The sequence below is a fragment of the Nocardia crassostreae genome (assembly GCF_001613405.1).
In the GTDB taxonomy this organism is placed as follows: domain Bacteria; phylum Actinomycetota; class Actinomycetes; order Mycobacteriales; family Mycobacteriaceae; genus Nocardia; species Nocardia crassostreae.
Genome location: NZ_BDCH01000012.1, coordinates 397,049 through 453,888 on the forward strand (window position 1 = coordinate 397,049; position 56,840 = coordinate 453,888).

The 56,840-nt window shown below is 68.1% G+C and carries 54 protein-coding genes, 5 pseudogenes and 1 riboswitch (2 of these 60 running past the window's edge); of the genes and pseudogenes, 33 read left to right on the forward strand and 26 right to left on the reverse strand.

Annotation, left to right across the window (positions count from 1 at the left end):
* From NC4_RS43855 to NC4_RS08645, 4 genes and pseudogenes are all read left to right on the forward strand, one after another.
* On the forward strand, positions 1–647 hold the final stretch of the coding sequence (locus NC4_RS43855) for an SWIM zinc finger family protein (protein ID WP_067534750.1). The gene continues 2,371 nt to the left of window position 1, outside the view; 647 of the gene's 3,018 nt are visible here — the last part of the coding sequence; the start codon falls outside the window, past its left edge; it ends in the stop codon at positions 645–647.
* A pseudogene (locus tag NC4_RS08635) lies at positions 644–1,746 on the forward strand (ATP-binding protein). The gene NC4_RS43855 and the pseudogene NC4_RS08635 overlap by 4 nt, the downstream one beginning before the upstream one ends.
* 71 nt (positions 1,747–1,817) lie before the next feature.
* Complete coding sequence (locus NC4_RS08640) at positions 1,818–4,091, forward strand: DUF5682 family protein (RefSeq protein WP_067534753.1); 2,274 nt, start codon at positions 1,818–1,820, stop codon at positions 4,089–4,091.
* Between the two features lie 17 nt (positions 4,092–4,108).
* A complete protein-coding gene (locus NC4_RS08645; protein WP_067535987.1) occupies positions 4,109–5,293 on the forward strand; it encodes a VWA domain-containing protein in 1,185 nt (394 codons plus the stop codon).
* On the opposite strand, the gene NC4_RS08650 is transcribed toward NC4_RS08645, so the two are convergent.
* From NC4_RS08650 to NC4_RS08670, 5 genes are read right to left on the reverse strand one after another with little or no spacing between them, the layout of a single operon-like run.
* A complete protein-coding gene (locus tag NC4_RS08650) occupies positions 5,277–5,789 on the reverse strand; it encodes a hypothetical protein (protein WP_067534756.1) in 513 nt (170 codons plus the stop codon). The two genes, NC4_RS08645 and NC4_RS08650, sit on opposite strands and share 17 nt — an antisense overlap.
* An 8-nt stretch (positions 5,790–5,797) precedes the next feature.
* Positions 5,798–6,031: a hypothetical protein gene (locus NC4_RS08655; protein ID WP_067534759.1), complete on the reverse strand. Its 234-nt coding sequence runs from the start codon at positions 6,029–6,031 to the stop codon at positions 5,798–5,800.
* Positions 6,032–6,049: 18 nt separating this feature from the next.
* Positions 6,050–7,003 carry a DUF6973 domain-containing protein gene (locus NC4_RS08660; protein ID WP_067534762.1) on the reverse strand — a complete coding sequence of 318 codons (954 nt, stop codon included), beginning with the start codon at positions 7,001–7,003 and terminating at the stop codon, positions 6,050–6,052.
* Positions 7,000–7,305 carry a hypothetical protein gene (locus NC4_RS08665; protein WP_067534765.1) on the reverse strand — a complete coding sequence of 102 codons (306 nt, stop codon included), beginning with the start codon at positions 7,303–7,305 and terminating at the stop codon, positions 7,000–7,002. Before NC4_RS08665 ends, NC4_RS08660 begins: the two co-directional genes overlap by 4 nt.
* A 13-nt stretch (positions 7,306–7,318) precedes the next feature.
* The gene (locus NC4_RS08670) at positions 7,319–7,651 is read right to left on the reverse strand and encodes a YbaB/EbfC family nucleoid-associated protein (RefSeq protein ID WP_067534766.1); all 333 of its coding nucleotides are present in this window, start codon (positions 7,649–7,651) and stop codon (positions 7,319–7,321) included.
* Positions 7,652–7,861: 210 nt separating this feature from the next.
* Here NC4_RS08670 and NC4_RS42300 point away from each other — a divergent pair, with 210 nt between their 5' ends.
* Entirely contained in the window at positions 7,862–8,512 is a 651-nt protein-coding gene (locus tag NC4_RS42300) for a serine/threonine-protein kinase (protein ID WP_067534769.1), read from the forward strand.
* 318 nt (positions 8,513–8,830) lie between these two features.
* Positions 8,831–9,010 carry a hypothetical protein gene (locus tag NC4_RS42305; protein WP_067534772.1) on the forward strand — a complete coding sequence of 60 codons (180 nt, stop codon included), beginning with the start codon at positions 8,831–8,833 and terminating at the stop codon, positions 9,008–9,010.
* Positions 9,011–9,256: 246 nt separating this feature from the next.
* Here NC4_RS42305 and NC4_RS38785 read toward each other — a convergent pair whose 3' ends face one another.
* The gene (locus NC4_RS38785) at positions 9,257–9,586 is read right to left on the reverse strand and encodes an FmdB family zinc ribbon protein (protein ID WP_369690704.1); all 330 of its coding nucleotides are present in this window, start codon (positions 9,584–9,586) and stop codon (positions 9,257–9,259) included.
* 37 nt (positions 9,587–9,623) lie between these two features.
* Here NC4_RS38785 and NC4_RS38790 point away from each other — a divergent pair, with 37 nt between their 5' ends.
* Together NC4_RS38790 and NC4_RS08690 are read left to right on the forward strand one after the other, a co-directional pair.
* A complete protein-coding gene (locus NC4_RS38790; protein ID WP_084528698.1) occupies positions 9,624–10,817 on the forward strand; it encodes an RNA-guided endonuclease InsQ/TnpB family protein in 1,194 nt (397 codons plus the stop codon).
* A 98-nt stretch (positions 10,818–10,915) separates the two neighbouring features.
* A complete protein-coding gene (locus NC4_RS08690; protein WP_084528700.1) occupies positions 10,916–12,478 on the forward strand; it encodes a carboxylesterase/lipase family protein in 1,563 nt (520 codons plus the stop codon).
* Between the two features lie 6 nt (positions 12,479–12,484).
* Here NC4_RS08690 and NC4_RS08695 read toward each other — a convergent pair whose 3' ends face one another.
* The 4 genes from NC4_RS08695 to NC4_RS08710 form a co-directional block, all read right to left on the reverse strand.
* Positions 12,485–13,780, reverse strand: a complete 1,296-nt coding sequence (locus NC4_RS08695) for a cytochrome P450 (RefSeq protein ID WP_067534778.1) — start codon at positions 13,778–13,780, stop codon at positions 12,485–12,487.
* 10 nt (positions 13,781–13,790) lie between these two features.
* Positions 13,791–15,089 carry a cytochrome P450 gene (locus tag NC4_RS08700; RefSeq protein ID WP_067534781.1) on the reverse strand — a complete coding sequence of 433 codons (1,299 nt, stop codon included), beginning with the start codon at positions 15,087–15,089 and terminating at the stop codon, positions 13,791–13,793.
* 121 nt (positions 15,090–15,210) lie between these two features.
* On the reverse strand, positions 15,211–15,927 hold the full coding sequence (locus tag NC4_RS08705) for a TIGR03089 family protein (protein ID WP_067534783.1): 717 nt from the start codon (positions 15,925–15,927) through the stop codon (positions 15,211–15,213).
* Entirely contained in the window at positions 15,915–17,351 is a 1,437-nt protein-coding gene (locus NC4_RS08710) for an LCP family protein (protein ID WP_067534786.1), read from the reverse strand. The genes NC4_RS08705 and NC4_RS08710 overlap by 13 nt, the downstream gene beginning before the upstream one ends.
* Before the next feature lie 293 nt (positions 17,352–17,644).
* On the opposite strand from NC4_RS08710, the gene rfbD reads away from it, so the two are divergent.
* From rfbD to manB, 3 genes are read left to right on the forward strand one after another with little or no spacing between them, the layout of a single operon-like run.
* Positions 17,645–18,529: a dTDP-4-dehydrorhamnose reductase gene (gene rfbD, locus NC4_RS08715; RefSeq protein WP_084528704.1), complete on the forward strand. Its 885-nt coding sequence runs from the start codon at positions 17,645–17,647 to the stop codon at positions 18,527–18,529.
* 11 nt (positions 18,530–18,540) lie between these two features.
* The gene (locus tag NC4_RS08720) at positions 18,541–19,443 is read left to right on the forward strand and encodes a glycosyltransferase family 2 protein (protein WP_067534789.1); all 903 of its coding nucleotides are present in this window, start codon (positions 18,541–18,543) and stop codon (positions 19,441–19,443) included.
* Between the two features lie 22 nt (positions 19,444–19,465).
* A complete protein-coding gene (gene manB, locus NC4_RS08725) occupies positions 19,466–20,557 on the forward strand; it encodes a mannose-1-phosphate guanylyltransferase (protein ID WP_067534792.1) in 1,092 nt (363 codons plus the stop codon).
* A 67-nt stretch (positions 20,558–20,624) separates the two neighbouring features.
* Here the strand turns inward: manB and NC4_RS08730 are convergent, their stop codons facing one another.
* The 3 genes from NC4_RS08730 to NC4_RS08740 all read right to left on the reverse strand — a co-directional run bounded on the left by NC4_RS08730 (position 20,625) and on the right by NC4_RS08740 (position 21,939).
* Complete coding sequence (locus tag NC4_RS08730; protein ID WP_157554394.1) at positions 20,625–21,131, reverse strand: hypothetical protein; 507 nt, start codon at positions 21,129–21,131, stop codon at positions 20,625–20,627.
* Between the two features lie 93 nt (positions 21,132–21,224).
* Entirely contained in the window at positions 21,225–21,443 is a 219-nt protein-coding gene (locus NC4_RS08735) for a DUF4287 domain-containing protein (protein WP_067535996.1), read from the reverse strand.
* Positions 21,444–21,519: 76 nt separating this feature from the next.
* A complete protein-coding gene (locus NC4_RS08740; protein ID WP_067534799.1) occupies positions 21,520–21,939 on the reverse strand; it encodes a DUF4267 domain-containing protein in 420 nt (139 codons plus the stop codon).
* A 91-nt stretch (positions 21,940–22,030) separates the two neighbouring features.
* Here NC4_RS08740 and NC4_RS08745 point away from each other — a divergent pair, with 91 nt between their 5' ends.
* The 8 genes from NC4_RS08745 to NC4_RS08780 all read left to right on the forward strand — a co-directional run bounded on the left by NC4_RS08745 (position 22,031) and on the right by NC4_RS08780 (position 28,572).
* Complete coding sequence (locus NC4_RS08745) at positions 22,031–22,609, forward strand: TetR/AcrR family transcriptional regulator (RefSeq protein ID WP_067534802.1); 579 nt, start codon at positions 22,031–22,033, stop codon at positions 22,607–22,609.
* 70 nt (positions 22,610–22,679) lie between these two features.
* The gene (locus NC4_RS08750) at positions 22,680–24,137 is read left to right on the forward strand and encodes a phytoene desaturase family protein (RefSeq protein WP_067535999.1); all 1,458 of its coding nucleotides are present in this window, start codon (positions 22,680–22,682) and stop codon (positions 24,135–24,137) included.
* A gap of 192 nt (positions 24,138–24,329) precedes the next feature.
* Positions 24,330–26,420: an ATP-binding protein gene (locus tag NC4_RS08755; protein WP_067534805.1), complete on the forward strand. Its 2,091-nt coding sequence runs from the start codon at positions 24,330–24,332 to the stop codon at positions 26,418–26,420.
* Between the two features lie 60 nt (positions 26,421–26,480).
* Positions 26,481–27,089, forward strand: a complete 609-nt coding sequence (locus tag NC4_RS42310) for a helix-turn-helix transcriptional regulator (protein ID WP_067534808.1) — start codon at positions 26,481–26,483, stop codon at positions 27,087–27,089.
* Positions 27,086–27,427 carry a hypothetical protein gene (locus NC4_RS08765; RefSeq protein ID WP_067534811.1) on the forward strand — a complete coding sequence of 114 codons (342 nt, stop codon included), beginning with the start codon at positions 27,086–27,088 and terminating at the stop codon, positions 27,425–27,427. The genes NC4_RS42310 and NC4_RS08765 overlap by 4 nt, the downstream gene beginning before the upstream one ends.
* A 24-nt stretch (positions 27,428–27,451) precedes the next feature.
* Entirely contained in the window at positions 27,452–27,682 is a 231-nt protein-coding gene (locus NC4_RS08770; RefSeq protein ID WP_067534814.1) for a hypothetical protein, read from the forward strand.
* 103 nt (positions 27,683–27,785) lie between these two features.
* Positions 27,786–28,127, forward strand: coding sequence for a hypothetical protein (locus tag NC4_RS08775; RefSeq protein ID WP_067534817.1), 342 nt, complete (start codon positions 27,786–27,788; stop codon positions 28,125–28,127).
* Between the two features lie 19 nt (positions 28,128–28,146).
* A complete protein-coding gene (locus NC4_RS08780) occupies positions 28,147–28,572 on the forward strand; it encodes a hypothetical protein (protein ID WP_157554396.1) in 426 nt (141 codons plus the stop codon).
* Positions 28,573–28,579: 7 nt separating this feature from the next.
* Here NC4_RS08780 and NC4_RS08785 read toward each other — a convergent pair whose 3' ends face one another.
* Positions 28,580–29,497 (reverse strand): cation diffusion facilitator family transporter, encoded by a 918-nt coding sequence (locus NC4_RS08785; RefSeq protein ID WP_067534823.1) that lies wholly within the window; start codon positions 29,495–29,497, stop codon positions 28,580–28,582.
* A gap of 55 nt (positions 29,498–29,552) precedes the next feature.
* Positions 29,553–30,479, reverse strand: a complete 927-nt coding sequence (locus NC4_RS08790) for a cation diffusion facilitator family transporter (RefSeq protein WP_067534826.1) — start codon at positions 30,477–30,479, stop codon at positions 29,553–29,555.
* A 146-nt stretch (positions 30,480–30,625) separates the two neighbouring features.
* On the opposite strand from NC4_RS08790, the gene NC4_RS08795 reads away from it, so the two are divergent.
* The 3 genes from NC4_RS08795 to NC4_RS08805 all read left to right on the forward strand — a co-directional run bounded on the left by NC4_RS08795 (position 30,626) and on the right by NC4_RS08805 (position 32,869).
* Positions 30,626–30,940: a hypothetical protein gene (locus NC4_RS08795; protein ID WP_067534828.1), complete on the forward strand. Its 315-nt coding sequence runs from the start codon at positions 30,626–30,628 to the stop codon at positions 30,938–30,940.
* Positions 30,941–31,052: 112 nt separating this feature from the next.
* Complete coding sequence (locus NC4_RS08800; RefSeq protein ID WP_067534831.1) at positions 31,053–32,204, forward strand: sensor histidine kinase; 1,152 nt, start codon at positions 31,053–31,055, stop codon at positions 32,202–32,204.
* Positions 32,201–32,869: a response regulator gene (locus tag NC4_RS08805; protein ID WP_067534833.1), complete on the forward strand. Its 669-nt coding sequence runs from the start codon at positions 32,201–32,203 to the stop codon at positions 32,867–32,869. The genes NC4_RS08800 and NC4_RS08805 overlap by 4 nt, the downstream gene beginning before the upstream one ends.
* A gap of 6 nt (positions 32,870–32,875) precedes the next feature.
* Here the strand turns inward: NC4_RS08805 and manA are convergent, their stop codons facing one another.
* The 4 genes from manA to NC4_RS08825 form a co-directional block, all read right to left on the reverse strand.
* Positions 32,876–34,108 carry a mannose-6-phosphate isomerase, class I gene (gene manA, locus NC4_RS08810; protein ID WP_067534835.1) on the reverse strand — a complete coding sequence of 411 codons (1,233 nt, stop codon included), beginning with the start codon at positions 34,106–34,108 and terminating at the stop codon, positions 32,876–32,878.
* A 1-nt stretch (position 34,109) separates the two neighbouring features.
* Positions 34,110–35,306, reverse strand: coding sequence for an amino acid adenylation domain-containing protein (locus NC4_RS08815; RefSeq protein WP_067534838.1), 1,197 nt, complete (start codon positions 35,304–35,306; stop codon positions 34,110–34,112).
* A 72-nt stretch (positions 35,307–35,378) separates the two neighbouring features.
* Positions 35,379–36,755, reverse strand: a complete 1,377-nt coding sequence (locus NC4_RS08820) for a phosphomannomutase/phosphoglucomutase (protein WP_067536001.1) — start codon at positions 36,753–36,755, stop codon at positions 35,379–35,381.
* 79 nt (positions 36,756–36,834) lie between these two features.
* On the reverse strand, positions 36,835–37,224 hold the full coding sequence (locus NC4_RS08825) for a DUF3499 domain-containing protein (RefSeq protein WP_067534841.1): 390 nt from the start codon (positions 37,222–37,224) through the stop codon (positions 36,835–36,837).
* A 194-nt stretch (positions 37,225–37,418) separates the two neighbouring features.
* Here NC4_RS08825 and NC4_RS08830 point away from each other — a divergent pair, with 194 nt between their 5' ends.
* Entirely contained in the window at positions 37,419–37,898 is a 480-nt protein-coding gene (locus NC4_RS08830) for a metallopeptidase family protein (RefSeq protein WP_169814749.1), read from the forward strand.
* Between the two features lie 75 nt (positions 37,899–37,973).
* On the opposite strand, the gene NC4_RS08835 is transcribed toward NC4_RS08830, so the two are convergent.
* Positions 37,974–38,201, reverse strand: a complete 228-nt coding sequence (locus NC4_RS08835; protein WP_040861059.1) for a WhiB family transcriptional regulator — start codon at positions 38,199–38,201, stop codon at positions 37,974–37,976.
* A 633-nt stretch (positions 38,202–38,834) separates the two neighbouring features.
* Here NC4_RS08835 and cofD point away from each other — a divergent pair.
* From cofD to NC4_RS08855, 4 genes are all read left to right on the forward strand, one after another.
* Positions 38,835–39,794 carry a 2-phospho-L-lactate transferase gene (gene cofD / locus NC4_RS08840; protein WP_067536003.1) on the forward strand — a complete coding sequence of 320 codons (960 nt, stop codon included), beginning with the start codon at positions 38,835–38,837 and terminating at the stop codon, positions 39,792–39,794.
* 31 nt (positions 39,795–39,825) lie between these two features.
* Entirely contained in the window at positions 39,826–41,187 is a 1,362-nt protein-coding gene (locus NC4_RS08845; protein ID WP_067534849.1) for a coenzyme F420-0:L-glutamate ligase, read from the forward strand.
* On the forward strand, positions 41,184–41,702 hold the full coding sequence (locus NC4_RS08850; protein ID WP_067534852.1) for an NUDIX hydrolase: 519 nt from the start codon (positions 41,184–41,186) through the stop codon (positions 41,700–41,702). The genes NC4_RS08845 and NC4_RS08850 overlap by 4 nt, the downstream gene beginning before the upstream one ends.
* 23 nt (positions 41,703–41,725) lie before the next feature.
* Positions 41,726–41,893: riboswitch (FMN riboswitch) on the forward strand.
* 81 nt (positions 41,894–41,974) lie between these two features.
* Positions 41,975–42,412 carry a 6,7-dimethyl-8-ribityllumazine synthase gene (locus NC4_RS08855; protein ID WP_067534854.1) on the forward strand — a complete coding sequence of 146 codons (438 nt, stop codon included), beginning with the start codon at positions 41,975–41,977 and terminating at the stop codon, positions 42,410–42,412.
* A 47-nt stretch (positions 42,413–42,459) separates the two neighbouring features.
* Here NC4_RS08855 and NC4_RS08860 read toward each other — a convergent pair whose 3' ends face one another.
* From NC4_RS08860 to NC4_RS08880, 5 genes and pseudogenes are all read right to left on the reverse strand, one after another.
* A complete protein-coding gene (locus NC4_RS08860) occupies positions 42,460–43,032 on the reverse strand; it encodes a Uma2 family endonuclease (RefSeq protein WP_218020962.1) in 573 nt (190 codons plus the stop codon).
* Between the two features lie 141 nt (positions 43,033–43,173).
* Positions 43,174–44,649, reverse strand: coding sequence for an adenosylhomocysteinase (gene ahcY, locus NC4_RS08865; protein WP_067534860.1), 1,476 nt, complete (start codon positions 44,647–44,649; stop codon positions 43,174–43,176).
* Between the two features lie 48 nt (positions 44,650–44,697).
* A pseudogene (locus tag NC4_RS08870) lies at positions 44,698–45,847 on the reverse strand (alkane 1-monooxygenase).
* 210 nt (positions 45,848–46,057) lie between these two features.
* A pseudogene (locus tag NC4_RS08875) lies at positions 46,058–46,750 on the reverse strand (response regulator).
* A 14-nt stretch (positions 46,751–46,764) separates the two neighbouring features.
* Positions 46,765–48,381, reverse strand: a pseudogene (locus tag NC4_RS08880) (sensor histidine kinase).
* A 143-nt stretch (positions 48,382–48,524) separates the two neighbouring features.
* Here NC4_RS08880 and NC4_RS08885 point away from each other — a divergent pair.
* Positions 48,525–49,916, forward strand: a complete 1,392-nt coding sequence (locus NC4_RS08885) for a cation:dicarboxylate symporter family transporter (protein WP_067536005.1) — start codon at positions 48,525–48,527, stop codon at positions 49,914–49,916.
* Between the two features lie 86 nt (positions 49,917–50,002).
* Here NC4_RS08885 and NC4_RS08890 read toward each other — a convergent pair.
* Positions 50,003–51,047: pseudogene (locus tag NC4_RS08890) on the reverse strand (glycerophosphodiester phosphodiesterase).
* A 169-nt stretch (positions 51,048–51,216) separates the two neighbouring features.
* Here NC4_RS08890 and NC4_RS08895 point away from each other — a divergent pair.
* From NC4_RS08895 to NC4_RS08915, 5 genes are all read left to right on the forward strand, one after another.
* On the forward strand, positions 51,217–51,864 hold the full coding sequence (locus NC4_RS08895; protein ID WP_067534862.1) for a dTMP kinase: 648 nt from the start codon (positions 51,217–51,219) through the stop codon (positions 51,862–51,864).
* Positions 51,865–51,941: 77 nt separating this feature from the next.
* The gene (gene mtrA / locus NC4_RS08900) at positions 51,942–52,619 is read left to right on the forward strand and encodes an MtrAB system response regulator MtrA (RefSeq protein ID WP_033090495.1); all 678 of its coding nucleotides are present in this window, start codon (positions 51,942–51,944) and stop codon (positions 52,617–52,619) included.
* Positions 52,620–52,663: 44 nt separating this feature from the next.
* Positions 52,664–54,475 (forward strand): MtrAB system histidine kinase MtrB, encoded by a 1,812-nt coding sequence (gene mtrB / locus NC4_RS08905; protein ID WP_245721608.1) that lies wholly within the window; start codon positions 52,664–52,666, stop codon positions 54,473–54,475.
* 109 nt (positions 54,476–54,584) lie between these two features.
* The gene (gene lpqB / locus NC4_RS08910; protein ID WP_067534868.1) at positions 54,585–56,372 is read left to right on the forward strand and encodes an MtrAB system accessory lipoprotein LpqB; all 1,788 of its coding nucleotides are present in this window, start codon (positions 54,585–54,587) and stop codon (positions 56,370–56,372) included.
* Between the two features lie 114 nt (positions 56,373–56,486).
* On the forward strand, positions 56,487–56,840 hold the 5' portion of the coding sequence (locus NC4_RS08915; protein WP_067534871.1) for a ComF family protein. 291 nt of this gene lie beyond the right edge of the window; 354 of the gene's 645 nt are visible here — the first part of the coding sequence; it begins with the start codon at positions 56,487–56,489; its stop codon lies beyond the right edge, outside the window.

Genomic DNA, 56,840 nt, shown 5'->3' on the forward strand with positions numbered 1-56,840 from the left:
TCGGGTACACCGCGTATCGGGCCGACGGCGCACCGGATCTGGCGGCCGAATGGCTGCACCGGGTGGTGGCGGCGACGCCGCTGTCGCACTGGGAGCGGGTGCTCGGGCCGCCGCAGCAGGCTGTGCGCGCGCCCATGGCCGAGGGGGTGCGCGGGCCGATGTTCTCGGGCTGGGCGGATGCCGCACTGGCCCAACGGGATTCGCAGTGGGACGGGGCGTTGTTCGGCACCTTCGGAACACCCGAGGCGGGCGAGGTGGACAGCGAGAAGCTGCGCGAGCTGTTCGCGCTGCAGCCCGAGGCGGAGCAGGTGCGGCATTTGCGCAGGCTGGACTCCAGCTGGCTCGCCGAGATCGAATCCCTGCTGCGCGCCATGCCGCATCCGTGGCCCGGCGCCATGGCCGAGCATGTGCTGCGGCTGCTGCTGGAGCGCGCGCAGTTGTCCGCCGACCGGCCGGGCGCACCGAGTCTGGTGCCGGGCTCGTATCGCACCCTCTTCCGCGCCGCCTCCGCCCATTTCCCGGTGGACGTGGCCGCCATGGTGACCGGAATCGCCCGCAAATGCGGAGACCCCTACTGGGAGCAGGCTTTCGACCAGCTCGCCCACGACCTAATTCAACGCAAGACGATGCTCGAGGAGTTGACGTGACCATCACCGACGAACGCGAAACCCTGCTCCGCCCGCACGCCGAACAGGCCTTCGCCGATGAACTCGCCGCGCTGGCGGCGGCCGACGATCGGCCCCGCCCGCCGTCCTGGAAACTGTCGCCGTGGGCGGTGGTCACCTATCTGCTCGGCGGGACTCTCGCCGACGGCACCGTGATCAGCCCCAAATACGTCGGCCCGCGCCGCCTCATGGAGGTCGCCGTCGCCACCCTCGCCACCGATCGCGCACTGCTGCTCATCGGCGTGCCCGGCACCGCCAAGACCTGGGTGTCCGAACATCTCGCGGCCGCGGTGGCCGGGCAGTCCACGCTGCTGGTGCAGGGCACCTCGGGCACCGCGGAGGAGAGGCCATTCGCTACGGTTGGAACTATGCCCGCCTGCTGGCCGAGGGGCCCAGCGAGGCGGCGCTGGTGCCCTCGCCGATCATGACGGCCATGCGCGCCGGGTCCATCGCCCGGCTCGAGGAGCTCACCCGCATTCCCTCGGACGTGCAGGACGCGCTCATTACCGTGCTGTCGGAGAAGACGCTGCCGGTGCCCGAGCTCGGCACGGAAGTGCAGGCGGCCAAGGGGTTCAATCTCATCGCCACCGCCAATGACCGCGACCGCGGCGTCAACGAGCTGTCCTCCGCGCTGCGGCGGCGCTTCAATACCGTGGTGCTGCCGCTGCCCGCCGGTGAGGACGAGGAGGTCGCGATCGTGGCCCGCCGCGTCGAACAGCTCGGCGCCGCACTGGAATTGCCCGCCGTGCCCGCCGCCGCGGAGGAGGTGCGGCGCGTGGTGCGGGTCTTCCGGGAACTGCGCTCCGGTATGACCGCCGACGGGCGCACCAAGCTGAAGTCGCCGTCGGGCACGCTGTCGACCGCCGAGGCCATTTCGGTGATCACCAATGGCCTCGCGCTCGCGGCGCATTTCGGGGACGGCGTGCTGCGCGCCTCCGATATCGCGGGCGCGGTGCCGGGCGCGGTCATCAAGGATCCGGTCACGGATTCGGTGGTGTGGACCGAATACCTGGAGGCCGTGGTCCGCCAGCGCACCGAATGGTCCGACTTCTACCGGGCCTGCCGCGAGGTGAACGAGTGAGCACAGCATCGCGCAGCGATTCCTCGGGGGGTGGCGGCCGGGCGACGGGTGGGCGTCGTCCCGATAACGCCGTGGGGGCGGAGACCCGGATCTTCGGTATCCGTCACCACGGCCCCGGCTCGGCGCGCTCGCTGCGCCTGGCGCTCGAAAAGTTCGGTCCCGACACGATTCTCATCGAAGGCCCGGCCGATGCCGACCCGCTCATCGGGTACGCCTCGGCCGCGGGGATGGAGCCGCCGGTCGCCCTGCTCGGCTATCAGCCGGATCAGCCGTCCAAGGCCGCCATGTGGCCCTTCGCGGTGTTCTCGCCGGAATGGCAGGCCCTGGGCTATGCGGCGGAAAACGTTGTGGCCGTGGGCTTCTGCGATCTGCCCGCGGCGACGACGCTGGCCATGAACGACGAACCGGGCGACTGGACCGATCCGCTGGCCCTGCTGGCGGCCGCGGGCGGGTACGACGATGCCGAGCGCTGGTGGGACGCCATTGTCGAATCAACCTCGGACGCCGATATTTTCGCCGCCGTCAACGAGGTGATGGCGGCGCTGCGGGAGCACGCCGAGCAGGACACCGGCGAAACCGAGGCGGCCACCGGTGATTTCGAGCCCGGTGCGGCCGATCCCGCCGCGCGGCCGATCAACCCGGCCACGCAGCGGATCGTGGTCGATCCGCACACCCTGCGGCGCGAGGCGCATATGCGGCAGGTCATGCGCAAGGCGCTCAAGGACGGCGCACAGCGGCTGGCCGTGGTGTGCGGCGCCTGGCACGCACCGGCATTGGAGGGCCCGCTCGGCCCGGCCACGGCCGATACCCGGCTGCTCAAGGGCCTGCCCAAGGGCAAGGCCACGCTGACCTGGGTGCCGTGGACGCATTCCCGCCTGGCCAGCTCCTCCGGCTACGGCGCGGGCATCACCTCACCCGGCTGGTACCACCACCTGTTCACGCAGACCGACCAGCCCATCACCCGCTGGCTCACCAAGGTGGCGGGCATGCTGCGGCAGCATGATCTGCCGGTGTCGAGCGCGCACATCATCGAATCCGTCCGGCTGGCGGAGACTCTCGCCATCCTGCGCGAGCGTCCCCTGGCCGGTCTGTCCGAGGTGACCGAGGCGACGCGGGCGGTGCTGTGCGATGGTGACGAGACCATGCTGCGGCTGGTCAGCACCGAACTCGTGGTCGGCGAGGCCATGGGCGCGGTGCCCGACGGGACGCCGACGGTGCCCCTCGAAGCCGATCTGCGCGCGCAGATCAAAACACTGCGGCTCAAACAGCAGGTCCTCGAGAAGCATCTCGATCTGGACCTGCGCACCGACGGCGGGGTCGCGAGATCCCGCCTGCTGCACCGGCTCCGGCTGCTCGGCATCGACTGGGGCAGGCTCACCGACGGTCAGGTCCGCAATACCGGCACCTTCCGGGAGACCTGGACGCTGCAATGGCGACCGGAGCTCGCGGTCGCCGTGGTGGAGGCGGCGCGCTGGGGCACCACCCTGCGGACCGCCGCCGAGGCCAAGATCCTGGATCTGGTGGCGGCGCCCGACGCCAAGGTGGGTCAGGTCGCCGCCGCGCTGGAATCGGTGCTGCTCGCCGATCTGGGCGGTGCGACAGACGGGCTCATCGCCCGACTGGAATCGGTCGCGGCCCTGGATCACGATGTCACCCACCTGCTCGCGGCCCTGCCCGGAGTGCTGCGCACGCTCCGCTACGGCGATGTGCGCGGCACCGACACCGCGGCGCTCACCCGGGTCGCCGACAGCCTGCTGGTCCGCGGCTGCGCGGGCCTGCCCGGCGCGGTCACCGGCCTGGACGGCGATGCCGCCGCGGAGCTCCGCGCCCTGATCGACGCGGTGCACCAGGCGCTGTCGGCGCGCAATGACGAATGGGCCACCGCCACATGGCAATCCGCGCTACAGGGCCTGGCCGACCGCGACGATGTCCACGGCGGGCTGTCCGGCCGCGCCGTGGGGCTGCTCTGCGATGCCGAACGCATCGGTGCGGAGGAATCCGCCCGTCGACTATCGGCGGCGCTCTCGGTGGGCCGCACCGCGGCCGACAAGGCGGCCTGGATCGACGGATTCCTCGGCGGCCGCGGGCTGCTGCTGGTGCACGACCGGAACCTGTTGTCCCTCATCGACACCTGGCTGTGCGCCCTGGACGAACCGCAATTCGTCATCACCCTCCCGCTGCTGCGCCGCACCTTCGGCGCCTTCGAATCCGGTGAACGCCAGGCCATCGGCCAAGCGGTACGCCACGGTGCACCGGCCGCCTCGGCCCCGGCGACCACCGAGTACGACATCCCTCGCGGCGAGATCGCCCTGCGCGCCGCCGCCGAAATCCTGGGCATGGCCTGATGAACGAAGGGAATGCCATGACCGAGACCGACGAACTGCAATCGCGCCGTTGGCGTCTGGTGCTCGGCGGCGCGGCCGAATCCGGCCTGGGCGCCCTCGGCGCCGCCGACGATGTGGCCATGGACCGCGCGCTGGGCGCGCTCTACGACTCGGACGGGCAACGCGCCCGAGGCGGCCGCCGTTCCGGCGGCCTGGGCGGCTCCGCACCCCAGGTGGCCCGCTGGCTCGGCGATATCCGCCGCTATTTCCCGTCCACGGTGGTTGAGGTCATGCAGCGCGATGCCGTAGACCGCCTCAACCTCACCGAGCTCCTGCTGGAACCGGAACTCCTGGAAGCGGTCGAACCCGACGTCCACCTCGTCGGCACCCTGCTCAGCCTCAACCGCGTCATGCCCGAGACCACCAAGGCCACCGCCCGCATGGTCGTCGAAAAAGTGGTCCGCGAAATCGAACGCCGCCTGGCCGCCCAAACCGTCGCCGCCGTCGGCGGCGCCCTCAACCGCGCCGCGAAAACCTCCCGCCCCAAACTGCGAGATATCGACTGGAACAGCACAATCCGCAAGAACCTCGCCAACTACCTCCCCGAGCACAAGACGGTCGTCCCCGAAAAGCTGGTCGGCTACGGCCGTAAAGCCCAAGCGGTCCGCCGCGACGTGGTCCTCGCCATCGACCAATCCGGCTCCATGGCCTCCAGCGTCGTCTATGCCTCGGTCTTCGGCGCGGTCCTCGCCACCATGCGCTCCCTGAAGACTTCTCTCGTCGTCTTCGACACCGCAGTGGTCGACCTCACCGAGAAACTCGCCGACCCCGTGGACGTCCTCTTCGGCACCCAGTTGGGCGGCGGCACCGACATCAACCGAGCCATCGCCTACTCCCAATCCCTCATCACCCGCCCGGCGGACATCCTCTTCGTCCTCATCTCCGACCTCTACGAGGGCGGAGTCCGAGCCGAAATGCTCCGCCGCATCCGCACCATGAAAGAAGCCGGAGTCCAGGTGGTAGTCCTGCTCGCTCTCTCCGACAAAGGCGCCCCTGCCTACGACCGAGACAACGCCGCCGCCCTGAACGCCCTGGGTGTCCCTGCGTTCGCCTGCACCCCCGACCGCTTCCCCGACCTGCTCGCGGTCGCGCTGGACAAGGGAGATGTCGGGGCGTGGGCACACGCCAACGCCGGACGCGCTGCCACTACGGCTGAGCGCTGACCCAGCCTCGGTCGTCGATCGCCATCACCGACTCTTTCGTCACTGCGGCATGGTCGCCGAACCTGATCACACCGACGACACTCGGCCATCGCACAGCCTGAACGGGCTTCCCGTCCTTGACAAACAGATAGAACTCCGGCGGGTCGTACTCATCCCCGTGGGACTCCGGCAGGTTCTTCCAACAGCTGGCCGTTTCCGCTTTCTTGTTCAGCTTGCCCGAAGTGGTGTTCGTCTGTACCTCGACAAGCCGATCCCAGTCGTCTGACCAACCAGCTGCCCGCGTGACCTCGACCATCAAGAAGGGCTCGGTGCGCTTCTTCGAGCGCTCCAGTTCGGCGTTGAAACGCTCACCGGATCCGAGTACTTCAGCATTGTTGAGCAGATCGAACGTCGCGGAGCAGACAGGCTCGGCGACGCCCTGATTCGCCAGGCTGGAACAGCCGCTGAGGAGTCCTGCGACAGCGGTGGCGAAAGCAATACTTCGAATCGTGTGCATCGGCCTCATCACTGGGTCGGAAGGGGAACGTAAGTGCCTGGGGGCAGGCCAGTATCGACCTCGGGTATACCGTTCTGACCGCCACTCCAACCGATCTGAGGGTCACCACCGTCACCCTTCGTACCGATGACGATCGCCTGCCCCTGGTTGACCGCCGCCTGCACCTCGCTCTTCAGGTTCTCGGCGGTAACGCCGGGCCTGGTGGCGATCTCACGGCCCAGATTGTTGTTGTAGAGGTCCATCGCTTCGCGGTGCGAAGGCTAGCCACCGGTCAATTCATGCGATGTGGCGTAGGCATTGGCGAAGTCCTCACCGAATCGGTCGGTCATCAGCGCGTTCCAGTACGTGTGGCGGAACGCGTCGCCCTGACCGTCGTTGATGGAATTCGGGTACAGCTCCTCGGCGGTGCTCACCGCCTGGTTCTTGATGTTGTAGAAGTCCTGCAACGCGAAGGGGCCCTGGGTGTTGAACAGCGCCGTCAGGACGGCTGCTTCGGGAACGGTCATCTGCTCCGGCTTGAAGTCCGGATTCCAGACGAGGATGGTCTCCAAGATCATGCCGCTCGGCCACACCACCGTCTCCGCGGTGCCCACCTGATTGTCGAGCAGAATGCTGGCAAGTTTCTCATCCGTCGGGATATTGGCCAACCCCAGCTTCACGGTCTTCGTCAGATCCTCGAGAACACCGGCGATTTGCGCGATGCCCGCATCGGTCACCCGAATCTCCGCCAGGGCCTCTCGGAAGATCTTGGCGATGGCCATGATCTCCAGCTCTTTCTTGGCGACCGCGGAAATGGGATACCACCAATTGGCCTTCGCCGTCTCCCAATTCGATTTGCGCGACATCACATCGCCGTGATCGGTATAGAACAAATCCCATTCCGAGGCTTCGGTCGCCACGACCGCCGCTTTGATCTTGGCGATCTCGATCTGGAACGTATTGACAATGGGTGTGATCCGGCCCGCGAGCGTCTCGTAGACATCGACGGTGCCCAGCCCGTCGGTCTTCTCGGCCGCGGCGCGTTCGCGGGCCTTGTTTCCGCCCTCACCGATGAAGTACTCGTCCGACTTGGCGAACTCCCCGGCGGCCGCGGTCATTTCGGCCTCGATCTCCGGCCGGACCTTCTGCAGGGTGGTGACGACATCGCGGAGATGGCTCAGATTCCACCCGAGCACCACCGGCACGGTCAGCTTGGATCCCTCGTCATCGCTCATTTCGGAAACCGTTCCGCATTACCCGCGTCCATGGCCTCGGCCGCGGTCGCGGCGGCGTCGGTGGTGTCCGCGATCTGTCCCAGCGTGCGGACATGGTATTTGGTCAGCACTATATCCAGCGTTTTCAACGTTTCCTCGACCGCGACCGCGATCGACGAGTGCAGCATGCCGTTGCCCGCGGTGCTGCGGGCGGCGTCACGGCTGGTTCCCGCCACGGGAGTCTTGCCCGAAATGGCATTCGCGCGGTCCCGGACGTAGGTGGCCAGCGTGCGCATCTTCTCCGGGTCGAAAGCGACCGTCATCTTTCCCGGCCCCTCACATCGAGAACGTGATCGGAGTCGGACGCGGATCGTCGTCCCACTCGGCGGGGGAGAGCACCGCCGCGGCCGGACGCGGGGCGGTCAACTCCTCGAACACCCGCCGGGCCGCGGCTTCGACGTCCTCGCTGGCCTTGCGGTGCAGGGCGGCGATCACCCGCGCGAGATTCGCGGGCTCCGCGCCCATGGCATGCGGCGCGATCCGAATGTCCGTGATCATCTTGTAGGCGTCGACCTCGACGGATACGGTTCCGCCATTGGACTGTGCCCGGCTCCGCACCTTGCCTATCGCCTCGTCGATCCGCTCGGCGCGATGCACGTCCTCGACCATCCCCACCCTTCCAAAACCCTTCGGCTGCAAGCCGATCCTCAGAACCCCGATCGACGTTCAAAAAACGTACTGGACGGGCATCAATCAGGCAATCTGCCCTGATGGCGGGCACTGTCCGCGTCGGACCGAGGAGGCGGGAGGGCGGACGCTGATACGCTGCCAGCGGATCTGTCTCGTGGAAACGGGGGCTCGGCTTTGCACCCTGGTGATGTGTTCGCCGGTTACGTCATCGAACGCGAGCTCGGTCGCGGCGGTATGGGGTCGGTTTATCTGGCTCGGCATCCACGGCTGCCGCGGAAGACCGCGTTGAAGTTGCTGAATCAGGAGATGTTCTCCGATGAGGAGATTCGTGCTCGGTTCGTCCGGGAGGCGGATCTCGTCGCGCAGTTGGATCATCCGAATATCGTCACGGTGTACGACCGGGGGACCGAGGGTGAGCAGCTGTGGATCTCGATGCAGTACATCGACGGGGTGAATGCCTCGGCGGTGAATCCGGGATCGCTGCCGCCCATGCGGGCGGCGCAGATCATCGGGGAGACGACCAAGGCGCTGGATTACGCGCATGGGCGGGGCGTGCTGCATCGGGATGTGAAACCGGCGAACATTCTGCTGGCCCGGGCTTCGGCGGGGGCCAGCGGGGAGCGGGTGTATCTCACCGACTTCGGTATCGCGCGGCTGCGGGACGACACCGGGCATCTCACGCAGACCGGGACCGTGACCGCCACGCTGGCGTACGCCTCGCCCGAGCAGCTCACCGGCGCGACCATTGACGGCCGGTCCGATCAGTACGCGCTGGCGTGCACCATGTTCCAGCTGCTCACGGGGCGGTGCCGTTCGAGGGCACCAGCCCGGCGGCGGTGATTCGCGGGCGCTGTCCAAGCGGCCGCAGGATCGGTTCCGGTCCTGCGTCGAGTTCGCGACGGCCGTCGAGCACGCCCTGTCGGCCCCGGCCGCACCGCCGCGCCCGCCGACGCCGGTGCGGCCACAGCCCATCGTGCAACCGCAGGGCGTACCACCCCGGCCGCCGACGCCCGCGCGGCCGCAGCAAGTGGTTTCGCCGCCGCAGTCCGCACCGCGACCGGTGACGGGCCCCGCGCGCCGGGTACGGGTCCGGGCTATCCGAATCCGGCGCCCGTACCGTCCTATTCGACGCCGCCGCCCAGCCAGCGGTCGTCGTATTTGCCCCCGTCGACCTCGGGTCCCGGCTATCAGAGCCCGCAGTATCAGAACCGGCCGACGCCGCCGCCGACGTTCCGGCCGCAGCAGGAGAGTTCGGCCCCGGTCGGTTTGATCATCGCCGGTGTCACCGCGGTGATCATCATCCTGATCATTGCCGGTGCGGTCATCCTGGCCCGTTAAGCCCTAGACGAGTCAATCATGACGTCAGTCTGCCGACCCATGCGACTGGCGAAGGGAAGACGGAAGTTGATGGTGTCCGGGTATGTTCAGATGGTGGAGCACGTCCCGCTCGCAAGCAACCAAGTTGGGGTGTGACGGTTCAGGGCCGTCAAGGCGTTCCTGGCGACGAGCGGCGCATCGATTCTCTGCTGCATCTCGATCTGGCGAATGAATGCCGTGTCCGAGGTGATCAGGGCGCGGGTGTGATCAGCCGCAGCACCCGCCGCCGCAGCATCCACTACCCGCGGACGCGGTCGGCATCGGCGCGCTGCCCCCACCGCTGCTGACGACCCCAAACGTGGTCAGCAACTTCACGCTGTCCTCGTGCCCCTGCGGGCAGGTCGCCGGATCTGACGCTTCGGCCATAGGACGGTTCTTCTCGAAGGTGTCGCCGCAGCTGCGGCATCGGTATGCATAATTCGGCACACGCCCAGGGTATGCGCTGGCGAATGGTAAGCGCTGGCAGGCAATCTGATCGGGGGCGAAGGGAAGCTGGCGTGTCGCTCGGCTGGCCTTGTTGTGTCGCGACCGACCCACCTAGCCTCGAACGCATGATCGAAAGACTGGTGATGTCGTGCTGACAGGGCGTAAGTATCGCCTTGCCTTGACTACCCCGCAGGCCGAATACGCCGAGCAGGTTGGCGCGGCATGCCGAGCGGTCTGGAACACCGGACTAGAACAGCGACGTGAATACCGGCGGCGAGGCGCACTTTTGAACTACGTGTCGCAAGCCCGAGAGCTCGCTGAAGCCAAGTTGGAGCATGAGTGGCTGAAAATTGCCCCTGGTCACTGCCTCCAGCAGACGCTCATGGATCTGGACAGAGCATGTCAGGATCAGGGACCGTTCAAAGTCCGGTGGCGTTCGGCACGACTGTGGCAGCCGTCGTTCCGGTTTCCTGAGGGCTCGAAAATTCAGGTGGAGCGCTTGAACCGGCGGTGGGGGCGGGTGAAGTTGCCAAAGTTCGGTTGGGTCCGGTTCCGCTGGACCAAGGCGTTGGGTGGTGCGATCCGATCGGCCACCGTGTCTCGCGATGGGCAGCATTGGTATATCTCCTTCCTTGTCGAGACTGGGGTCTGCACACCCGAGCAGCACGCCCGGCCGAATACAGCGGTCGGCGTGGACCGAGGCGTGATAGTCGCGGTTGCGTGTTCGGACGGTCGGACCCGGAACCGTGCGTTCACTTCCGATGGAGAACGAATCCGGCGGCGACGGCTTCAGCAGAAACTCGCCCGGCAACCGAAGTGTTCGGCGAATCGTCGGAAGACCCGTGCGGCGTTGCATGAGTTGAAGCTGCGAGAACGCGACAGGCGAAAGGACTTCACTGCATGGACAGCCAACCGGATCGCTACCGCGAACGCTCTTGTTGTGCTGGAAGCCCTGCGAACCCGGGATATGACGGCTTCGGCGCGGGGAACCATCAACGAACCGGGTAGGAATGTCGCACAGAAATCAGGATTGAATCGTGCCATTCTGGACAAAGGTTGGCATCTGTTCGAGCTCGCTCTGCGCAGCGTCGCCCGTCTGACTGGTACGGAGGTTGTGAAGGTGTCGGCAGCGTACACGTCGCAAACGTGTTCTAGCTGCCGCAGCGTGGACCCACGGTCGCGTGAGAGCCAAGCGCGGTTCCGGTGCACCAGTTGCGGACACAGCGAGAATGCGGACGTCAACGCTGCTAAGAACATACTGGCCGCCGGGCTGGCGGTCACAGCCTGTGGAGACCTCGCCATTGGGCGGTTTGTGAAGCAGGAACCAGCGGGAAAACCGTGAGGTATTACCGCTCCAATCCGTGTAGCGGATTGGAATCCCCGCCCTCGGGTAGGGAGGAGGTCAATTACGGAGTACGAGGAAGTCAAGGTCTGTCCGATATGAGCACTCGGTTCTTCGACACGATGTCCCAGGAGGACACCGATCCGGTGGCACGAACCGGATCCGGCGAGGTGAGAGGCCGTAGACAGGGTCCGGTCGCGGTGTGGCGGGGCATTCCCTATGCCGCCGACGCGGGCGGCGCGAACCGCTTCCGGCTGCCGCAGCCACCGCCGTCCTGGGAGGGTGTGCGCGACTGCGCGGAGTTCGGCGAGGTGGCGCCGCAGAGCGCCGGATTCGTCCCGGTGGATTCCGGGCTGCGCATGGGCGAGGACTGTCTCTGGCTGAATGTCTGGGCTCCTGCCGAACCCGCCGCGGAGCCGCGTCCGGTCATGGTGTGGATCCACGGCGGCGCGTTCTGCCTGGGCACCGCCGCGCAGGCCATCTACGACGGCCGCCGGTTGGCCGAGACCGGCGGCGTCATCGTGGTCGGGGTGAACTACCGGCTGGGCGCGCTCGGCTTCCTCGATCTGTCCTCGCTGGGACCGGAGTTCGTCCCCAATCTGGGCCTGCACGATCAGCTCGCCGCCCTGGAGTGGGTGCGCGACAATATCGCGGCCTTCGGCGGCGATCCGGGCAATGTGACCGTCTTCGGCGAATCCTCCGGCGCGGGCTGCGTCACCGCCCTGCTCACCGCGCCCCGGGCGGCCGGGCTGTTCCACCGGGCCATCGCCCAATCCCCGCCCGCCACCACGGTATTCGGCCCGGGCTATGCCGCGGGCGTGGCCAAGCGCTTCCTGGAGATCCTGGAACTGGGCGCCGAGCATGCCGGAGAGCTCCTCGATATGCCGATCGAGCGGCTGATCACCGGCGCGGGCATCCTGCTCGACGAGGTGCCCACCCGCGAGCCGGGCCGCCTGGCCGCCGCGCCGGTGGTGGACGGCGAGCTGCTGCCCGCCTATCCGAGCGAGCGCTTCCAGGAGGGGCGTTCGCATCGCGTGCCGTTGATCATCGGCACCAACAAGGACGAGGCCTCGCTGTTCCGGGTGTTCCGCTCGCCCATCATGCCGGTCACCCCGGACGCGGTGAACGCCATGCTGCGCGGGGTGGCGGCCGAGCATCCCGGCATGTCACCGGAGCGTATTGCCGAAATCGCCTCCGCCTACGGTGATCTGAGCAATCCGCGCAGCGCTATGATCATGTCCACCGATGCCGCCTTCCGAATGCCCGCGCACTGGGTCGCGAACGCGCACTCCGCGCATTCGCCGACCTGGATGTATCGCTTCGACCATGCCACCCCCATGTTGAAGGCGGCCCGCGTCGGCGCCGGTCACGCCACCGAATTGCCGTACATCTTCGGCAATTTCGGCTCCTTCGACTACGACCCGTCCTTCTGGCTGGTCGGACGCAAAGCGGCACAGGAGATTTCGGGCCGCATGATGCGCCGCTGGCTGGCCTTCGCCGAGCACGGGGTGCCCGCCGCCCTGGACGGCTCCAAGCACTGGCCGCCCTATCAGGCGAGCACCCGCAACACCCTGGTCGTCGATGCCGTCGACCGGGTCCTGGCCGATCCGGACCACGACCGCAATTCGGTCTGGGGCGGCGAGGTCGTCGGCTTCTACTAGCGCCCGTCACGCCGCGGCGGGCGCGCGGTGACCCAGCCGTACGGGCATACGGGCGTACCCGTGCAGGTTGTGCAGCGGCCGTCGCTGCGGCGTGCCCGAGAGTTCCAGTCCCGGAAAGCGTTCGAACAGCGACCGCAGCGCGTGCGCGCCCTCCATGCGCGCCAGGCTCGCGCCCAGACAGCTGTGGATACCGCTCGAGAACGCCAGGTGCTCCCTGGCATTTGGCCGGGTGATATCGAACCGGTTGGGCTCCTCGAACATCTTCGGATCCCGATTGGCCCCGGCCAGCGTCAGCGCCACCGCACTGCCCGCGCGCAGGGTGACGCCATCCAGCTCCACATCGCACAGCGCCACCCGGGCGGTGGACTGCACCGGCGGATCGAAGCGCAGGATCTCCTCCACGGCCTGCGGCCACAGCTCCGGCTCCGCCCGCAGCAGCGCCAGCTGCTCGGGATGTGAAAGCAGTTGCACCACACCATTGCCGATGAGGTTGACGGTGGTCTTGAAGCCCGCGCCCATGAGCAGCGTCGAGGTCGCCTTCAGTTCGCCGTCGTCCAGGTCACCGGCGGTGACCAGACTGGACAGGATGTCCTCGCCGGGTGTGCGCCGCAACTCGGCAATGTGCCGATCGAGATAGGTGTCCGCCGCGGCGATGGCCGCGGCCGCACCCCGCCAGGTGCGCCAGGAGACGCCGAAATCCAGTAGCGGCGTGACCTGTTCGCCCCAGCCCAGGAAGATCTCGCGGTCCTGCTCGGGGAAGCCGAGCATGCGCGAGATGGTGGCGATGGGCACCTGGGCGGCGAAGTCCGGGACCAGATCGGCGGAACCATTGTCGGGCAGGGCGTCCAGCAGCTCTGCGGTCACCGACACCACCCGGTCGCGCAATCGCCCGATGGCGCGCGGCGTGAAGGCCGCCGACACCGATTTGCGCAGCCGCGTGTGCTCCGGCGGATCGATCATGAGCATGGCGGGCGGCTCTACCGGACTGGCGGGCAGCGTCGCCGACCGCGCCACCTCGAGGAGCGTCGCGGGCGCGGGCAGCCGGTCCATGGTGAACGCCCCGAACCGGTTGTCGCGCAGGATGGCCCGGCACAGCTCGTAATCGGTGGTCACCCAGGTGAACGGGGTGGGCACCAGCCGCCCCCGCGCACACAGCGCCTCCAGGTGCGGATACGGATCGCGGATACCGTCGGCGCTGCCCATGAGCAGCGCGAAGGAATCACCCCGGCGGGCCTGCCAGCGCAGCAGCGCCCGCACCGCCCCGTGTTCGAGCCCCCATCGGAACCAGTACCGCGGCTTCATGATCGCTCGCTCAGACCGTGGCCGCGGCGCGACGGCCCAGCCTCGCGGGCATATGCGAATACCCGTGCAGGGTGAACAGCGGCCGACGTCGCGGCGTGCCCGCCAGCGCCAGGTCGGGGAAGCGGTCGAACAGCGCGCGCAGCGCGTAGGCGGCCTCCATCCGGGCCAGGCTCGCGCCGAGACAGACGTGGATACCGCTCGAGAACGACAGGTGATCCTTGGCGTTCGCGCGGGTGATGTCGAAGTGGTTCGGATCCTCGAAGACGTTCGGATCGCGATTGGCCCCGGCCAGTGACACCACGACCGTGCTGCCCCGGCGCAAGCGCACACCGCCGAACTCGTTGTCGGACAGGACGACCCGTCCGGTGGTCTGTACGTGCGCGTCTAAGCGCAGCACCTCTTCCACTGCCTGCGAACACAATTCGGGTTCCTCCCGCAGCCGAGCCAGTTGCTCGGGATGCGAAAGCAGTTGCACCACACCATTGCCGATGAGGTTGACGGTGGTCTCGAACCCCGCGCCCATGAGCAGGCTCGCGGTGGCCTTCAATTCCGGATCGGTGAGATCGCCCGCCGCGACCAGGCTGGACAGGATGTCCTCGCCCGGCTCCCGGCGCAATCGGGCAATGTGCTCGTCCAAGTAGTTGTCCATGGTCTGCATGGAGACCAGCGCATCCCGCCAGGTGCGCCAGGAGATGCCCAGATCCAGCAGCGGGCTCATGGCATCCCCCCACGCCAGGAACTCCCCGCGCTTGGCGGCCGGGAAGCCCAGCATGTCGGCGATGATGGCGATCGGCACCTGGGCGGCGTAGGCGCCGACCAGATCGGCGGCGCCATTGTCGGGCAGCGCGTCGAGCAACTCGGCGGTCACCGATTCCACCCGATCGCGTAATCGGCCGATGGCGCGCGGCGTGAAGGCCGCCGAGACCGATTTGCGCAGCCGGGTGTGCTCCGGCGGATCGGTCATGAGCATGGACGGCGGCTCCACCGGATTGGCGGGCATGGGCGCGGAGCGAATGAACCGGCGCAGCGGTCCGGGCACCGCCACCGCCTCGATGGCGAAGACGCCGAAGCGGTTGTCGCGCAGCATGGCCCGCGACAGTTCGTAGTCGGCGGTCATCCAGCTCAGCGGGGAGCGCACCATCCGGCCCTGGGCGCGCACGCCCTCGATGATCGGGTACGGGTCGTGCAGTCCGGCGGCGCTGGCGTGCAGTCGCGCGAAGGCATCACCGCGGCGGGCCTGTAGCCGCATGCCGTAGCGCGCTATGCCTTGTTCGGAGAACCATCGGACCCAGTAGCGCGGGCTGACCATCGCTGACTCCCTCGTCGTCGGATGGTCTCCACGGTACGGAAATCCAGTGGGGTGGAAAACATCCCGAGGAGGGAACGAACGCTCCTACCGGGGTAGGACTCGGGTACGCTGTGCGATCCTCTCAAGAACGCTGTGCGGTCACCCGCTCCGAGGCGACACGGCGCTCCTGCGCGGCCGTGTCCGGGTTGCTGACCTGCACCAATGACGCGCCCGCCGCGAGTACCGCGATGAAACCGTCGATCAGTTCGGCCGGGGTGTCCCAGGATGTCGTCGACAGCACCCGATCACCGGCGGTGAACCCCTGCCGAGCGGCCGATTTCCGTGCCGCTTCCAGCGCTTCCGAGACCGACATGCCGTCCAGCGCGCAGCCGATGCCGCCGGGCCGGAACTGATCGCCGTGCACGCGCACCGAGGTAGCGTAATCGGTGATTCCAATCGGCAGATCGCGAACCGGCATGCCCATGGGATCCAGCGACAGCGCCGCGATCTCCGGAATATCCCCGGCCTCGTCGATGCGGTCCGCGGTGACCAGCGCCAGTTCGGCGTCCTGATCGGCGTGCAGCACCACCTCCACACCGGCCCACCAGCAGCCCAGCAGGACGGCCGCGGTCTGCCAGTGCGCGGGCAGCAGCACGGCCACCCGGCTGCCCGAGGACAGCCCGAATTCGTCGCCGATCATATTGGCGGTCTTGGCCGCCCAGCTGGCCAGCGTGAGCGCGGACAGTTCGATGCGCGCACCGGTGGCGTCGTCGTAATAGGTGATGCGCGGGCCCGCCGGATCGCGGGCTAGGATGGGGTCGAGCACCGCTTCGGTGAGGGTCTCGTTCAGTTCACGCATTTGGGTCCGTTCTGCCCTGCATCTATAGGTGGAGCCGGGGGTACCGGCGTCATGGTGGACGAGCTGGTGAACATGCCCGTCTCACCGCTCGCCGTCGCCGAACCCGGACCAGAGTAGTCACTTGCCAGCACCACCCGGACCGCCCCCTGCGCCAGCCCGGCCTCGGAGATCACCGGCAGGCCGCCCAGGGCCTGCGCCACCGCCCGCGCCTTCGGATCGCCCGCGCTGGCGGCCAGCACCCGGCTGCTCTGGATCGGCCCGCCGATCCAGTTGTCCACGGTGCCGGTGCGGAAACCCTTGGCGGCCAGGGCCTGCGCCGCCTGCCCGGCCAGTCCGCCGAGTCCGCTGGCGTTGTACACATCGGCGGTGACGGTCGAGGGATCGACGCCGCCGGTTTCGGCGTAGGAGTCCTTGTCCTCGCCGACCATTTTCGCGACGTACTTCTGCACGGCGACGGGATCGACCCGCACCACCGATTCGCCGTCATCGGTCCAGCCGTTGAGATCCTTGACCGGAATGGTCTCGAACTTCACCTGCCCGCCGGACAGGTCCTGCAACTGCTGCAGGAAGGCCAGCACATCCCAGTCGTCGTCGAGCACCACCGTGCGGCCCACCGCGGTGCTGAGCTCCTGCAACCGCCCCGGATTGGTGAGCGTCTTGGCGCTGAGCACCTGGTGCACCAGCTGCGCCATGTACACCTGCTGGCGCACGATCCGGTCCAGATCGCCGCGCGGCAGCTCGTGTCGCTGCCGGACGAAGCTCAAAGCCTGTGCGCCGTCCAGCCTTTGCCGCCCGGCCGGGAAGTCCGCGCCCGACATGGGCTCGTAGACCGCATTGTTCAGGCACACCTCGACGCCGCCCACGGCATCGGTGAGCAGGACGAAACCGAGCAGCCCGACCTCGGCGTAGTGATCGACGGTCAGGCCGGTGAGGGTGGCGACCGATTTGATGAGCGCCTGCCGCCCGGCGAGGGTGGACTTCTGATCGGCCTCGGCGGGATCGACGCCCTTGTCGAGGAGCTTCTGCTGCTCGTTCAGTTTGGTGGTGCCGTACGCGGAGTTGATCTTGCCCATGCCGAGGCCCGGGATATCGACGTACGAATCGCGCGGAATCGAGATGGCCGTCGCGGATTCGCCGTTGTTGGGCACCCGGATGAGCACGATGGTGTCGGTATTGAGCCCGACCTCGTCGCCCGCGTGCAGCATGGCGCGCTCGTCGTCGGTGAGCGGATTGCTGTGCGCGTCGGTGCGGCTGTCGATGCCCACCATGAGAATGTCGACCGCGCCGTCCTTGCCCCCGCCCAGGCCCAGATTGCCGATCCGGTTGATGCTCGACACCAGCTGATCCACGCTGTGCCAGCCGAACCCGGTGGCCACCAGCACCAGCACCGCGGCCGCCGCCGAGAGTGCCCGCAGCGGCGTCATGCGGAGCCCGCGCGTCCGCGATCCGGCCGGGCGGCGCGACGGTAGCGGCGCGGATGCCATTGTGCTGTCCGGCAACCCCTGATCCTTTCCCGTATGCGGACGACCGCACCCCGCGATCGAGGTGGTGCCGATGGAATGCCCCTTAGGGCAGGCTAGACGGACGGTCGTTCATGTCGGTGTAGCCCGCGCTCCGTGAGTCGTGCCCGGCCCGCGCGGGCGGCTGGCCGCGCACGGCATTCCCGCAGGTGGGCCGGAGGTGCGCGGTAGCGTCCGGACATGCCAGACTGACCGCCGTGAATTCCGCCTCCGTGACACCGATCACCGCGCGGCTCGTGGTGACGGGCGCGCGCGGGCAACTGGGCCGCGCCCTGCTGCGGCTCGCGCCCGGCGCGCGCGGATACGGCCGCGACGACCTCGACATTGTCGACGCCGCCTCGGTGCGCGCGGTGGTCCGGCCCGGGGACGTGGTGCTCAACTGCGCCGCCCATACCGCTGTCGACCTGGCCGAATCAGAGGTGGACGCGGCGTTCGCGGGCAATGCCACCGGCCCGGCGGTGCTGGCGTCGGCGTGTGCCGAGGCGGGTGCGCGGCTCATCCACATCTCCACCGATTACGTGTTCCCTGGCACATCGGACCGGCCCTACGAGCCCACCGATCCGACCGGTCCGTCCACTGTGTACGGCCGCTCGAAACTGGCCGGAGAGCAGGCGGTACTGGAGCTTTCGCCCGATTCGCGCATTGTCCGAACAGCCTGGGTCTACACCGGGCAGGGGAGTGACTTCGTCGCCACCATGCGGCGGCTGGAACGTGAGCGCGAGACGATCACCGTGGTCGACGATCAAATCGGAACGCCCACCTACGCACCGGATCTCGCGGCCGGTCTGATCGAGCTTGCGCAGCGGTTGCTGGAACCGGGTGAGCATGCGGAGATTCCGCGAATTCTGCACGCCACCAATGCTGGACAGGCCAGTTGGTTCGATTTTGCCCGGGCCGTCTTCGCGGGCCTCGGGGCCGATCCGGACCGCGTACATCCTTGCGGCACCGCGGATTTCCCCAGACCGGCGCCGCGCCCGGCGTATTCGGTGCTGTCCGGCCGATCCTGGGCCGCCGCCGGGCTCACCCCGCTGCGGGACTGGCACGAGGCCTTGAACGACGCACTGCACGCCATCTCCGACTAGGCTGGGCGTCCGTGAGCCCCTCGGATTCTGCTGGACGGCCGACTATCGCCGTCGTCACGGTGACCTACTCGCCCGGTGAGCACCTGGAACACTTCATCAGCACGCTAGCCACCGCAACCAGCGAGAAGCCGCAGGTCATCCTGGCCGACAATGGTTCCACCGACGGCGTGCCGGAACTGGTCGCCGAGGCCAACGCACACGTGCGGCTGCTGAACACCGGCGGCAATATCGGCTACGGCGGGGCCATCAACCGGGCGGTCGCCGAGATCGATCCGGATATCGAGTTCATCGTCATCTCCAACCCGGATATCCGCTGGGGCACCGATTCGCTCGACGAGCTGCTCGCCGCCGCCCGCCGCTGGCCGCGCGCCGGGGCCCTGGGCCCCATGGTGCTGGAGCCGGACGGCAGCGTCTACCCGTCCGCCCGCTCGGTGCCCGGCCTGCTCGACGGCGCGGGCCACGCCATCCTCGGCACCGTCTGGCCCGGCAACCCCTGGACGCGGCGCTACCGCCAGGAGAACGAGCAGATCTCCGAGCGCACCGTGGGCTGGCTGTCCGGCTCGTGTCTGCTGGTGCGGCGCGCCGCCTTCGATTCCATCGACGGCTTCGACTCCCGTTACTTCATGTACATGGAAGATGTGGACTTCGGCGACCGCATGGGCAAGGCGGGCTGGCACAATGTTTTCGTGCCGTCCGCGGAGGTCACGCACGCCAAAGGGCACGCCGCGGGTCGCCACCCGGAAACCATGCTCCCGGCGCATCACGCCAGCGCCTACCGTTTCCAGGCCGACCGGCATCCGCACTGGTGGCAGGCTCCGCTGCGGGTCGCGCTGAAGGCTGGACTTGCGATCCGCTGCAAGCTTGCGGTTCGATCTGCGCTGCGCGAACGCGACGCCGCGCGCGGCAATTCCTGACCACCTGACAGCAGGGGAGAAGATGGCGAACAACGGCAATGATGCCGGGTCGACGGATGCGGTCATCCTGGTCGGGGGCCAGGGCACCCGCCTGCGTCCGCTGACCCTGTCCGCCCCCAAGCCGATGCTGCCCACGGCCGGACTGCCGTTCCTGCAGCATCTGCTGGCGCGCATAGCCGACGCCGGTATCGGACACGTCGTCCTGGGCACCTCCTACAAGGCGGAGGTGTTCGAGGACCACTTCGGCGACGGCTCCGAACTCGGTCTCGAGATCGACTACGTCTTCGAGAACCAGCCGCTGGGCACCGGCGGGGGCATTCGCAATGTGCTGCCCAAGCTGCGCGCCGACACCGTCATGGTGTTCAACGGCGATGTGCTCGGCGGCACCGATCTGGGCGCGGTGCTGGAGACCCACCACACCTCCAATGCCGATGTCACCCTGCACCTGGTGCGGGTGAGCGATCCGCGCGCCTTCGGCTGCGTGCCCACCGACGAGACCGGCAAGGTCACCGCGTTCCTGGAGAAGACCCAGGATCCGCCGACCGATCAGATCAATGCGGGTTGCTACGTCTTCCGCCGCGAATACATCGAGAAGATTCCGGCGGGCCGTCCGGTGTCGGTGGAGCGGGAGGTCTTCCCGGCGCTGCTGACCGAGGGCGCGCACATCCAGGGCCATGTCGACACCTCCTACTGGCGCGATATGGGCACCCCGGAGGATTTCGTGCGCGGCTCCGCGGATCTGGTGCGCGGTATCGCCCCCTCGCCCGCGCTGCCGGGTCAGCGGGGTGAATCGCTGGTGCACAATGGCGCCGGTGTCGCCCCGGGCGCGCTGCTCATCGGGGGCACCGTGGTCGGCCGCGGCGCCGAGGTCGGCGCGGGAGCGCGGCTCGACGGCGCGATCCTCTTCGACGGTGCGGTGGTGGAAGCCGGTGCGACCGTGGAACGTTCGATCATCGGCTTCGGTGCCAAGATCGGCCCGCGCGCCCTGGTGCGCGATGCCGTGATCGGTGACGGCGCGGAGGTCGGGGCGCGTTGCGAACTACTACGCGGTGCACGGGTGTGGCCGGGAGTGAATATCCCGGACGGCGGCATCCGCTTCTCCACCGACGTATAGAACAGCTGCCGCACAATGCAATCGGCCGCTCGCACTGCGAGCGGCCGATTGCGTTTCGACGGTCGGGCTAGCCGAACGAGGCGGCGAGCACCGGGACATTCAGCTGGCGAGCGGTGCCCTCCATGCACGGGCCGAACACCGCGCCGGAATCGGGTCCGGCCTGGGTGATGGTCACGGCTCCGCCATCCGCGATGGGCACAGTCTTGGTCGAGGACGGCGGGGTCGGGCCGCCCGCCACGTGGTACGGGCCGGAAACGCTGTGGGTTTGACCATTGCCCCAGATGAGCTGGCCGTTGAAGTTGCCGTTCACATCGAAGCAACTGCCGTCGCCCTGGAAATCTCCGACGAACTTGGCGGTTTGACCGGGTGTTCCAGTGCAACCGGTCAGCTGTCCATCGACCTGTGCGGTGATCGGCCCCGCATTCATACTGATGGGGCTGGTGTTCATATTGAGTTGACCACCTGAGCAGGATCCTTGGATCGGCGCGGCCTGCGCCGGTCCGGCGGCAATGATCGCGGGGGCGAACAGCGCGCCCAGGGCGAGGGCGGCGGCTGCGGATTTTCGCACTGACATTGCGGGCCTTTCCCTTTCGTCGATTCGGGTAACTCGTTGTCACGCCGTGCGAGAAAGTGCTGGTAAAGCCACGTGCAGATCAGTGATTCTAGATCAGGAAGCCCACTTCTCCGGGTTCAGGTGGTACTGCACCAGGGCCGTGGCGTGGCCGTGCCCCAAGCCGTGGTCGGTCTTGAGCAGGTTGACCAGATCCTTGTGGCCGGTCACGCCGGTCTCCCGGAGCACGGCGAACCACTCGTCGATGGTCCGGCCGTACTTGGCCTCGATGGAGGGGAAGTAGGAAGCGGGGCCGTGCGGCTTGGCGGTCGCCATGGGGATCTCCTTGGTCCGTGTGGTGTCGAACTGGAGACGGCCGACCCCGCCGGAACTCATCGCGCTGTGACGGGGGTCACGGATGCGGTGGGGCGGTGGATCCCGCTGTGGCAGCGCGGCCTTCGCGCACCAGGAGCAGGCCGGTCACGGCGACGAACACCGCGGTCAGTCCGTGGATGCCGAAGGCAGCCGCGGTGGAGCCGTCCCAGCGCAGCACGGTCAGCATGTCGCCGATCGGGACCAGGGCGAGAACCAGCGTCATGATGCCCAGCGCGAACCGCTGTCGCGCGGCCAGCAGGGAAAGGATGAGCAGGCCGGAGACGGTGTCGCGCACGCCCTTCAGGTTCATGAAGGCTTCGGCCTCGCCGCTCGGCCTGGCGGGCAGCCCGAAATCGGGGGCGATGGACTGCGGAGCGAGCAGGTAGCTGATGCCGATGTAGAGGATGAAGGCCGCGCCGATGAGGGAGAAGACGGTGGCGATTCGGGAGAGGTTCATGAGACTGTGCTCCAAAATCTAGCGCTGCTAACTGATGAAGCAACGCTAACTCATGCACGGGTAGATTGTCTAGCGGTGCTAAAGTATCGGTGTGAACCCGATCCAGAACCGTAAGGAACGCGAACGCGCCGACCGCCACCAGCGCATCATCGACACGGCCCGCGAACTCGCCGAGCCCCAGGGCTGGGACGCGGTGACGGTCCGCCGCCTGGCCGATCGCATCGAGTACAGCCAGCCCGTGCTCTACAGCCACTTCGCGGGCAAGGATGCCATCGTCTCCGCGGTCGCCCTGGAAGGCGCCGCCGAACTGGCCGCCGTGACCAGGCAACTGCGGGAGGAGGCGGACAGCCCCGAAGCGGCGGTACGCGCCGTCTCCGAGGGGTACCTGGCGTTCGCCCGCGACAGCGCGGCGCTCTACGACGCCATGTTCATGCTCCGCACCGATCTGAAGTTCGGGCCGGAGGCGCCGCAGCAGTTGAAGGACGCCTTCTTCGAACTGCTGCAGACCTTCGCGCCCTTCGCACCGCCCCATGATGTGGAGACCTTCACCGAGGTAGCGTGGAGCGCCCTGCACGGCCTCGCCACCCTGGATCGAGGTGGCCGGTTGCGGCCGGACTTTCGTGCCCAGCGCCTGGATATTCTGCTCGCGGAGTGGACCGGCCGCGGCTGAGCCGAACTGCTCGGCGCGTGGTTCGTCACGGTCGGGCCGGTCGGCCGCCGATCCGGCCTAGGCTGTGATCATGGTTGATGCGGTCGTGGTCGGGTCGGGGCCCAACGGGCTTGCGGCGGCGGTGATCCTGGCGCGCGCCGGGCTCGAGGTCGAGGTCTACGAGGCCGCCGACGCCCTTGGCGGCGGCTGCCGCACCGCCGAGATCACGCTGCCCGGCTTCCGGCACGACCTGTGCGCGGGCGCGCACCCCATGGCGGTGGCGTCGCCGTTCTTCCGGGCCTTCGACCTCGGACTGCACGGGGGCGAACTGCTTGCGCCGCAGGTGTCCTACGCGCATCCCCTCGACGACGGGCACGCCGGGCTGGCCTGGCGCGATCTCGACCACACCGTGGACGGTCTTGGCCGCGACGGCGGGGCCTGGCGCGGATTGTTCGGACCACTGGCCCGCGAGTGGGAGAGCGTGGTCGGCCTCGGCATGTCCGACCTGCGCCACCCGCCCCTCGATATCGCCACCGGCGTGCGTTTCGCCCGTCGCCTGGTCGAGCAGTCGACTCCCTTGTGGAACCTGCGTTTTCGCGAGGACATCGCGCCCGCGCTACTGACCGGCGTCGCCGCGCACGCCATTCGCCCGCCGCGCGGCATCCCGGGCGCGGGCGTCGCCATGCTCCTCGGGACCCTCGCGCACGTGCGCGGCTGGCCCGTTCCGCGCGGCGGCAGCCAGGCCATCATCGATGCTCTCGCCACCGACCTGCGCCGCCACGGCGGCAAGATCATGACCGGCCACCGGGTCGACTCCATCGACGAATTCGACGATGTCCGAACGGTTCTGCTGGATCTGGCCCCCGCTGAATTCCAGCGCATCGCCGCCGATCGCCTGCCGTCCGGCTATGCCGGACAACTCGGCGCATTCCGTTACGGCGGCGCGGCCTGCAAGGTCGACTTCGCCCTGTCCGGCCCGGTGCCCTGGCGCGCACTCGGCTGCGACCGCGCGGGCACCCTGCACCTGGTCGGCACCCGCGCCGAAGCCGTGGCCGCCGAAAAGGCCGTGGCCGCAGGCAAACACGCCGAGCGCCCGTTCGTGCTGGCCATCCAGCCCGGCGTGGTGGACCCCACCCGCGCCCCCGCGGGCAAGCACACCTTCTATACCTACGCCCACGTCCCCAACGGCTCCACCCGGGACCTGACCGAAGCGATCACCGCCCAGGTCGAACGCTTCGCCCCCGGCTTCCGCGACCTCATCCTCGCCACCCACGTCCGCACCGCCGCCACCATGCCCGCCCACAACCCCAACTACATCGGCGGCGATATCTCCGCGGGCGCAATGACCTTCCGCCAGACGGTATTCCGCCCCGTCCCGCGCTGGAACCCTTACCGCACCCCGCTGCCGGGCGTCTACCTCTGCTCCTCCGCCACCTCCCCGGGCCCCGGCGTCCACGGCATGAACGGCCTCTACGCCGCCCGCCACGCCCTCCGCCACGAATTCGGCAACCGCACCGATCTGCTCGACCTGCTCCGCGCGATCTACTGACGCGCGTGACGCGTGCGCGGCCATGGGCACCGGGCCGCTTGTGCTGCGAGTGCATGCGATCGTCAGGCGAATCGCCGCCGCAGCGGGATGTCTCGTCCGACAAGGCGGCGGCCGCACGGAAGGCCGGGCGGTGTGCGGAACGGGAGGGGCGATCGGGCAGCGGAGGCAGGCGGTTGTGCCTAGGCTGGCGTCATGCATTCGGGCGAGTCCGTGCTGGTCGGGCGGGCCACTGAGCTCGCCGCGCTGCGGAAGGCATTGAGCGGGGCGATCGGTGGTCGGCCGCACATGGTGGTCTGCTCGGGCGAGGCGGGCATCGGCAAGACGCGGCTGCTGACCGAGTTGGCGCGGGATGCGGAGCGGCGGGGTGTGCCGGTGCTGTGGGCGCGCTCGCTGGAATTGTCCGATGCCCCGCCCTATTGGCTGTGGCGCCAGGTTCTCGGCGCGACCGCGGGTGACGGACCCGCCGACCGGGCGACACTGTTCGAGCGCATAGTCGACCGGCTGGCCGAGGCCACCGATGCCACCGGCGGGCTGCTGGTGGTCGACGATATCCAGTGGGCCGACGAACCGTCGCTGGTCGCGCTGCTGCATGTGGTGCGGTCGTTGCGCGGCAGGCGATTACTGCTCTGCGCCGCCGAACGGCAGCATGACGAAACACCCGGATGGCGAGCGGTGAAACCCCGGTTGATGTCCGAGGCGGTAGTCGAAAGTCTGACGGTGCCGAGCTTTTCGGTCGAGGAGACGAACAGTTATCTCGCGGTCGTCGCGGATCGGGAGGTCGACGCGCAGCTCGCGCGGACGGTGCGTGCGCTGACAGGCGGCAATCCCTTCTATATTCGCGAGCTCGGCCGATCGGTGTGGTCCGATCCTGATGCCGGAGTGCCCGCGCTGCCGCCGCGGCTGGTCGATGTCGTGCGTACCCGGGTGGACGGACTGCCGCCCGGGACGCGGGAATTGCTGTCGGCGGCCGCATTGCTCGGTGAGGAAGTCTCGCTCGCCGTTGCCGCCCGGCTGGTGGAGCGCCCGATGATGGAGTGCCTGCCCCTGGCCGACGAGGCGATTCGCGCGGCCTTGCTGACGCCGGGCCGCTCTGCGGACCGGGTGACCTTCAGCCACGGCATTGTGCGCGCCGCGCTCGCGTCGGCGCTGCCGATGCACAGGCGCGTGCTGCTGCACGACCGCGCCGTGGCGGCGATCGAGGAACTGTGCGCCGGTGAGCTGGACGCGCATCTGGCCGAATTGGCAAGGCACGCGGGCGAAGCCGCCATTGCCGGGGACCGGGACCGCGCGGCGCGCTGGGCGCGGCGGGCCGCTGATCACGCCGCGGCCAGGCTCGCCTACGAGGAGGCGGATCGCCTGTACGGGCAGGCGCTGGGCCACACGCCCGTGGCCGATGCCGCGGATCGGGTGCGATTACTGCTCGCCAAGGCCGCGGCGGCCGTGCGCTGCGGCAGGCTGGAGGCGGCGGGCACGGCGTGCGCGGAGGCCTTCGCCGCCGCCCGCCGACTCGGTGACGCGGAACTCCTTGCCGAGGCCGCCCTGGTGGTCGAGCCCATCGGTGAACGCGGCTGGGATCGGGAACTGCGCGACCGCTGCGACGACGCCCTGGCCCAGCTGACCGAAGCGCAGTCGGCGCTGTGCGCACGGGTGCTGGCCCGAAAGGCCGAAACCCTGCTCTATCTGGGCGAGTACGAGGATGTCCGGGAGATCTCGTCCGCCGCCCTGCGGCATGCCTTCTTTTCGGGCGACCGGGACGCCTTCGCCGCGGCCCTGGCCTCCCGCCAACTCGCGTGCAGCGGAACGGAGTACGTCACCGAACGGGAGACCCTCGCGACCCGCATGATCGGGGTGGGCCGCGATGCGCGGCGGCCCGCGGTGGAGATGCTCGGCTGGCTGTGGGCGGCCGACGTGCACTGGCAACGCGGCAGACTCGACGAGGCCGAGCGCGCCGTCGCCGCCCTGGCCTGGTGCGTCGACCGGGTGGGCGGGCCGATGGCGCGCTGGCATCTGCTCGTGGCGCAGGCCGCCTGCGCCCAGGCGCGCGGCGAATTCGGCACCGCATTACGCCTCAGCGGTGCGGGTTTCGCGCTGTTGTCCCCGCTGGAGCACCCCGCCGCCTTCGGCACCCACGCATCACTGCTCACCGCGGTCGGCCACCATCACGGCTACACCGAATCCCCCGAGCACCGATTACCGCCGTCCCGCCTCGGCGATATTCGCAACGAGTTGTTCGGCTGGATCGGCCCCGCCTTCATGCTGCTCGGTCTCGGTCGGACCGCGTAGGCGGAACAGCTGTACCGCCGCGCGGGCGCACCCGGGAACTGGACCGTCCCACCGTATTTCGTGCTCGACGCGCTCGCCCTCGGCACGCACCTCGCGGTCGCCCTGAACGCGGTGGACGATATCGAGTACTTCCGCGACCGGCTCTCCGCATGGCGCGGCCATCACGTCGTCAGTGGCGCGGGCACCTCGACCTATCTCGGACAGATCGAACTCCTGCTCGGCAAATGCGCTGCCGCCCTTGCGGATCGGGAAACAGCCGAAGCCGACCTCGCGGCCGCCGCCCGCATCTGCGCGGCCATCGGCGCTCCCGCCTTCGCCGTCGAAGCCGATGCCGAGCGCGCCCTGCTGGCCGCGCGCCACGGCGATGCCGCCGCCGCCCGCGCCCTCGCCGAGCGCATCCTCCCCACCGCGCGCGCCCTGGATATGCCGCCCTGGATCGAACGCCTCGAAGCCATTATGAAAAGCGAAGCCGCACACTCCCTTTCGCGCCGGGAACGGGAGGTCGCCACCCTGATAGCCGCCGGTCGCACCAACCGCGAGATCGCCAAATCCCTGTTCATCGCCGAACGCACCGCCCAGAATCACGTCCAGCACATCCTGTCCAAACTCGGCTACACCAACCGCAGCCAGATCGCAGCCTGGGCCGCCCGCGAAGCGGGGCACGAATGAACAGTGCGACCACCACCCCCGTCTTCGCCCAGATCATCACCACCCCGGAGGTCACGCCCGCTCGGTACGACGCGGTCAATGTGAGCATCGGCAGCGCGCCCATTGCCGGAAACCTGCTGAGCGCGGCGGGATTCGACGATGCCGCCATGACCACTCTCGACGTGTGGGACAGCCGCGCCGCCGCCCGTCGTTTCGTCGCCGACCGCCTCATCCCGGCCTTCGAGCGCACCGGAAACATTCCCGAGCCGTACAACAGCGCCGTCGAATTCGACGGCCGCATGACGGTATCGGCCGCGCCGCCCGCCCGGGTCCACCTCCGGATCTCGAGAATCCCCTGAATCACCGCCGCCGACTACGACCGGGTGGACGGTGCGGTCGGCACCGCTCCGGTCGACGGCCAGCTGGTCCACATCGCGGGCGTAGCGGCGGGCGCGCTCTACGTCGTCGAGCTGTGGGACGGCCGGGCGGCCGCCGACCGATTCCTGACCGAGCGTCTCTATCCGGCGTTCGAACGCTCCGGGGTGATACCGGATCCGGACATCATCCTGGTCGAGTTCGGCGCCCGGATGTCCCCGCTCATGAGTAGCGAATGAGTACGGGATGAGCACTTCGCTCGATTCGCCTTCCGATTGTTCTTCGTAGCGTCGCAAGCACGCCCCGTTCGTGGGCCCTTCCTCGTTGAACGGAGAGATCCCGATGAGCTATCCCCTTCCCGGAGAGGCGGCGCGGCACGCCGCACAGCAGGCAGCGGATGCCGCCCGCAGAGCGACCGACGCCGCCGCGGAGCAGCACCGGCTGTTCCTCAAATGGCACGCGGCGCGGCAGACCGTGCGGCCGGTGCGGCAACCCGTGCGGCCGGTGCAGCGGCCACCGGTGCGACCGGTGGCGCCGGTCTACCGGGTGACCCGCCCGAGCAGCGCGCCACCGCCCGCGCCCTACCGCCCGTCGCAGGTGACCGATGACTCCGATCACGCGGAAATGATCGCCGCCGTGATCATCGGCGTCCTCGTGGTCCTCGTCCTCTGCGCCCTCCTTTGATCGGCCGGGGTGTGCGGCGATGAGGCGAATTCTTGTGGCGGCGACGGCCATCGGGCTGGTCGCTGGCGGCGCGGGCACGGCTGTGGCAGCGGGACCCGAGGGGATCGTATCGGTCACCATGCGCGGTACGAGTGGCCGGTACGAGGTGTCCTGTAGCGATATCCACACCGAGTTCAAGGTCACGCCGAGTTCCGGGACGATCCAGTGGCACGCGACGGCCCATGACATCGACATCAGTTATGCCAGACAGGATCTGCGGCGGGCCGTGTTGCCGGATGTGACCATCTCGCCGTCCTCCGGTCTGCTCGGGCCCGGCGAGAGCACCGTGGTCCGGGTCGGCGGCTCCGTCGCGAAGCCCGCCAAGCAATTCTGGGTGTGGGTCGTCGCACCGAACAGTGCTGGGGAAGGCGGGGTGGCCATCGGATTCACCTGTACCGGTCGGTGACCGCGCGTCAGGCGTTGGCGCGGTACAGATCCGGTTCGATGTAGATGTCTCGGGCGGCGGGGACGGCGTGGCGGACACGGGCTTCCGCATCGTCGATGGCGGCGGCCACGTCCGCGATACCGAGGCCCGGGACTATCGCGACCTTGGCCGCCACCAAAAGGTCGTCGGGGGCCAGGTATTGGGTCTTGAGGTGGATGACGCGGTCGATTCGGGTTGCGTCGACCAGGTTTTCGCGGATGCGGCGGTCCTTGTCCGGGGTCGCGCCCTCACCGATGAGCAGGCTCTTCATCTCCACGATGAGGACGATGGCGATGATGCCGAGCAGCAGGCCGATGGACAGGGTGCCGATACCGTCCCAGATCGGGTTGCCGGTCCAGGCGGTCAGGCCGACGCCGAGGAAGGCCAGGATCAGGCCGATGAGCGCACCCGAATCCTCCAGCAGCACAACGGGAAGTTCGGGATTGCGGGTATTGCGGATGAACCGCCACCAGCTGGTGCGGCCCTTCAAGGGCGCGGAGGCGCTGCGGGCGGTGGCGAGACTGTAGGACTCCAGGGCCATGGCGATGAGCAGGATGGCGATGGCGATGCCCGCATCGGTGAGGTGCTCCGGATCGCGGATCTTGGTGATGCCCTCGTCGATGGCGTAGAGCGAGCCCATGGCGAAGATGACCAGGGCGACGACGAAGGAGTAGAAGTAGCGATTGCGGCCATAGCCGAAGGGATGCAACTGATCCGCGGGCTGTTCGGCGCGGCGGCGACCGATGAGCAACAGGCCCTGATTGGCGGTGTCGGCCAGCGAGTGCACGGCTTCGGCCAGCATGGAGGACGATCCGGTTATGGCCGCGCCGATAAATTTGGCCAGCGTGATCCCCGCATCCGCGGAGAACGCCGCCAGCACCGCCTTTCGGCTACCACCTGAGGACATGTGGTCCTACGGTACTGGCGGCGTCGCTTCGCATTCGATGGCACACGCCGGGCAACTAGCCCTGCGCGGGCTGCGCCCGGTACAGGTCCGGCTCCAGGTACATGACCCGGGCGGCCGGAACGGCCTCCCGCACTCGCGCTTCGGCGGCGTCGATGGCCGCCGCGATCTCGGCGATCTCCAGTCCGGGCACGATCGCGACCTTGGCCGCCACCAGCAGCTCCTCCGGCCCCAGATACTGGGTCTTGAGGTGGATGACGCGGTCGATGCGCTCACCGTCGACCAGCTTCTCCCGGATGACGCGATCCTCGCCCGGCGTCGCGCCCTCACCGATGAGCAGGCTGTGCATCTCGATGATCAGCACAATCGCGATAATGCCCAGCAGCACACCGATGCACAGCGTGCCGATACCGTCCCAGACCGCATTGCCGGTGATCATGGTCAGTCCCACGCCGAACAGCGCCAGGACGAGGCCCACCAGCGCGCCGGTGTCCTCCAGCAGCACCACCGGCAGCTCCGGGCTGCGGGAATTGCGGATGAAGCGCCACCAGCTCGCCTCACCCTTGAGGGGGCGCGATTCCTTCACCGCGGTCAGGAAGCTGAAGGTCTCCAGACCGATGGCAATGACCAGGATGACGATCGCGACGATCGGGGAGGTCAGATCCTCCGGATGCTGGATCTTGTGAATGCCCTCGTAGACCGCGTAGATCGAACCCAGGGTGAACAACACCAGCGCGACCACGAACGAGTAGAAATAACGGCTGCGGCCGTAGCCGAACTGATGCAGCTCATCGGCCTCCCGCTCGGCCCGCCGCTGCCCGAGCAGCAGCAGACCCTGATTGGCGGTGTCGGCCACCGAGTGCACCGCCTCGGCGAGCATCGAGGCCGAACCCGTGATGGCCGCGCCGATGAACTTCGCCGTCGCGATACCGGCATTCGCACCGAGCGCCGCCAGGATCGCCTTTTTCCCGCCACTCGCAGACACCGTATTTCCTCCATGTCCGATCGAACGCGCTCGACGGGCAAGCTTATCGGTACTTCGGGCCAGCCGATCGGTACTCGAGGTGGAGGCGCGGGCCCGGTCCCGGAACGACAGTGGGAGAAGTACATCGTCGAACCACAGGAGAATTCGTGAACGCCAATGACAACACCGCAATCCGTCCGCGCTGGCGCGAGGTGGCCACCCCGGCGCAGATCCACGTGTTCCGGGCCGTCTGGGCCCTCGGCGCGCTGATCCTCGCCCCGTCGCTGCTGCTGTTGATCGGCGGCCTCACCGCGAATTCGGCAGCGGGCGAATCCGGTCAGGTGCCCGGCGTCCTCGGGCTCATCGGGCTGGCCATCGGCGGCACCGTCGTCCTGGCCGGACTGCTCGTCCGATACAGCGTCATGAGCCTGGCCGGACTGCTCCTGCGGCGCGATATCGGACAGCCGGACGCGCCGCGCTGATCCCCGCGCAGGAAGGCCCGCCGACACGTCGCGGGCCTCCCGTGCCGCATCCGCGCACCGGGCCCGTGGTTCGATGGGCTCCGGGCGTCCACCCGCCGCACCAGGAGGTCAGGTGAATGTCATCCGCGCCGACCGGCGCACCGCGATCGCGGCGATCGCGGCCGCGCTGCTCGTGCTCGTCGCCGGTGGCGTCGAGGCGCTGATCAGCATCCACTACAACGTCTTTCCCAACCGCGGCGCGGTCATCCCCGTCGTCGTCGCCACCGCGGTCGCGGTCGGCTGCACGCGGCGCGCACCCGGCGCGGCCCTGGTGCTGATCTGGCTGATCGGCGCTTTTCAGATCGCCACGGGAACGCCGCCGCTGCTGGTCCAGATGGCATTGGCGGCAGTGGTTTTCGGAACCGCCCGCTGGGGCGGGACCGCGACCGCCGCCGCCGGTGTCGTATCCGTTCCGCTGATCGGCGTGCTGACGGTGGCATCGGACAGCGTCGGCGGCTACGGCGCGGTTCTCGTCACGGCCCTGTTCGGCATCTGCTGGCTGGCCGGGCTGGCGCTGCGTCGCTTCGCCGATCGGGCGGCCGATTCCCTGGCGTCCCAGCGCGCCGCCGAAGCGGAGGCCGCACGGGCGACCAGGGAAAGCATGCAGGCCAGGGAGATCGCACGATTGCGCGAGGAACAGGCCCAGCTCGCCCGAGACGTCCATGATGTGGTCGGCCACTCGCTCGCGGTCATCCTGGCGCAGGCCGAATCAGCCCGGTACCTGGCCGATACGGACACCGCCGCACTGCACCGCGCCATGGCCGATATCGCGAATCTGGCCCGCTCCTCCCTCCGGGACGTCCGTCGCGTGCTCACCTCGACGACACCGTCCGACGTCGGTCCGGGGGAACTGCGCATCCTGGTCGAGGGAGTGCGAGCCAGCGGCCATGACATCACCTTCGACGAGATCGGGACCGCCCGGCCGCTGGCCCCCGAGCGCGCCACCGTCGCCTATCGCGTCCTGCAGGAAATGCTCACCAATGCCATGCGGCACGGCATCCGAACCGCCCCGATCACTGTCACCGTGCGCTGGGCCGACGAACTGCGCATCGACACCGCCAACGAGTTCATCCCCGGGCAGGCGGGGGAGACCGCGCACTCCGGTCGCGGGCTCGACGGGATGCGCCGCCGCGTCGAATCGATCGGCGGCAGTCTGGATATCGGCCGCACCGAGTCAACCTGGACGGTCACCGCCCGGGTCCCTGTCCGTACCCTCGTTCCGTGACCGGCACCGACGAAATTCGTGATCTCCTGGTCGACGATCAGGAGCTCTTCCGCACCGGCGTCGCCGTCATCATCGACGCCCAGCCGGGCATGCGGGTCGTCGGCCAGGCGGCCGACGGTCTGGAGGCCCTGCGCCTGGTCGACGAACTCGATCCGGATGTCGTGCTCATGGATATCCGCATGCCGGATATGGATGGTGTGGAGGCCACCCGGCAGCTCTTCGCCCCGGACCGCATCGCCCGCCGCGCCGCGCCGCTGCGTGTCCTGGTCCTGACCACCTTCAATCTCGACGACCGGGCCGCGACCGCGATCCGCTACGGCGCCAGCGGATTCCTGCTCAAGGACACCAAACCCGGCATGCTCTGCGATGCCATCCGGACCGTGCACACCGGCAATGCCGTACTGGCCCCCGATGATCTCGCCACCCTGCTCGAGGGCCGATTCCGGGCGCGCACACCGGTTCCGGAGGCGTACTCCGACCTGACCGACAAGGAGCGCCAGGTGTTCGACGCCGTCGCCAAGGGCCACTCCAACCTCGAAATCGCGGCGCTCGTCTTCGCGAGCGAGTCCACGGTGAAAACCCATGTCGGCGCGATTCTGCGGAAGCTGAACCTGCGCGACCGAGTCCAGATCGTCGTGTTCGCCCATGAACACGGCCTGGTCTGAACCGGATCAGTCCTCGCCGACGGCGGCGCAGAAGAGCTGGGCCGGGCCATTGACGGCCTGGGCCCGGATATCGGCGTCGGTGGCGGAGATCCAGGCGGCGTGGCCGCATTCGACCAGGAGCTTGTCATCGCCCTGGAACAGGCGGAGGGTGCCCTGGGTGCACAGCACGATTCCCGGGCCCGCGGACAGGATCGGGACGGCGTCGGCGCCGGGGGCCAATTCGTAGCGGCGCAGCGCGAATTCGGGCGCGGGTGTGTCGTAGCGGAAGCCGCCGTCAGCGGGCTCGGGCTCCACGATCGGCAGGTCGAGCGGCTCGAAGTCCAGGACGCGCAACAGTTCCGGGACGTCCACGTGCTTCGGGGTGAGGCCGCCGCGCAGCACATTGTCGGAGTTGGCCATGATCTCCACGCCGACGCCGCGCAGATAGGCGTGCAGATTTCCGGCGTCCAGGAACAGGCCCTCACCGGGTTCGAGGGTGATGCGGTTGAGCAGCAGCGCGGCCAGCACGCCCGCATCGCCGGGATAGACCTCGGCGAGTTCGAGGGCGGTCTTGACCTCGGCGAGGAATTCCTTGGCCGCGTGGCCGGATCCGGTCTCCGGATCGGAGAGGTAGCGGACGCAGCCGTCGAGGACCTTGGGCAGCAGGGCCTTGATATTGGCCTGTGGCAGCGCGATCCAGGTCGTGAACAGGGTGCGCAGCCCGGCCGAATCGGGCTGGGCGGCGAGCAGTTCCGCGTACTGGTTCAGCTCCGGCACATCCAGGGCCCGGAGCAGGCGCACGGTCTGGCGCGGATCGCGGAATCCGGCGAGCGCCTCGAAGCGGTCCAGGGCGACGACGAGCTCCGGTTTGTGGTTCTCGTCGCGGTAGTTGCGCATGGGGGAGTCGATGGCCACGCCCGCGTGGTTCTCCCGCGCGAAACCGGCCCGAGCCTGTTCGATGCTGGGATGCGCCTGCAGCGAGAGCGGTTCCTCCGCGGCCAGGATCTTCAGCAGGAACGGCAGCCGACCGCCGAATTCGCCCGCGACGGCGCCGAGTTCGTGCTGCGGATCGGCGCTCACGACATCGAGCAGCGAGCGGCTGTGGCCATTGATCCGGACCTGGGCGGGATCGGCCGGATGCGCGCCGAACCAGAGCTCGGCCTCGGGATGGGCGGAGGGAACCGGTCGCCCGCACAACTGAGCGAGCGCGGTGCGCGAACCCCAGGCATAGGAACGCAGCGCACCAAGGAGTTCGTGCACTTTAGTAGTGCCCCCCGTCGTAACCTCCCCGACCGGTGGCCGGGCGGGATCCGAGTAGTCGTAGGTAGGCGGCCGCCATTTCCAGCCGCAGCGCGAGTACCGCGAGTTGTTCCTGTTCCCCGCCACGGCGGCGGGCGGGTGCGGCCTGCCCCTCCGCCCCGAGCTCGGCCGAGGCGGCGGGCGAATCGGCCGTCGCCGCATCCACACTCACCAGATCGGCGTCCACCAGCCCGGCATCGGCGCCGAACAGGGCCAGCCGTCGGCGCGCAGCCACCTGATCGGCATCGGCGCTGAGCACGAAGACCCGCACCTGCTGCACCGGCGCGGGACCGTCGAGTTGCTCATCGTGGAACAGCGGATCGAAGTCCGGAGCGGCCACCCCGGCCGCCTCCACCATGCGCGTGTGCGCTGCAACGGTTTCCGCGAGGGTGGCGGCGGTGGCGATCTGCCCGGCCGCGGCCAGCAGCACCTCGGCCCCGTGCGCGGCCAGTTCGGCCGCCGCCGGGGAATCCCCGGCCAGCACGATCCGCTTGCGCTGCTGCATGCGCGTGGCCAGCATCTTGGCGGGATTGTGGAAGGCCTCGTGCTGCGGCCCGTCGCGCAGCGCCTCCGCGTCGAGCAGGTCTGCGAGAGCATTCAATTCGGGCACCAGCGGCCCGGTGCGATGGGGATCGACGGTGGACACCACCGCCATCCCCACGGCCAGATACCGCAGCAGCCGATTGTGGTCGAGCACCCGCACCCGCGGCGGCAGCATGGTCGCGCGCCCGGCGGCCACGGCCCGCATCGGACCCTCGTCGGGCGCGGCGACCACCACTTCCGCACCCCGGCGCAGCGCGCGATCGACGGATTCGGCCAGGCGCGGATCGCCCGAGTCGTCGCCCGCCACCAGCACCACGTCGAGGGGGCCGACCCAGGGCGGCACCGAGGTGGCCGACAGCACGGGCATACTCGTCGAATCCCCGAGTGCGGCAATGAGCATGGCGGCCGCGCGGGCGGCCCGGCCGCTGCCGCAGACCAGCACCAGACTGCGCGGTCGTAGGTCGGCCAGGCGCGTCAGGGCGTCCTCGGCCAGCGCCGCGGCGGTAGCGCGGACCTGCGCGCCGCCCGAGGCGGCGGAGCGCAAAGTTCCCCCGGCGTCGGCCGCCTCCAGCGAGGCGACGTCATCGAGGTCGAGTACCGGTGTCCCAGCGATCATCGGGCGTTGCCACCTCCCCTCATCGGGTCACCACCGCTGGTGAATCCAAGCTCTGTGATTCCACTATTCCAGTCAGGCGCGGACGATGCTCAGGATCTCGGTCACGAGTGCGTCTACTTCCTCCTGCGATCGGGCTTCGACATTGAGCCGCAAGAGCGGTTCGGTATTGGAGGCGCGCAGGTTGAACCAGGCGCCGTCGGGCAGTTGCACGGTCACGCCGTCGAGGCGATCGACCGATTTCGCGCGCTTGCCGAATGCTTCGACCACCGCCATGGTCCGCTCCTTCGCGTCCGCCACTGTGGAGTTGATCTCTCCGGAGGCGGCATATGTTGCATACGCGGATGCCAGCTCGGACATGGGGCGGTTCTTCTCGCCCAGTGCGGCCAGCACGTGCAGGGCCGCGAGCATGCCGGAGTCGGCGCCCCAGAAGTCGCGGAAGTAGTAGTGCGCGGAGTGCTCACCGCCGAAGATGGCTCCGGTCGCGGCCATCTGCTGCTTGATGAAGGAGTGGCCGACGCGGGTGCGCACGGGGGTGCCGCCGAGTTCGGTCACCAACTCCGGCACGGCCTTCGAGGTGATCAGATTGTGGATGATGGTGGCGCCCGGCTCCTTGGTGAGCTCGCGCTCGGCGACCAGGGCGGTAATGGCCGACGGCGAGACCGGCTCGCCCTTCTCGTCCACCACGAAGCAGCGGTCGGCATCGCCGTCGAAGGCCAGGCCGATATCGGAGCCGGTCTCGCGGACGTAGCGCTGCAGGTCCACCAGGTTCTTCGGATCCAGCGGATTGGCTTCGTGATTGGGGAAATTGCCGTCCAGCTCGAAGTACAGCGGTTCGATGCTGAACTGCGGCAGCGTGCCCAGCACGGCCGGGACGGTGAAGCCGCCCATGCCGTTGCCCGCGTCCACCGCGATCTTGAGCGGGCGGGAGGAGCTCAGGTCCACCAGCTTGTGCAGGAAGGCCGCGTACCCGGCGAGCAGATCCTCCTCGGTGGCCGAACCGCGCGGTCCGTCGTAGGCGGGCACCCCGGCGATGACATCCTCGGTGATGGTGGCCAGCCCGGTGTCCTGACCGACTGGCAGCGCCTTGGCGCGGCACAGCTTGATGCCGTTGTACTGTGCCGGATTGTGCGAGGCGGTGAACATGGCGCCCGGGCACTCCAGATGGCCGGAGGCGAAGTACAGCTCATCGGTGGAGGCCAGGCCGATGTGCACCACATCGAGGCCCTGGGCGAGCACGCCCGCGGCGAAGGCTTCGCTCAGTTCGGGTGAGGAATCGCGCATATCGTGGCCGATGACGACCCGCGTCGCCCCCTCGCCGCGCATCAGGCGGGCAAAGGCGCCGCCGACATCCTGGACGAATTTCCCGTCGATCTGCTCTCCGACGACCCCGCGGACGTCGTATGCCTTGATGACTGCATGTACGGACTCGGCGGAACGGGCGTCGGTCATGTCGAACACACTAGTAGCTCCCGCCGGAGAGCTGTATTCGGAGGACCTGCGCATGTGCCGGAGTACGCCGCGAGCGAAATCAGCTCGGCGGATCCGGGAGCACCCGTAGGTGCCCGCGTCTGCCGGTGCGCCCGGGGCGGGTGGGCCGCGGCGGGGCCGGGTTGTAGTCGGAGTAGCCACGCTGATCGGGTTCCGGTGTGCGGCGGCGTAATCCGGCCTCGCGGACGGCCTCGGCGAGCGCGGTCAGATCATCGTCGTCCGGGGTGGAGGAGGAAAACCCGCCCTCGTGGCGGACCAACTCCCAACCCTTGGGCGCGGTGATCCGGGATGCGTGGGTTTCACACAGATCCCAGGAATGCGGCTCGGCGACCGTGACCAGCGGACCGACCACCGCCATCGAGTCGGAGTACACATAGGTCAGCGTCGCGACGGCCGGGTTCTTGCAGCCTGGACGGCAGCAACGACGCATGGGGATCACGTCATGCAGGGTAACCCCCCTCACGCCCCTTTAGGGGACGGACACGCTCAAAGCGACGGTCCTCACGGCTTCGGCGCGCCGGGGATCCGCCGGTCGAAGCGGGGTGAACGGTTGGTTTGGAATCGTGTCATTACCGAAGCGGAGGCGACTCCAACAGTGCCGCCGAATACCGCTAGATTCGTGGTATGACCCGTTCACGTCGCCGACGACCGCCCACCGCGCGGTCGGTCATCCGCCGCGGGCGGGGTGTGCGCGGGCCGATGCTGCCACCGACGGTTCCCGCCCGGCGCACCCGCGGCCAGCAGTTCGACCGACTGGTGCTGGAGGCCTTCGCGCCGCTGGAGAGCCGTTGGCACGACCAGCTCACCAAGCTCGATATCGCGGTCGACGACGTCCCGAAAATCCGCCCGCTGCACCCGGATTCGGTCACCTGGCCGGACGAGGTCGTCGCCGACGGTCTTGTGCCGCTCTCGCGCCTCATCCCGGCCGGGGTGGATCGCTACGGCCGCACGACACGAGCCCGCGTCGTGCTCTTCCGCAAACCACTGGAGTTGCGGGCGGGCGATCCCGACGATCTGGTGGACCTGCTGCGCGAAGTTCTCGTTCAGCAGATCGCGACATATCTCGGGGTCGACCCCGATGTGATCGACCCCGAGCCGGAGTAGCGCAGCCGGTCACCCGGCGAAAGCTGTTGGTGCCATCGGGTTTTGGGTGCGTCTACGAGGCGCGTGACACACCCGTCAGATAATGCCCCGCTTGAGCCTGCGGCGTTCCCGCTCCGACAAGCCGCCCCAGATGCCGAAGCGTTCGTCGTTGGCGAGCGCGTATTCGAGGCATTCGTCGCGGACCTCGCAGCCCATGCAGATCCGCTTGGCCTCGCGGGTGGAGCCGCCCTTCTCCGGGAAGAACGCCTCGGGATCGGTCTGGGCGCACAGCGCCCGTTCCTGCCACTGCTCGGCCTCGGTCATACGACCACCACGCGAAAAGCTGTCGAACACTTCGTCATTGCCCCCGGTGACGATCAGACTCAGGCGCGGGGGTTCGGGCTGGTACTGAGCGCGTGCCCATTGGCCGCCCCCCCTGCCGCATCGTCATCGGTTCACCCCCCTCGTTTCCGTTCCATTCGTCGGCGCAGAAGCCAGGTGCTGCGCCAGCTGTGGAATCGGATTGCGATACACCGCCCGGAATGCCTGACGGGGCCAGCTCATCGGCCATCGCTCCGCCTCCTCACTGTGTGTTAGCGCAGAATGATTTTTCCGCCGGAACCGATCCCACCGACGGCCCAACACCGCGGCGTAGTCCCGCGGCCATCCCCGAGCTGTTCGCCACTCCGATGATGCGAACGCGTGTTCGAAAAGCCGTCCGCGCCTTGAGCTCTCGCGCGGACCCGGAATGACATGCCTGTGATTAGACACGCCGGGCGCGGTGATGGTCAAGCTGCCGAAGCTATTCCGTTACCATCTCGGACCCCCTTCGACGGGGTTCCCGCAGATCAAACAGCAAATTGTCAGCAAATGGACTGTTGAGAGTTTGCACGCCCGCAACGCATAGGCTGTGCGGATGTGACTCGAGAACAAGCGGAGACCGCGCCCGGCACCGGACTGCGGATCGCGGTACTGGTCGGTGGAGTCGGCGGCGCGCGGTTCCTGCAGGGCGTGCGTGAACTGGCGCCCGGCGCGGACGTGACGGCCATCGTGAACGTGGGCGACGACGTCTGGATGCACGGCCTGCGCATCTGCCCTGACCTGGACACCTGCATGTACACGCTGGGCGGCGGCATCGATCCGGAACGCGGCTGGGGCCATGCGAACGAGACCTGGAACGCCAAGGAGGAGCTGGCGAAATACAAGGCTCAGCCCGATTGGTTCGGACTGGGAGATCGCGATATCGCCACCCATCTCGTGCGCAGCGAAATGTTGCGTCAGGGATACCCGCTCTCCGCGGTCACCGAGGCGCTCTGCAACCGCTGGCAACCCGGTGTGAAACTACTTCCGGCAACCGACGACAGATGTGAAACACATGTTGTTATCGGAGACCCGGAGAACCCTGGCGAACGCCGCGCGATCCATTTCCAGGAGTGGTGGGTCCGGTACCGGGCGAACGTCGAGACCCATGGATTCGTGACTATTGGGGCAGATGCTGCGAAACCGGCGCCAGGTGTGACGGAAATCATAGAATCCGCCGACGTGGTCCTGCTGGCCCCATCCAACCCCGTGGTGAGCATCGGCGCCATCCTTTCGGTGTCCGGAATCCGGGGCGCGCTGCGCACCTCCGCGGCCAAGGTGATCGGCCTGTCTCCGGTCATCGGCGGAAAGCCGTTGCGCGGCATGGCCGATGAATGCCTGTCCGTGATCGGGGTGGAGACCACCGCGGAGGCCGTCGGCAACTACTACGGCGCGCGCTCGGCTACCGGCATCCTGGACGGCTGGCTGGTGCACAGCACGGATACCGCCGAGGTGTCCGGCGTCGAGGTGCGCAGCGTCCCGTTGCTCATGAGCGATCCGGCCGCCACCGCCGAGATGGTTCGGGAAGCCCTCGCCATCGCGGGCGTGAAACCATAAGCGTGACAACACTTCATCGCGGGAGGGACGCGTGACCACGGAATCGAGCCCGCTGGGCGATCATGCCTCGGGCGGCGAACTTCGCATTCTGCCCATACTCGGCCTGCCCGAGTTCCGGCCCGGCGACGACCTCGCCGAACACATTGCGGCACAAGCGTCTTGGCTTCAGGACGGCGATGTGCTGGTGGTGACCAGCAAGATCGTCTCCAAGGTCGAGGGCCGCATCGTGCACGCGCCGTCGGATCCCGAGGAACGCGACGCCGCCCGCCGGGAACTCGTGGCCCAGGAGGCGGTGCGGGTACTGGCCCGCAAGAATCGCACCCTCATCACCGAGAACCGGCTCGGCATCGTGCAGGCCGCCTCCGGTGTGGACGGGTCCAATGTCGACAAGGGCGAACTGGTGCTGCTGCCGGTCGATCCGGACGCCAGCGCCAAGGCCCTGTGCTCCGCCCTGGCCGAACGGCTCGGGGTGCGGGTGGCCGTGGTCGTCACCGACACCATGGGCCGCGCCTGGCGCTCCGGGCAGATCGACGCCGCCATCGGGTCGTCCGGACTGCGGGTCCTGCACGACTACGAGGGCGCCATCGACGGGCAGGGCAATGAACTGCACGTCACCCTGGTCGCCATTGCCGACGAACTGGCCGCGGCCGCGGATCTGGTGAAGGGCAAGCTCGGCGGCGTCCCGATCGCGGTGGTGCGCGGGCTCGACTACGACGACGACGGCTCCACCGCCGCGGACATCCCGCGCCGGGGCGTGGACGACCTGTTCTGGCTCGGCACCGAGGAATCCATCGATCTGGGCCGCAATCAGGCGGTGCTCATGCGCCGCTCGGTCCGCCAATTCGCCGACACCCCGGTCGAACCCGAGATCATTCGCGCGGCGGTGGGCGCGGCGCTGACCGCGCCCGCCCCGCACCACACCCGCCCGGTGCGCTTCGTCTGGCTACGCAAGCGCGGGCTGCGCGATCAGCTGCTCGAAGCCATGGCGGAGAAGTGGCGCGAGGATCTGACCGGCGACGGGCGCACGCCGGAGAGCGTGGAACGGCGGGTCGCCCGCGGGCGCATCCTGGTCGACGCCCCCGAGGTGATCATCCCGTTCTGCGTTCCCGATGGCGCGCACGACTATCCGGACGAACGCCGCCGCGCGGCCGAGCACACCATGTTCACCGTGGCCGTCGGCGCGGCCGTGCAGGGTCTGCTCGTCTCGCTGGCGGTCAAGGGCGTGGGCAGCTGCTGGATCGGCTCCACCATCTTCGCGCCCGAGGTGACCCGCGACGTCCTCGGTCTGGAAGCGGATTGGACGCCCCTGGGCGCCATTGCCATCGGCTATCCGACCGAGGAGCTCACACCGCGCGAGATTCGCGAATCCGGCATCGGGCTGGTGGAGCTGTGAGCGCCGAATCGCTGCACAAATCCGCCACCGAACTGCTCGAGACCTGGTCTCCGGCAACGGGTCCGGAGCAGTCGCTGCGCGAGGCCATGCTCGCCTTCCTGGGCTCCGCGCCGCGCGGCTGCCTGCGCGAGCACGCCGCCGGTCACATCACCGCCTCCGCCATCGTGCTGTCCCACGACGAGCGCGAGGTGCTGCTTACCCTGCATCCCCGCGTGGGTCGCTGGATCCAATTGGGCGGACACTGCGAGGAATCCGACGATACGGTCGCCGCGGCGGCCTTCCGCGAGGCCACCGAGGAGTCGGGCATCGAGGGCCTGACCCTCGAACCCGGTCTCTACGGCGCGCAGGCCCACCCCATCGCCTGCTCGCTGGGCGTCCCCACCCGGCACCTGGATCTGCTGTTCAAGATCAAGGCGCCGAAAGGGGCCGTCCCCGTGCGCAGTTCGGAATCCGATGACCTGCGTTGGTGGCCGGTGGACGCGCTGCCCGCCAATGCCGAAGTCCTGGGGTTCTGAATCGGGGGTACAGTCGAAGCCGTACACGTTCTCAGGGCGGGGTGGAATTCCCCACCGGCGGTCATGTCGTCCGGACCATTCCGGCACGTACGAGCCCGCGAGCGCCGCGCTGTCCTCGGGCAGCGCGGGTCCAGCAGATTCCGGTGCGAGCCCGGAGCCGACGGTCACAGTCCGGATGAAAGAGAACGCGACACGGTGCAGTCCGGCGCCTTCGCGGCCGGGCCTGTTCGCGTCGCCATGCCCTGGGTGACATAGCGAACAGGAGAAATCTCATGTCACCCAATCGAATCGTCATTATCGCCGCCCGCTGGCACGCCGAGATCGTCGACGAAGCGGTGCGGGCCTGCCGCATCGCCCTCGCCGATCGCGGCTACCCGGACGTCGATGTGGTCGAGGTGCCCGGCGCCTTCGAAATCCCGCTGCGCGCCAAGCGCCTGGCCGCCAGCGGGGAGTACGCCGCCATCGCGGCCTGCGCACTCGTCGTCGACGGCGGCATCTACCGCCACGACTTCGTGGCCGCCACCGTGGTGGACGCCCTCATGCGGGTCCAGCTCGACACCGACGTACCGGTGTTCTCCGCGGTGCTCACCCCGCACCACTTCCACGAGCACGAGGAGCACCTGACGTACTTCGGCCGCCACTTCGCGGTCAAGGGCACGCAACTCGCGAACGCGATCGTGGAGACGCTGGGTCTGGACGTAACCGTCTGATCGAACATATGGAAGCCGCCGCCGCGCAAGGGGATGCGCGGCGGCGGTCAGTGTCCGCTGTATATGGGAAATCCTCCGGTCTTCACCGTGGGCAGTGGTGCTGGTAGGGGGATATCGTCTCCGTATTTGCCGTTCAGGATGCCCTGGTACTCACCCTCACGGGGTCGCGTGTAGAGGGTCCAGTTGCCGTTGCGCGGATCGACGTTCAGCAGAACTGTCACACCGGCCGCCGCATACCAGTTCGTCTTGTCCAGAATCGTTTTCGCGCGTTCGGATGTCGAGATCACCTCGATCGCGAGAGCGACGTCGGCGGGGTCGGCAAGCCACTCGTCGTCCGCTGCCCATTCCTTCGGCAGGACCGTCAGATCGGGTGTGGCGTAGTCGTCGGCGCTCCCTGGCATGAGAATCGAAGAGTTCTCGAATGCTCGCAATTCCGGTCGGATTGCCGGATCGATCTGGTCCTTCAGGTCGAGGATTGTTCCCGCATGTTTACCGCGCGGGGTTGGCGACATCACCAGTGTCCCTCCGATGATCTGCACCTTCATGCCGGTGCTTCGCTCGATAGCTTCGGCCGCTTCCCTCAGGTGGCCGGGGCGTACAGGGATATCTACGAGATGCACCGGCGTACTCCTTCGCTGTGTCGTGCGGCTGGATGGTTTCAGATTAGTTCTGATCGGAGGATGCCGCCGCTGCGCCGCCAATTCCGGGCATGCGAAACGCCCGGCAGCCCAGAGGCTGCCGGGCGTTTCATTCGACCGGGATCAGTAGCGGTAGTGCTCCGGCTTGAACGGGCCCTCGACGTCGACGCCGATGTACTCGGCCTGGTCCTTGGTGAGCTTGGTGAGCTCGCCGCCGAGCGCCTCGACGTGGATGCGGGCGACCTTCTCGTCCAAGTGCTTCGGCAGGCGGTAGACCTCGTTGTCGTACTCGTCGGGCTTGGTCCAGAGCTCGATCTGGGCGATGACCTGGTTGGAGAAGCTGTTCGACATGACGAACGAGGGGTGGCCGGTGGCATTGCCCAGGTTCAGCAGGCGGCCTTCGGACAGCACGATGATGGACTTGCCGGACTCCTTGAACGTCCACAGGTCGACCTGCGGCTTGATGTTCAGGCGGTCGGCGCCGGAGCGCTCCAGCGCGGCCATGTCGATCTCGTTGTCGAAGTGGCCGATATTGCCCAGGATGGCCTGCTCCTTCATCGCCTTCATGTGGTCGAGGGTGATGATGTCCTTGTTGCCGGTCGCGGTGACCACGATGTCGGCGTCGCCGATGGCGGATTCCACGGTGACCACGTCGAAGCCGTCCATGAGCGCCTGCAGCGCGTTGATCGGATCGATCTCGGTGACCTGGATGCGCGCGCCCTGGCCCTTGAGCGATTCCGCGCAGCCCTTGCCGACATCGCCGTAACCGCAGATCAGCACCTTCTTGCCGCCGATGAGCACATCGGTGCCGCGGTTGATGCCGTCCACCAGGGAGTGGCGGGTGCCGTACTTGTTGTCGAACTTGGACTTGGTGACCGAGTCGTTGACATTGATGGCCGGGAAGGTCAGCTCACCCGCGGCGGCGAACTGGTAGAGCCGCAGCACGCCGGTGGTGGTCTCCTCGGTGACGCCCTGCACCGATTCGGCGATCTTGCCCCACTTGCCCTTATCGGCTTCGAGGCTGGCGCGCAGCAGGTTCAGGAACACCTTGTACTCGGCCGAGTGGGTCTCGTCCTCGGGCGGCACGACCCCGGCCTTCTCGAACTGGGCGCCGCGCAGCACCAGCATGGTGGCGTCACCGCCGTCGTCGAGAATCATGTTCGCGGGCTCGCCCGGCCAGGTGAGCATCTGCTCGGCCGCCCACCAGTACTCCTCCAGGGTCTCGCCCTTCCACGCGAACACCGGCACGCCCTTGGGCTCATCGACGGTGCCGTGCGGGCCGACCACGATGGCCGCGGCGGCGTGATCCTGGGTGGAGAAGATATTGCAGGAGGCCCACCGGACCTCGGCGCCCAGCGAGACGAGAGTCTCGATGAGCACGGCGGTCTGCACGGTCATGTGCAGCGACCCGGAGACGCGCGCACCCTTGAGCGGCTGCACCTCCGCGTACTCGCGCCGCAGGGCCATGAGGCCGGGCATCTCGTGCTCGGCAAGGCGAATCTCCTTGCGGCCGAACTCGGCCAGTGACAGGTCCGCCACCTTGTAGTCGATCCCATTGCGGACATCAGGCGTCATATTGCTGGACACTGCGGTCGTCATCTGCCTCTCCTGGTCGGCTGCTTCCCTTGGAAAGGCTAGTCGGTGCGATCAGGCGGCCGCCATGTGCCGGGCCAGGATGCGTTCGCGCTTGCGGGGCTGGATGTTGGCCTGGCGGACATCGCCGCCGTAGTGGGCGAGCAGGCGGGGGTCCATGACGTAGCGCCACAGGGGGCGGGATGAGGGCGAGCACGATCATGGTGGCGTAACCGGCCGGGAGTTGCGGGGCCTCTTCCGACGTGCGCAGGGTTTGGTAGCGGCGGCCCGGATTGGCGTGGTGGTCGCTGTGGCGCTGCAGGTGGAACAGGAAGATATTGGTGACGAGGCGGTCGCTGTTCCAGCTGTCGCGGGGGGAGCAGCGGGCCCAGTTGCCATTGGGGCGGCGGCGGAGCAGGCCGTAATGCTCGACGTAGTTGACGGTTTCGAGGAGGGCGGCGCCGATGGCGGCCTGCAGCAGCAGGTACGGGAGGATGGCGGGGCCGTAGGCCAGCAGCAGGGAGCCGAACAGGACGGCGGTCATGCTCCACGCTTGCAGGATGTGGTTCTGATAACTCCACCAGCGCTTGCCCTTCCGGTGCAGGCGCTCGCCCTCCAGGGCGATGGCGGAGCGGAAGCCGCCGATCACGCTGCGGGGCAGGAACTCCCAGAGGGCCTCGCCCATGCGAGCGCTGGCCGGGTCCTCGGGGGTGGCGACGCGGGCGTGGTGGCCGCGATTGTGCTCGACGAAGAAGTGGCCGTAGGCCGATTGCGCCAGTGCGATTTTCGACAGCCAGCGCTCCAGGCTCTCGACGCGGTGCCCGAGCTCGTGGGCGGCATTGATGCCGATACCGCTGACGAAGCCGAGGGTGGCCGCCAGGCCGAGTTTGTCGACCACCGACAGGTCGTCCCCGGCCCACATCCAGGCCGCGATCCACAGCCCCACCATCTGGATGGGCAGGAACAGGTAGGTGTACCACCGGTAATACCGGTCGTTACTGAGGAGTTCGTAGTCCTCGTCCCGGGGGTTGCTGCCGTCCTCGCCGATGACCCAGTCCAGTACCGGAATGACGATGAGCACCAGGATCGGCCCGATCCACCAGAAGACCTCGGCGTCGGTCCGCAGGACCAGCTGCGAGGGCAATAGCGCAGCCCCCGGGGCGATGAGCCCCAACACCCACAGGTGGCGTTTCGGGTCCGGCGAACCCGACCGTTTGCCAACCATTTGCACGTTCGCCCCGCTAATTAGATACCTCAGAACCTCGAAGCTAGATATTTACAAACCCTAGGCCTCTTACGACACCGTTAGTCGTTCGAGGGTGGCAACCGTTACATCATCGGGACAGCCCCTCGAGGCAGCCGACCATGTGATCCGAGTCACGACACCTCACGGGCAAACGGCTGGTGAATCAAATCTCAGTGCATGAATCACACCTCAGTGCAACCACGTATAGCGAACCTGTGGCCGACCCGTCCGACCGTAGTCGGTCCGGCGATCCACCACGCCGTCTTCGGCCAGACGTTCCAGGTATCGTCACGCGGTAACCCGCGAAACGCCGACGACTCGCCCGACTTCCCCGGCCGACAGCCCGGCCGTCGCCGCGCGCACGGCCCGCGACACCTCCTCCATCGTCTGCGGCGCAATGCCTTTCGGCGTGCTGGCCCGCTGTTCGGGGGTGCGCAACGCGCCGAAGGCCCGGTCGATGTCCTGCTGCGATACCGCGGCCTCCCCCGCGGGCAGCGCCGCACGGTATTCGAGATAGCGCTCGAGCTTCTCCAGGAAGGCCGAAAACGTGAACGGTTTCAGCAAATACAGCACCACGCCGTGCGCCACGGCGGCGCGCACCATGGCCAGATCGCGGGCGGAGGTCACCGCGATGACATCGGGGCGGGGCCGCAATCCCGCCAGCGCCGCCGCGACCGCGAGACCGCTCATATCCGGTAAACCGATGTCCATCAACACCAGATCGACGGGTTCGCCGGATTCCTGTGACCGTTTCGCGGCCGCGATGGCCTCGCGTCCGGTGTGCACCACGGCGGTGACCCGGAAACCGCTGAGCCGGTTCAGATAGGAGCGATGCGCCTGGGCGATCAGCGGCTCGTCCTCCACGATCAGTACGCGGATCATCCCGGATCTGCTGCTCATCGCGGAAACCTCACCAGCACCGCCGATTCCGGCTCGCATTGTGCGCGCAGCTCCCCGCCGTGCCGCGCCACCAGCCGCCGCACCAGGGCCAGCCCCAGGCCGTGATGGTCGGTCTTGGTGGAGTAGCCGCGCTCGGTGGCCTGTTCGAAGACCTCCTCGGACATTCCCGGGCCGCTGTCGGCCACCTGCACGTACAGGTCCCGATCCTCCCGTCGCACAGTCACTTCCACCCACGCATCCTCGTCGTGGCCGACGGCCTCCAGGGCGTTGTCGATGAGATTGCCCAGCAGTGTCACCATTTCGTGCGCGGTCAGCGGATCGGTGGAATCCAGCAGGGTGTCGCCGGTGACGGTCAGTTCGACGCCGTACTCGGCGGCCTGCTCCACCTTGCCCAGCAGCAGCGCCACCACCGCGGGCTCGGCCACCGCGCCGGTGAGCCGGTCGATGAGGGCCTGGGAGAGTTCGAGTTCCGCGGTCGCGAAGTTCACCGCCTCCTTGGCGCGGCCCAGCTCCACCATGGTGACCACGGTGTGCAGCCGGTTGGCCGCCTCGTGGGCCTGGGCGCGCAGCGACTCCGCGAAACCGCGCACCGAATCCAATTCGCCGAGCACATCCCGCAATTCGGTGTGATCGCGCAGCGTGAGCACGGTGCCGATATGGCGGCCGTCGTGCTCCACCAGATCCTGATTCACCACCAGCACCCGATCGGAGGTCACGTGCATCTCGTCGCGCACCACCCCGGTTCCCTAGCGCTGCAGGGAAACCGGCAGATCGGCCCGCGTGACCGGGCCGTCGGGTAGTTCCAGCAGCAACCGGGCCTGGTCATTGACGACCTCGGCCCGCTCGCCCGTCTTGTCGAACACGATCAGTCCCTCGTGCACCGAGTGCAGGACGGCGTCGTGATGCTCGTACAGGGCGCGTAGTTCCTGCGGCCCCATACCGTGGGTCTGCCGTAGTAGCCTGCGGCGCAACAGGAACGAGGCCAGCGTGAGCAGCGCCAGCCCGGCGGCGGCGATGGTGAGAATACTGGGCAGCTGATCGCGCACCTGATCGCCGATGTGCGCACGGGTCACGCCCACCGATACCAGTGCGATGATCGCGCCCGTCTCGTCGCGAACCGGGGTGACCGCGCGAATGGACGGACCCAGTGTCCCGGTGAAGGTTTCGGTGAAGGTCTCCCCGGCCAGCGCGCGATCGATGGTGCCGCTGGACGGATATCCGATGCGCGCGGGATCGGTGTGCGTGTACCGCGTCCGGTCCGGCGCCATGACCACGATGAAATCGACCTCGGTGGACTTGCGGGTGCGCTCGGTCACCGGCTGCAACTGCCCGGTCGGATCCGGCCCCCGCACCGCCGCGATGGTGTACGGCGATTCGGCCACGGTCACCGCGATATCGGTGACCCGCACCCGGGTGGCGTCGTCCTGCGCCCGCCGCGCCTGCACCACCGCCAGCCCGGTGCCCGCGGCGATCACCACCGCCAGCCCGGTGCCCGCGGCGATCACCACCGCCAGCCCGGTGCCCGCGGCGATCACCACCGCCAGCACCACCAGCTGCACCACGAACACCTGTCCAGCCAGGGTGCGGCGGACCCGCGTTCTCCGACCTATCACTTCGCCTCCGTGCACGACCGCGACCGAACCCGTTCCTCTCCGTGAACAGAACTTACGAAACAGTGACCTGCATCACTGGGCAAACCATCATTCTTCACAACCACGTGAGCGGGCTCACGGCAGTACCCGGAGGCAATTCCCTGATGAGTGATACGACAACAGCAGAGCGGCGCGACGAGCCCGCGCAACCTACCCCGAAGCAGCGCGACCGCACGCACTGGCTCTACCTGGCGGTCATCGCCGCGGTGCTGGCGGGCATTCTGGTCGGCTGGCTGGCCCCCGGGTTCGGCAAATCGGTGGGCGAACTCGGCACGCTGTTCGTGAACCTGATCAAGATGATGATCTCGCCGGTCATCTTCTGCACCATCGTGCTCGGCATCGGCTCGGTGCGCGCGGCCGCCAGCGTCGGCAAGGTCGGCGGTATGGCCATCGCCTACTTCCTGGCCATGTCCACCGCGGCGCTCGGCATCGGCCTGGTGGTCGGCAATATCATTCAGCCCGGCACCGGACTGGATGTGGCCGGGCACGCCAAGGACGCCGCCAAGTACGTCAAGGACGCCAGCAATGCGGGCGGCACCTGGGACTTCGTCAAGGAGATCGTCCCGACCACGCTGTTCTCCTCGCTCACCGCGGGCAAGGTGCTGCAGACCCTGTTCGTGGCCCTGCTGGTCGGCTTCGCCATCCAGGCCATGGGCAAGACGGGCGAACCGCTGCTGCGCGGTATCGCACTGCTGCAGAAGCTGGTCTTCCGCGTCCTCACCATGATCCTGTGGATGGCCCCCATCGGCGCCTTCGGCGCCATCGCGAATGTGGTGGCCCGCACCGGACTCGACGCGGTGAAGCAGCTGGCCCTGTTGATGGCGGCCTTCTATCTGACCTGCATCGTGTTCGTCTTCGGCATCCTCGGCGTGCTGCTGCGCACGGTCGCCGGCGTCTCGATCTTCAAGCTCTGCCGCTACCTGGCCCGTGAGTACCTGCTCATCGTGGCCACCTCGTCCTCGGAATCGGCGCTGCCCCGTCTGATCGCCAAGATGGAGCACATCGGCGTGGAGCGCACCACCGTGGGCGTGGTCGTGCCGACCGGTTACTCGTTCAACCTGGACGGCACCGCCATCTACCTGACCATGGCGACCCTGTTCGTGGCCGATGCCATGGGCAACCCGCTGAGCCTGGCCGAGCAGTTCAGCCTGCTGCTGTTCATGATCCTGGCCTCCAAGGGCGCGGCCGGTGTCACCGGCGCCGGATTGGCCACCCTCGCGGGCGGACTCCAGAGCCATCGTCCGGACCTGGTCGACGGCGTCGGCCTGATCGTCGGCATCGACCGGTTCATGTCCGAGGCCCGCGCCCTCACCAACTTCTCCGGCAATGCCGTCGCCACCCTGCTGATCGGCACCTGGACCAAGACCATCGACCCGACCCGGGGCCGGGCAGTGCTCGACAAGGAAATCCCCTTCGACGAGACGACCATGGTCGACGACCACCCTGTCGAATCCCCTGCCACCGACAAGGGGGAGAAGAGCTTGGTTTCGGCTTAACCACCCCCGGGCCGAGACCACACGACTGCCGCCGCGCATCTCCTTTGCGCGGCGGCGGTTTCCATATCATCGATCGAACGGCGTTTTTACTTGTTGTAGGGCTTGGGGAGGGGATAGCCCTTCTGCTCCATGACCTCTCGCGCCCGGTTCGGGTAGTCGGTGATGATGCCGTCGACGCCCTGGTCGAGGACCAGGCCGATGGTGTCCTTGTCGTTGACCGTCCAGGGAATCACCTTGACGCCCATGTCGTGGGCCTTGGCGACGTACTCGGTGGTGGTCGTGAGCTTGAAGCCGCTGTCGCCGACCTTGGCGTCGCTGTCCCAGGGGTTCACGTAGCTGGGCGATGAAATGTCCGCGCCCAGAGCCTTGATCGCGCCCAGCGGATCGTCGGGATGATCCTCGTAGCGAATCGGCTGCAGCCACGGGCTGTTCGGCTTGAAGGTGGAGTCGTCGTAGAGCGCCACCGTGGGGATGCTCGGATTCTTGGCCTTCACCAGCGGCAGGCTGCGCCAGTCGAAGCTCTGGATCTCCACCTTGTCGGTGGCGCCGGCCGCGCTGACCGCGCCGAGGATGACGTCGACGAATTCCTCGGGTGTGGCCGACTGGTCCGGGTTTTCGGCCTCGAGCTTGGTCTCGATGTTGTAGCGTAAGCCCTCGAACGCGCCCGGATAGGTCTTCACCAGATCGAAGAGCTCCGGCAGGCGGGCGATCTTGTTGCCCGGAAGCTCCTGCGCCTCAGGGAATCCGGCGAGCTTCTTACCGCAGTCGGGCGAGCTTCTTACCGCAGTCGAGGGTCTGGATCTGATCGTAGGTCAGCTCGTGCACCAGCTTGCCGACATACGGGTACTGCGGATCGTCCGGAACGGCCGGGGCGGTGTCGGTGCACTTCTCCGCCTGGATCTTCGGGTCGTGCCAGATGAGCGGGACATTGTCCTTGGTCAGCACGATATCGAGTTCGAGTGTGGAGACGCCCAGTTCGATGGCCTTGGCGAATCCGGGCAGCGATTCCTCGATGGTCATGCCGCGGCCGCCGCGATGCGCCTGCAGATCGAACGGGCGCTTCGGGTCGGCGGCCACCGTCGCGGTGGCGGAGGTCGAGCTCTTATCGTCCGAGCTGCCACAGGCGGTCATGCCGAAAGTGGCAACCGCTATGGCCGCGACCGAGATTGTCCTTCTGACGTGCCGGGAGCTAGCTGGGGAGAAGGTCATGGCGGAGACATTAGCAATCTGGAGGCTATTTTCCGGTGCCGGGTTCGGCCGCGCAACTTGCCAAGCGTGCTGGTCAGGTAGTCTCACGGGCATGGGTGCGCTGGTGGTGCTGGAAGGACTCGACGGTGCGGGTAAACGCACGCTGACCGAGGCCGTTCTCAGTGTGCTGCGCGCTCGCGGACTGCGTGTCGCGACCCTGGCCTTCCCGCGCTACGGCCGTTCGGTGCATGCCGACCTCGCCGCCGAGGCATTGCGCGGTCAGCGCGGCGATCTGGCCGCCTCGGTGAATGCCATGGCGCTGCTGTTCGCCCTCGACCGGGCCGACGCGCGCGACGAGTTGTCGAAATTGCTGGCGGACAACGACATCGTGCTACTGGACCGCTATGTCGCCTCCAATGCCGCCTACAACGCGGCGCGGCTGCATCAGCCCGCCACCGGTGAAATCGCGGCCTGGGTGGCCGAATTGGAGTTCGGACGTTTCGGTCTTCCTGTCCCGGATGTCCAGATTTACCTGGATGTCCCGGTCGACGTGGCCGAGGAACGCGCCCGGCTGCGCGGCGAATCGGATGCGACTCGTGCCCTGGACGCCTACGAGGAAGACGGTGGGCTACAGCGGAGAACCGGGGAGGTCTACCGGGAACTCGCCGAAACCGGCTGGCACGGACCGTGGTGGGTGCATCGGAGCGGTGACGATCCGGCAACACTCGCGGCGCGAATGGCGGAAATTGTTGCTGGATAGGGTTGGATGTGCGCCGACAGGTCACGAGTGTTGGCGTGGCGGCCTGATTGGAGCCGGAGAGGTGACAACATAGTCTCATGAAACCCAAGATTCTGGTCGTCGACGACGATATGGCTCTCGCAGAGATGCTCACGATCGTCTTGCGCGGCGAGGGCTTCGACCCCCACGTCGTCGGCGACGGCACGCAGGCGCTGACTGCGGTCCGGGAGCTGCGCCCGGACCTGGTCTTGCTGGATCTCATGCTGCCCGGGATGAACGGCATCGACGTGTGCCGGGTGCTGCGAGCCGATTCGGGAGTGCCCATCGTGATGCTGACGGCGAAGACCGATACGGTCGACGTCGTCCTGGGTTTGGAGTCCGGCGCCGACGATTACATCGTCAAGCCGTTCAAGCCGAAGGAACTGGTCGCTCGGGTGCGGGCCCGCCTGCGCCGCACCGAGGAGGAGCCGCAGGAACTGCTCTCCATCGCGGATATCGTCATCGACGTGCCGGCGCACAAGGTGACCCGCGGCGGTGCGCAGATCTCGCTGACTCCCTTGGAGTTCGATCTGCTCGTGGCGCTGGCCCGCAAGCCGCGCCAGGTGTTCACCCGTGAGGTGCTGCTCGAACAGGTCTGGGGCTACCGGCACGCCGCCGACACCCGCCTGGTCAATGTGCACGTCCAGCGGTTGCGCGCCAAGGTGGAGAAGGATCCCGAGAACCCGGAGATCGTGCTGACCGTGCGAGGTGTTGGCTACAAGGCCGGACCGCCGTGATCGCTGGCTCCAGAAACCGCGTTCAGCGGTTGCTGGCGGTAGTGGTGGCCTGGTTTCGCAATGTAGGTGAGCAACTGGGCCACGTCTGGCGACGTTCGCTGCAGTTGCGCGTCGTCGTGTCCACCTTGACGCTGTCGCTGATCGTGATCACGATCCTCGGGGTCGTGCTCACGGGTCAGATCACCGACCGGCTCTTGGACGCGAAGATCAATGCGGCCGTCGAGGAGATGACCCGCGCCCGCAATACCGTGCAGGCCACGCTGACCGGCGTGCACGATTCGAGTACTCAGCTGGCTCGACTGGAGGATGCCCGCCGCGCCCTGGCCGGGGGCGGCGGCTCCCAATCCGGCGGCGCCGCAGGCAGTTACGATTCCGCGCTGGCCATGGTCGGCGATTCGCAGGCCGAGCTGACCGCCGGGCCCATTCAGGAGATCCCGCCGGAGCTGCGGCATTTCGTGCAGGAGCGGCAGGTCAGCTATCAGTTCGCGACGGTCTCGGACCCCAATGGGTGTCGCGGCTCCGCGCTCATCATCGGCTCCCCGGCCGCCGATATCTCGACGCTGGAGATCTATCTGATCTTCCCGCTCACCAATGAGCAACGCAGCCTTGGTCTCATGCGCGGCACCATGCTCATCGGCGGCATCGTGCTGCTGGTGCTGCTGGCCGCCATTACCGCGCTGGTGACCCGGCAGGTGGTGCTGCCCATCCGATCCGCGGCGCGCATTGCCAGCCGGTTCGCCGACGGGCGGCTCAAGGAGCGGATGCTCGTCAGAGGCGAGGACGATATGGCGCGCTTGGCCATGTCGTTCAACGAGATGGCCGAAAGTCTGTCCAATCAGATCACCCAGCTCGAAGAGTTCGGAAATCTGCAGCGGCGCTTCACCTCCGATGTCAGCCACGAATTGCGCACGCCACTGACGACGGTGCGCATGGCGGCCGACCTCATCCACGGCTCCAGTGACGATCTGGATCCCGCCCTGGCGCGCTCGGCCGAACTGCTCGTCAATGAACTCGACCGGTTCGAGGGCCTGCTCAACGATCTGCTGGAAATCAGCCGTCACGACGCGGGTGTGGCCGAGCTGCAAGTGGAATCGCTGGATGTGCGCATGTGCGCGCGGGCGGCCGTGTCCACGGTGCGGCATCTGGCCAAGGAATCCGGCGTCGAGCTCGTGGTGGACATGCCCGAGGAACCCCTTGTCGCGGAGGTGGATCCGCGCCGCGTCGAGCGGGTGCTGCGCAATCTGCTCGCCAATGCCATCGACCACAGCGAGGGCAAACCGGTGCTCATGCGCATGCGCGGCGACACCGACGCCAATGCCGTGGCCATCGTGGTGCGCGATCAGGGCGTCGGCCTGCGGCCCGGCGAGGAGAAACTGGTCTTCAACCGCTTCTGGCGTTCGGACCCCTCCCGCATGCGCCGCTCCGGCGGCACCGGCCTCGGCCTGTCCATCAGCGTCGAGGACGCCAACCTGCACGAGGGCAAACTCGAGGCCTGGGGCGAGATCGGCGTGGGCGCCAGCTTCCGGCTGACCCTGCCCCTGGTGCGCGGCCGCAAACTCGGCCTCAGCCCGCTGCCCCTGGAACCGCCCAAGGTGCGCGGCGCGGTGGTCACCGAACAGCTCGCCCTTGAGGCCCCGCCCGCCGACGCCGACGGGACAGCCGAAACCGCCACCTTCGTGGAATTCGAATCCACGCCCGCCCCACCGGATTCCGAACCGGAGCCAGCGGCCTCCGGCCCGAACGGCGAAGGGCCGACACCCGAGAAGGACACTCCCGACGACAGCGTGCTTACCGATCCAGAGGGGACGGACGGCCATGAGGAAACGCAACCCACTGATTTCGCGAGAAGTGGGTAACTCCCCAGCCACCCCAGAACGTGCCCACTCTCCCGACCGCCGGTCCGCGACGCGAGTCGCGTGGCACCGAGCCGTCGGCAAAAGGCGCGGAGAGGCGGGGGAGCGGTCCATGCGACTGGCAAAGGCGCTGGTCGTGTTTGGTTGTCTGGTGGGGCTGACCGCATGTGCGAGTCTGCCGGATTCGTCTGCGCCGCAGGCGCTCGGCACATTGGACCGGCAGCCGACCTCGGCGGACCCGGCCCCGCCCATTACCGGGCGGGAGCCGGATCGGTTGCTGCAGGACTTCTTCCAGGCCACCGCGGACCCCACCAACCGGCATCAGGCGGCGCGGCAGTACCTGACCCCGGCCGCCAATGTGCGCTGGGACGACTCGACGGGCGTGACCATCGTCGATACGCCGAATACGCTGCGCGAGTCCCGCACCGACACCACCGCCACCTATGTGGTGCGCGCCCGCAAGATCGGTGAGCTGGTCGCGGACGGCTCCTACCGCGCCACCGACGGCACTCTCGAGAACAAGATCGAGATGATCAAGGTGGACGGCGAATGGCGCGTCGACGAGCTACCGCCCGGCGTGGTGGTGGAGCAGAGCGCGTTCGGCAAGGCCTACAAGCGCTTCTCCCTGTTCTTCCCCAATACGGCCGGGAACGCCATGGTCCCGGACCTGCGGTGGATCTCCGAACGCAAGGACCAGCTGACCCAGCGGCTGCTCGGCCTGCTCGGCGAGGGACCGCAACCCGCGCTCGCACCGGCGGTGCGCAATCCCATGGCCGAACCGGTCGCGGTGCGCGATCCGGTGACCAAGGCCAATGGCGAGACCGGCGGCGTCGGCATCGGCGCGGGCGGGGTGCAGATCGACTTCTCCGGGGCCGCCAATCTGGACCCGCGGGCCAAGGAACTGCTGGCCGCGCAGGTGGTGCTGACCCTGTCCGGCGCGGAGATCATCGGGCCGTACATGCTCAATGTCGACGGTAAACCGCTCGACGAGCGCAAGGCCGTCACGGGGTGGAATCGCTCCGATGTGGAGCAGTACAGCCCGGAGGTGCTCGCCCACAACCGGATCGGGCTGCACGCCATCCGGGACGGGGCGCTGGTCAAGGTCGCCGAGAACGGTATCGTGCCCGCGCCCGGATTCTTCGGCTCCGCCCGCACCCTGCAATCGGTGGCGCTGACCCCGGACGGGAACCTGGTCGCCGCCGTCGCCGATTCCGGGCGGCCCGAACCGGAACCCGCGCGCACCCTCATCATCGGCAACTACGACGGCACCGGATTCCCGGTGGCGACCGGCGGCAGCATCACCCGGCCGTCCTGGACCGCTGACGGGGCCTCCGCGTGGGCGGTGGTGGACGGGGACAAGGTCATCCGGGCGGTCACCGACCGCAGCACCGGCAATGTGTCGCGCGAGGACGTCGACATCTCCGGACTGTTCACCTCGCAGGTGGCCGGGGCCGATCCGCCGCGCACGCCCATTACCGAACTGCGCATCTCGCGGACCGGGGCGCGCGCCGCCATCATCGCGGGTGGCCGGATCTTCGTGGCCGTGGTGGTGCGGCAGGCCGACGGCAAGTACGCCCTCACCGCACCGCTGCCCATCGCGCCCGGCCTGAGCACCTCGGTGGTGTCGGTGGACTGGCTCAGCGGCGACACCCTCGTCATCGCCCGGGAGGGCAATGTGGTGCCGGTGCGGACCGTGCAGGTCGACGGCTCCGGGCTGTCCGAACTCACCAGCCGCAACCTGACCCCGCCGGTCCGCTTGGTCAGCGCCTCGCCGGAACACCAGTACGTCGCCGACTCCCGCGCGGTGCTGGAGCTGGCGAGCAATGCCGAAGACGGCGAACGGTATTGGCGCGAGGTGCCCGGCCTGGGCGGCAATGCCGTCCCGGTGCTACCCGGCTGACCTCGGTTGTTACGCGGGCCGCCAGGTGCCCGAATTGCCCGGCGGGGCACGCAATTCGGGCCAGTCACGGCAAAAGGAGGGCTCCAGACCGGCCGACCGCGCACACTGGAAGGCATGGGGGAGCTGCTGGATCTGATGCTCCCGCGCAGCTGTGGTGGCTGCGGGGTGAGCGGAACCGGGGGGTGTGCGGAGTGCGCCGGTGCGCTCGCCGCACCGCCCATCCGGATCCGCCCGCGCGCCGATCCCGGGGTGCCGTGCTGGGCGTTGGCGGGCTATCGGGGTGCGCCGCGCCGCGCCGTGCTGGCCGCCAAGGAGCACCGCCGCGGCGATCTGGCGGGCCCGCTGGGGCTGGCCCTGGCCAGGGGGCTGGATCATTTGCGGGACACCGCCCGGCCGCTGATACTGGTCCCGGCGCCCAGTCGACGGGCGGCGGCACGGCGTCGCGGCGGCGATCCGGTGGTGCGTGCG

What these genes read in the sequence shown, in the direction of transcription:
- manB (WP_067534792.1), top strand. Translation starts at nt 19,466, where the DNA reads ATGGCGAACAACGGCAATGATGCCGGGTCGACGGATGCGGTCATCCTG.
- NC4_RS08785 (WP_067534823.1), bottom strand. Translation starts at nt 29,497, where the DNA reads ATGTCCTCAGGTGGTAGCCGAAAGGCGGTGCTGGCGGCGTTCTCCGCG.
- ahcY (WP_067534860.1), bottom strand. Translation starts at nt 44,649, where the DNA reads ATGACGACCGCAGTGTCCAGCAATATGACGCCTGATGTCCGCAATGGG.
- NC4_RS08735 (WP_067535996.1), bottom strand. Translation starts at nt 21,443, where the DNA reads ATGGCGACCGCCAAGCCGCACGGCCCCGCTTCCTACTTCCCCTCCATC.
- NC4_RS08740 (WP_067534799.1), bottom strand. Translation starts at nt 21,939, where the DNA reads ATGAACCTCTCCCGAATCGCCACCGTCTTCTCCCTCATCGGCGCGGCC.
- NC4_RS08700 (WP_067534781.1), bottom strand. Translation starts at nt 15,089, where the DNA reads ATGGTCAGCCCGCGCTACTGGGTCCGATGGTTCTCCGAACAAGGCATA.
- NC4_RS08895 (WP_067534862.1), top strand. Translation starts at nt 51,217, where the DNA reads ATGGGTGCGCTGGTGGTGCTGGAAGGACTCGACGGTGCGGGTAAACGC.
- NC4_RS08730 (WP_157554394.1), bottom strand. Translation starts at nt 21,131, where the DNA reads ATGTCAGTGCGAAAATCCGCAGCCGCCGCCCTCGCCCTGGGCGCGCTG.
- NC4_RS08830 (WP_169814749.1), top strand. Translation starts at nt 37,419, where the DNA reads ATGACCCGTTCACGTCGCCGACGACCGCCCACCGCGCGGTCGGTCATC.
- NC4_RS08695 (WP_067534778.1), bottom strand. Translation starts at nt 13,780, where the DNA reads ATGAAGCCGCGGTACTGGTTCCGATGGGGGCTCGAACACGGGGCGGTG.
- NC4_RS08655 (WP_067534759.1), bottom strand. Translation starts at nt 6,031, where the DNA reads ATGGACCTCTACAACAACAATCTGGGCCGTGAGATCGCCACCAGGCCC.
- NC4_RS08775 (WP_067534817.1), top strand. Translation starts at nt 27,786, where the DNA reads ATGAGCTATCCCCTTCCCGGAGAGGCGGCGCGGCACGCCGCACAGCAG.
- NC4_RS08835 (WP_040861059.1), bottom strand. Translation starts at nt 38,201, where the DNA reads ATGACCGAGGCCGAGCAGTGGCAGGAACGGGCGCTGTGCGCCCAGACC.
- NC4_RS08750 (WP_067535999.1), top strand. Translation starts at nt 22,680, where the DNA reads ATGGTTGATGCGGTCGTGGTCGGGTCGGGGCCCAACGGGCTTGCGGCG.
- NC4_RS08755 (WP_067534805.1), top strand. Translation starts at nt 24,330, where the DNA reads ATGCATTCGGGCGAGTCCGTGCTGGTCGGGCGGGCCACTGAGCTCGCC.
- lpqB (WP_067534868.1), top strand. Translation starts at nt 54,585, where the DNA reads ATGCGACTGGCAAAGGCGCTGGTCGTGTTTGGTTGTCTGGTGGGGCTG.
- NC4_RS08645 (WP_067535987.1), top strand. Translation starts at nt 4,109, where the DNA reads ATGACCGAGACCGACGAACTGCAATCGCGCCGTTGGCGTCTGGTGCTC.
- NC4_RS08780 (WP_157554396.1), top strand. Translation starts at nt 28,147, where the DNA reads ATGAGGCGAATTCTTGTGGCGGCGACGGCCATCGGGCTGGTCGCTGGC.
- mtrA (WP_033090495.1), top strand. Translation starts at nt 51,942, where the DNA reads ATGAAACCCAAGATTCTGGTCGTCGACGACGATATGGCTCTCGCAGAG.
- NC4_RS08825 (WP_067534841.1), bottom strand. Translation starts at nt 37,224, where the DNA reads ATGCGTCGTTGCTGCCGTCCAGGCTGCAAGAACCCGGCCGTCGCGACG.
- NC4_RS08665 (WP_067534765.1), bottom strand. Translation starts at nt 7,305, where the DNA reads ATGACGGTCGCTTTCGACCCGGAGAAGATGCGCACGCTGGCCACCTAC.
- NC4_RS08820 (WP_067536001.1), bottom strand. Translation starts at nt 36,755, where the DNA reads ATGACCGACGCCCGTTCCGCCGAGTCCGTACATGCAGTCATCAAGGCA.
- NC4_RS08705 (WP_067534783.1), bottom strand. Translation starts at nt 15,927, where the DNA reads ATGCGTGAACTGAACGAGACCCTCACCGAAGCGGTGCTCGACCCCATC.
- NC4_RS08690 (WP_084528700.1), top strand. Translation starts at nt 10,916, where the DNA reads ATGAGCACTCGGTTCTTCGACACGATGTCCCAGGAGGACACCGATCCG.
- NC4_RS08815 (WP_067534838.1), bottom strand. Translation starts at nt 35,306, where the DNA reads ATGATCGCTGGGACACCGGTACTCGACCTCGATGACGTCGCCTCGCTG.
- NC4_RS08670 (WP_067534766.1), bottom strand. Translation starts at nt 7,651, where the DNA reads ATGGTCGAGGACGTGCATCGCGCCGAGCGGATCGACGAGGCGATAGGC.
- NC4_RS08710 (WP_067534786.1), bottom strand. Translation starts at nt 17,351, where the DNA reads ATGACGCCGCTGCGGGCACTCTCGGCGGCGGCCGCGGTGCTGGTGCTG.
- NC4_RS08885 (WP_067536005.1), top strand. Translation starts at nt 48,525, where the DNA reads ATGAGTGATACGACAACAGCAGAGCGGCGCGACGAGCCCGCGCAACCT.
- NC4_RS08855 (WP_067534854.1), top strand. Translation starts at nt 41,975, where the DNA reads ATGTCACCCAATCGAATCGTCATTATCGCCGCCCGCTGGCACGCCGAG.
- NC4_RS08660 (WP_067534762.1), bottom strand. Translation starts at nt 7,003, where the DNA reads ATGAGCGATGACGAGGGATCCAAGCTGACCGTGCCGGTGGTGCTCGGG.
- NC4_RS08765 (WP_067534811.1), top strand. Translation starts at nt 27,086, where the DNA reads ATGAACAGTGCGACCACCACCCCCGTCTTCGCCCAGATCATCACCACC.
- NC4_RS08650 (WP_067534756.1), bottom strand. Translation starts at nt 5,789, where the DNA reads ATGCACACGATTCGAAGTATTGCTTTCGCCACCGCTGTCGCAGGACTC.